Here is a 57,671-nt window from a genome sequence, read left to right as displayed (position 1 = left end):
TTTACCGCATCAAGCGCCACTTTAGGCGTGTTAATGTCTGGTTGACCAATGTTTAAATGATACACTTTTACTCCCTTTTTTTTAGCTGCTTCAGCAAAAGGAACTAATTTTCGTATAGGCGATTGCGGCATTGCATTACCTTTTTTTGATATTGATGGCATAGAATGTTTTTTGTGGGTAAATAAAGAGCAAATTTGCAAAATATTATTGATAAATGTAGAGTGTTGTTAAAATAAAGATATTAAAATCACCATCAAAATTGCAGAAATTAAAACTAGCTTGTATATTGATGGTTGTTTATAGATCTCATCGGTTGAAAAAATTAATAATACTTCTTGTTTTTTTCTTGTTATTGACAAGCGTAGGGTTTGCTCAAAGAGGATTTCAGTTTCGTGGGGCTAACGATAAAAAACAAACTGTAAAATTTAAATTAATTAATAATTTAATTGTAATTCCGTTAGAAATAAATGGTAAAAAATTGTCTTTTTTATTAGATTCTGGTGCAAATAAAACAATTCTTTTTAATTTTTCTGAAAAAGATACAATTAACCTTAATAATGTTGAAAAGGTTACTTTACAAGGGCTTGGTAGCGGAGAATCGGTTGAATCACTATTGTCTAAAAATAATCAATTTAAATTAAATAACTTAGTAAGCACAAATCAAAATTTATATGTGATATTAAGAGATAATTTTAATATTTCGAGTAAAATGGGTATTACTATTCATGGTATTATTGGTTATAATTTGTTAAAAAATGTAATTGCTCGGATAAATTATAACACTAAACAAATCGATTTTTATAATCCTAAATATTTTAAATATCCAAAATGTCGTAAATGCGAAACATTTCCGTTAGAGTTTTATCGAAACAAACCGTATATCAATGTAAATGTTCAATTAGATACTGTTGGTAAAGAACAAATACCTGTAAAAGTATTAATAGATTCAGGAGGTAGTGATGCCTTATGGTTATTTGAAAACACCAAAGGAGCTATAAAAACACCTATAAAAAATTTTAAAGATATTTTAGGCGAGGGTCTTAGTGGAACTATTTATGGAAATAGAAGTAAGATACCCCAAATTTCATTACAAAAATATGTAATAAAAAATCCAACAGCAACATTTTTAGATTCTATTTCAACGCATAATGCTCGTAAATTTAAAACTCGAAACGGAAGTATAGGAGGGGCTATTTTAAAGCGATTTAAAATATGGATTGATTATACTAATAAAAAAATAACATTCAAAAAATCAGCTTCGCTGTCGAAACCTTTTTATTATAATATGAGTGGATTGCATATTGTATATGCAGGAAAAGAATTGGTGAAAGAGGCGGTAAAAACAACAAACTCAAAGGGGGGTAATACAGATAATACAAACGATAAAAAAAATACGATTTCGATGATAACAAGTTATCATTATGTTTTTTACCCAGCATATGAAATAGATAAAGTAGTCAAAGGTTCTCCTGCAGCTATCGCAGGGGTTTTAAGTGGTGATAAACTACTTAAGGTTAATGGTAAAAAAGCTCACCATTATACGTTAGATCAACTTATGGAATTGTTTCATACAAAACCAAACAAAAAAATACGATTAGAGGTGCGTAGAGCAGGATTAAAACTTACATTTGAATTCCAATTAAAAAAGAGAATTTAGTAAAGATGAAAGCAGAAATTATTACCATTGGAGATGAAATTCTTATAGGTCAAATAGTAGATACAAATTCTCAATGGATAGCTCAAAAGCTTAATAGTATAGGGGTTTCAGTATATCAAATATCGTCTATACAAGATGAAGAAGAACATATTTTAAAGGCACTAAAAGAAGCTGAAAACAGAGTAGATATTGTTATTGTTACAGGCGGGTTAGGCCCTACTAAAGACGATATAACTAAAAAAACGATTGCAAAATATTTTAAAGACGATAAGTTTGTTGAATATCCAGAGGTAATCGATACGATAAAATCTCTTTTTAAAAAAATTAATCACCCGTTTAACGAGGTTCAAAAATATCAGGCGCAACTTCCGTCAAAAGCAACCTTATTAATGAATAATTTAGGCACCGCTCCGGGTATGTGGTTTTATGAGCATAATACCATTTTTGTATCATTGCCCGGTGTACCCTACGAAATGAAAGGTTTAATGAAAAATGAGGTGCTGCCAAGACTTCAAAAACAATATAAACTGCCTTTTATTATTCATAAAACCATAATGACTTACGGGCAAGGAGAAAGTATTATCGCTCAAAAAATTGAAACGGTTGAAAATAATTTACCAGCCTATATAAAGTTAGCTTATTTACCGTCGTTTGGAAAAGTGCGTTTACGATTATCGGCAAAAGGAGGAGATAAATTAGCTTTAGAAAAAGAGTTAGCGGTTATAATTGATAAAATTTATCAATTAATACCAGATGTGGTTAAAGGTATAGAAGGTGAAGGTTCTTTAGAAAGTAATGTAGGTAGCATATTAAAAGAAAAAAAACAGACATTGTGTACTGCCGAAAGTTTAACAGGTGGTAAAATTGCGGCTACATTAGTTTCAGTTTCAGGGGCATCAGCTTATTATAAAGGAGGTTTTGTAACCTATTCGGCTGCATTAAAAACGCAGTTGTTAGATGTTAGCATACAAATGATTGAAAAATATACAGTTGTAAGTGCTCAGGTAGCTGAGGTAATGGCAAAAAATGCTCGACAAAAACTACAAACCGATTATGCGATAGCGGTTACAGGCAATGCAGGGCCAACAACTGATAATAACGATAAAAGTGTAGGTTTGGTATATATTGCTATTGCAGATAAAAATGGAGTAACGGTAAATGAATTTAACTTTGGAAACCCCAGAGAAAAGGTAATTAATAGAACCGTTACTAAGTCGATAGAATTATTAGAACAAAAAATTTCAAAAAAAATATAATAAATTGTTTTGCTGATTTTTAAAATTTAATGTATTTTTGCACCTCGTTTAGAGATAACATACTAAAAAAACTTGTCAACAGATGTCTAGAGTTTGTGAATTAACAGGAAAAAAAGCAATGGTAGGAAACAATGTTTCTCACGCATTGAACAGAACTAAAAGAAAATTTAACGCTAATTTAATGACTAAGCGTTTTTATATTCCAGAAGAAGATAAATGGATAACTTTGAAAATATCGGCTTCTGCATTAAAAAATATTAATAAAAAAGGAATCTCTGCTGTTATTAAAGAAGCAAGAGCAAAAGGTTTTTTAACCAAATAATTTTCCTTACTAGATAAAGTATACAGCAATGGCAAAAAAAGGAAACAGAGTACAGGTAATTTTAGAATGTACAGAGCATAAAGCTTCAGGGCAACCAGGAACTTCTCGTTATATAACTACTAAAAACAAGAAGAATACTCCAGATAGAATTGAATTAAAGAAATTTAATCCAGTTTTAAAGAAAATGACCGTTCATAAAGAAATAAAATAATAACGCTACGGCATAAATTTATACTAAGATGGCAAAGAAATCAGTAGCAACTTTACAAACAGGATCTAAAAGATTAACCAAAGCAATTAAAATGGTAAAATCAAAAAAAACAGGAGCTTATACTTTTGTTGAAAGTATTATGGATCCAACACAAGTAAACGACTTTTTAGCACAAAAATAATTTTTGACAAGAAAAAATAAACTAAAGCTACTTTCTAACCGAGAGTAGCTTTTTTTATGCGCTTTATTTCCTTAATTTTGTAAAGCTCTTAAAAACACGATAATCAAATGAGTTTTTTCAAGAATATATTTTCAAAAGACAAAAAAGAAACCTTAGATAAAGGATTAGAAAAATCGAAAACAAGTTTCTTTAACAAAATGTCTAAAGCAGTTGCAGGTAAATCTAAAGTAGATGATGATGTTTTAGATAACTTAGAAGAAGTTTTAATTGCCTCAGATGTAGGGGTAAACACTACGCTAAAAATTATTGAACGTATAGAAAATCGTGTTTCTCGAGATAAATATTTGGGTACGGCAGAATTAAACACCATACTTAGAGAAGAAATAGCGGGTTTGTTATCAGAAATTAATACGGGTAACGAAACTGATTTTATTATTCCTGAAAATAAAAAACCATATGTGTTAATGGTTGTGGGGGTAAACGGAGTAGGTAAAACAACAACTATTGGTAAGTTGGCTTCGCAGTTTAAAAAGAAAGGGTTAAAGGTGGTTTTAGGTGCGGCAGATACTTTTAGAGCTGCAGCAATAGATCAACTACAAGTTTGGGCAGATAGGGTAGAAGTACCCATTGTGCGTCAAAAAATGGGTTCAGACCCCGCTTCTGTAGCATACGATACAGTTCAATCAGGTGTAAACCAAGGCGCAGATGTTATTATAATAGATACCGCTGGACGTTTACATAATAAAGTTAATTTAATGAATGAGTTAACTAAAATTAAACGTGTAATGCAAAAAGTAATTCCAGATGCCCCACACGATGTATTATTGGTGTTAGACGGTTCTACAGGGCAAAATGCTTTTGAGCAAGCAAAACAATTTACCAAGGCTACTGAGGTAACTTCTATGGCGGTAACTAAATTAGACGGAACGGCAAAAGGAGGCGTGGTAATTGGTATATCTGATCAATTTAAAATTCCAGTAAGGTATATTGGTGTAGGTGAAGGTATTGATGATTTGCAAGTGTTTAATAAATATGAATTTGTAGATTCATTTTTTAAGTAAAAACATAATTTTTTAGAAGTTGTTTTATTGTGTTATTTGCAAATAAGGCTCTTAAAATAAGCAACACCCCATTATTTAAAATTTTAAATAATGGGGTGTTATATTATGCTACAATTTTTTAGAGAATATTAGTGGTTTTCAAATTCTATAATCAGATGATTTATAATTTTCACAGTCTCTTTTATTATATACTACAATACTTACCTCGAATAATCGCTATTTTAAAATAAGTTAATTTTAAAAAGTTAGGTAAAAGAATAGAGAAAGAATTGAAAGAAAGTGGAAATAATAAATCGAAGTTTTTTGATTTAAGTTTTCTTTTAAATTCTAATATTTTAGAAAGAGCTTAGTTGTTTTATATTCTTTATTTATAAACGTGTTAATTTAGGTAAATAAAAAAACCGAGTAAAGTTACTTACTCGGTTTTTTTATTCTCTTATTGAAGAAAAGAGTATTTTGCGCTAAAATTATTTTTGGCTAATAACTCTAAAGGTAGTTCTTCTGTTTGCAGCGTGCTCTCTTTCTGTACAAGAAACGCCATCAGAACAACGGTTAGTTAATCTAGTTTCACCATAACCATTAGCAGTTAATTTGCTAGGGTTAATACCTTTAGAAACTAAATAGTTTACTACAGCTTGTGCTCTTCTTTCAGATAAAACTTGGTTACTTTCTTTACTACCTCTTGAATCGGTATGAGATTCGATTGCTACAGCTACACCATCATTTAATAATGGTAATAAACGAGAGTCGATAATACGTTTAGCAGCAGGAGTTAAAGTATAGCTACCTGTGTTCCAGTTAATTGGTAATGGAGTGTTTTTTACTAACTCACAATCAACTTCTTTCCAAGTTGTTAAACCACCTTTAGATACTAAAACTTCTTTAGTGATAGTTCTGTATTGAGCTTCAACAGTTTTTTCTGTTGTGCTAGCATCTCTATCTAATACTGTTTTAGTAAGGGTTTTCATTTGTTGAGGAATTTCAACAGTGTTAACTGTTGCAGGAGTTACTAACACAGTTTTTTGCATTGTTCTAGTTTCACCAGGAATTTCAACTCTTCTTGTAGTTGCTGGTTTTACTATTTGCTTAGTAATTGTTTGTGTTACTTCAGGTATGTCGATTACTCTTGTAGTAGGAGGTGTTACCATTACTGTTTTAGTAAACGTTTTATATAAAGCAGGTACAGTAATTTCCTTAGTTGAAGGAGGAGTTACCATTACTCGAGTAGTATAAGTTTGTGTTACTTCAGGTATAGCAATTTCTCTAGTTGAAGGAGGTGTAGATTGTACTTGCTTAGTATAAGTAGCCTCACCACAATTAGTACCTTTAGCAGCATCATCACATGGGTTGTGACTCATAACAGTAGCATCTTTAGTTAAAACTGTTTTACTAACAGTAGTACTTTGAGAAGGAGTTTCTTTATAACACCAGTATCTACAGTCGTTAGGGTCGCTAGACTCACAATCAGGAGCTTTAGCACTCATTTCCCATCTAGCAGAAGCTGGACGGACTTCAAGAGTTTCTGTTTCTGTAGAAAATTGAGCAGGTACTACAGTTAATTCTGAACCAAACTCTCTTTTTTTGTAAGGTACTGTTTCTGTAGTCCATTTTCCAGGTACTACTTCTAATCTCTTAGAGGCAGCTTTAGTAACAACTGTACTTGTTTTAGTTTCGTAAACAGCAGGTACCACTACTAATTTTTTGTAAGCAGGACGCATCTCTATTTCAAACTTTTTAGTTTCGTAAACAGCAGGTACTATTTCTAATCTCTTAGAAGCTTCTTTTACTACGATAGTTTCTTTTACAGATTGAATAGTTTCAGGAACTACTTCTAAAGAGTAACTAGGTTCTTTGCTAGGCACAGTAAATGACTCAGTTTTAAAAACGGGATCTGTTACTGTTAATTGTTTTCCTGCTTCTTTACCTACAACTTGTATTGTTGTTGTTTTGTAAGTTGCTGGTACAACCGTTAATTTTTTGTACTGAGGTGCAACTTGTACAGTTACATCTTCGTTTTTCCATACTTCAGGAGTTTTACAGCGAACGTAACATTTTCCTGGTTCAGCGTTTGTTGGAAGGTCTTGCGCAGCCATACTGAGACCGAACATTACTAATGTTCCAGATAATAATAGTTTCTTCATAATGAATAAAATTTGTTTTTTTGATTATTTAGCATTTACTATGTTATGACACACTTAGTGAAGCAAAGTCACACAACAAATATATAAAAAATAATTATTTGTTAAAGACATGTTAAATTAAATTTGAAAATAATTTATAAAGTATTGTTATACAGACTTTTAACTATGCCGTCAGCTAGTCCTATTTTAGGAATATAAATTTTTCGAGCCCCACTCCATTTCATTGCCGACAAATATATTTTTGTGGCAGGTATAATCACATCTGCTCGGTCTGGATTTAAGCTTAATTCTGATATGCGTTCTTCATAGCTCATTTGTTTTAAAAATTGATATTGAGCGTTTAGGTAGATGTACGAAATAGGTTTCCCTTCGCTTCTGCCAGACATTTTATAGATTTTATTGATATTTCCGCCAGAACCAATTAAAGATAGTCTTTTTAAATCTTTAGTATTGTTTTTAATCCATTTTTCAACCTCTAGAAACATTTTTTTGTTATCTGATTTTTTATTGTTTATCAGTCTAACTGTTCCCATTTTAAACGATTTTGAATTAATTATTTTTCCTTTAGAAAAAATAGTAAATTCGGTACTTCCTCCTCCAACATCAACATATAAATATGAGGCATTACTTTTAATTAATTCTTTTAAGTCTGTAGAAGAAATAATAGCAGCTTCTTTTTTGCCATTAATAATATCAATTAAAATACCCGTTTCTTTGTATATGGTGTCGGCTATTTCTTGTCCGTTAGTAGCCTCGCGCATAGCAGAGGTTGCACAGGCTTTATATTTTTCTACCTTATGAATTTTCATAAGCAATTTAAAAGCATTCATAGCATCAACCATACGGCTTGTGTTTTCAGGGCTTATTTTACCTAAAATAAAAGTATCAGCACCTAGACGTATGGGTACCCGAATTAATGCAGATTTTTTAAATAAAGTTTCTTTGTTTTCTTCAATAATAACATTTGAAACTAATAATCTGATAGCATTTGAGCCAATATCTATTGCTCCGTATTTTTTTATGGTTAACAAAATAGTTGCTGTTATTTATGGTCCTTAGGAAATTCTACCAAAATGGTATTTCCTTTTTTTATGTTTTTCCAGTGTCTTTCTTTAAATTCAATACCTATTATACCACAAGTAGGTACATGTGCTATTGGTTTACTGCCAAATTTATTAACAAAAGTGTTAATGCCATGATCGTGGCTAAAAATTATTGCAGAATTAAACCCGTCGTCTAATGCTTTAACTGTTTTAACTAAATATCCGTCACTAAAACTGTATAGTTGTCTTTTCATTTTAAGATTTGACAGAGGATAGTTAAAATTTTCGCAAAATATTACGGCTGTATGTAATGCACGATTTGCGGTGCTAGTTACAAAAACATCTGGGCATTTTATTTGCTGAGCTAAATACTTAGAAAGCAAGTGTGCGTCATTAATTCCTCTTTCTTTTAAAGGTCTGTCAATGTCTTTTACGTTATCGTATTCCCAAGACGATTTGGCATGACGAACAATATAGAGTGTTTTCATTCAATAGCTATTGAGAGGGTAAATATAAAAAATTAAGGTGCTAATCGTTCTAATTTCCAAGAAAAATCTTTTTCTAAGGTATATCGTATTCTGTCGTGCATTCTGTTAGGGCGACCTTGCCAAAACTCAATAGAAATAGGTTTTATTAAATAACCTCCCCAGTGTTTTGGACGTGGTATTTCTTGGTTTTTATATTTTTCTTCAAAATTTTTTAATTGTTTGTCTAATAGTTCTCTAGAGCTAACTACAGAGCTTTGGTTTGATGCCCAAGCACCTAATTTACTTCCATCAGGTCGTGATTCGAAATATCCGTCAGATAAATTTTCAGCGAGTATTTCTGCTTTTCCTTTAATAATAATTTGTTGTTCTAAAGGAGGCCAAAAAAAAGACAAGCAAACATGGTTGTTAGCTTTGATTGCCATTCCTTTTTCCGATTGATAATTGGTGTAAAAAATAAAACCTTCCCAAGTATATTTTTTAAGTAAAACAATTCTATTTTTAGGAAAACCATCTAATCCGATAGTAGATACGGTCATGGCATTAACTTCTACTAACTGATCTGAAGAATCGGCATTTATAAACCATTCTTGGAATAATTCCATCGGGTTTTCTGGGCAGTTTTGCTCTAGGAGCTCTTGTTTTTTATACGATTTACGATAGTTGCTTAAATCTTGTGACATTGGTTAAATATCAAATTTTATTTTTTGTAAAGTAACGTAAATCTTTTTAAATGAAAAAAATCTTTATGGGTGTGTTTAGCGTTTTTTACTATAATAATTTAACTCAAAAATTTTTAGTAAATTAAAAAGATAAATGTTGCTTTTTTCTTGGATTTATGTGTGTTTTTTACTAATATTAAAGTGTTGAGTAAACCCAATAAAATGACTGTAAAAAAAAAGAAAATAGGTTTAACATTAAGTGGAGGTGGTGCACGTGGTTTTGCTCATGTAGGAGTGTTAAAAGCTTTGGAAGAGTATAATATGCTGCCAGAAGTTATTTCTGGTACAAGTATGGGGGCTGTAATAGGTGCTTTAATTGCTTATGGTTATACTTTTTCGGATATTGAAAAAATGGCGCTCAACAAAACAAGCCTTAAGATATTTAATGTTAGAGGGTTTAAATTAGGGTTGTCTAACCATAATTATGTTAGAAGAACTTTAGAAAGCATATTACCTGATACATTTGAAAAACTTAAACTTCCTTTTTATGTTTCAGCTACTAATTTAACTACAGCAAAACATGAAGTTTTTTCGTCTGGAAATTTAATAGAAGCTATTTTAGCTTCGGTATCAATTCCGTTGGTTTTTAAGCCCGTTAATATTAATGGTAATTATTATGCTGATGGAGGATTGGTTAAAAATTTACCAGCATCATCGATAAGAGATAAGTGCAATTTTTTGATAGGCTCTCATGTAAATCATATTCCAGAAGACTTTACACTGACCAAAACAGCTCAATTACTAGATAGGGCTATTAGAATATCAATATATAACACTGTTGCTAGTGAAATTACTTTGTGTGATATGTTAATTGATCCTGTAGAATGTGGTAGCTATGACGTGCTAAATTTTAAAATTTTTGATAAAATTGTAGCCACAGGTTATGTGGCTACAATGAAGGAATTAAAAAAACTTAAACTCAGATACTAAATAAAGTATGTTTGATATTATTGGTGTTAATTAAAAATCAAATTTCAATCCTAATCCAAGGGTTAGGTATCCCATATTATTTGCGTCAAAATCATCTGGGTTATAGGTGCTATAATTGTATTTAGCATTAAAAAGTATTCCCCAATACGAATTGAAATTGTATTCTAAACCGCCTTCCCCTAGAAGTCCAAAATTAGTGTTGTTTTCAGTTACCAGATAATCGCTTACTTGAATTTCTTGTTTCGAAAATCCTAAACCAATTCCGACTCCGATATAAGGTTTAATTTCCTTTGCTTTAAAATAATATTTAGAGGTTACTAATAATGGAATATTAGTAAAATACCGCCAAGTTACCGCATTAATCGATGTGTTGTTTTGGGTGTAGGTTTGTCGGGGTCTTTTTTCGTAAAAACCTTGATAACCAGATAGTAACCCTAAAGTAATTTGAGGTTTTAAACGATATTGATATTCATATTGCCACCCTCGCCAACTGCTATTATCTACAAAGTTTTTTAAGTCTTTGCTTCCTAAAGAGCCAAAGTTATAAGTTATAGAAAAAGAATTTTGGCTAAAACTTGAAATAGAAAAGGATAGTAACGCAACTAATAATAATATATTTTTTGTTTTCATAGTTTTATTTTTTTAAGTAAGGTGATTGTTTAAATGCTTGATCTATGGAGTTTTGAATTCTATTATCAAGACCTATGGTTGTATCTGATAACAGACCGTTAATAATACAATTCCAAGGGGTGTCTAACAAGCAGTTAGAATCGGGTTGATCACAATTAGAAACTGTAGATCCTTTGGTATCAACCAAGTCTATCACTAAAGAACCTTTGTTGTAACTATAGTAACTACCCCAACAAGGATAATAACCCCAGCCCCAATCCCAGTCCCAATCCCAACCAGGATACCAATTCCAGTAAAAAGAGTCGTCATACCACCAACAATCATCAATATGATCAGAAACTTTTGTGTTTAAAACGCCTATGTTTAAAAGTAAATCAGGGTCACTATCTGAATCTACTAATGTATAGCCTCTACTAGACATCATTGAGTTGAGTTTTGTTTTAATTAGATTGGCTAAACTCGCATTGGTGTCGTCTAAGTAGGTAGGGTCGTCAGAAGAATTGTCTAAAAACGGAATTTTATCGGGTAATGAGTACGTTGTATACTGTCCAAAATCTTTTGACTCCTCATATTTTGTATAGACAATGTCATAGTCGGTTATATAATCCTGCTCTGAAGGATAAGGGGCACACGAATTGAAAATGACCACCGATAGTACATAAACTATCGTAATTAAGATGGTTTTGTAATAAGGTTTTTTCATAATTTTTATTTTTTAGTTGTTGAGTCTTTAATTTTTTAGCTCTTTATTTAATTTTCTTAAGGTATTAGCTATATAAAAACTGAAAAAGCTACCAGTCATAAAAGCTAATCCAGTCCAAAAAACTACGGTAAGCCCTCCAAAAAAGGGGTCCCATAAAATAATAATAGATAAGATAATTCCTAATATTCCTATAAACAAAACGCTTTTCCAACTAGAAAAACCATAATCTTTAATATCTATGGCCCAACCAATTGAAGATATAGAACGAAACAGCAATACAAAACCAACATAAAGGGGTAATGTTATTGTAGAAATTACGGGGTTTCTTATTAGCATAAACCCTACTATTAATGTTAAAATGCCGAAGGTTAAATTCCAACCCCAACCACTAATTTCATGTCGATTGGCAATGGCAAAATAAATTTCCATTACTCCTGCAACTAAAAAAGTTATACTAAATACTATAGTTAATGCTAGGTATGATTCTGAAGGTGAAGCAAATGTCCAAATAGAGGTTATTAGTAATAGTATTCCGATTACTAATGGTATCCACCAATTTTTAACAGTTTTTTCTATTCGGTTTTCGATACTCTTAAATTTTGTTTTCATAGTTCGTTAGTTTTTTTTTAGTGTGAAAAAATTTATTAATCTCAACATGTCTTACAAATTTATTATGATTATAATTAGTTTTTTACCTTTAAAAGACCAATGAATACCCCTAAAGGGTTTTTTCGCTTTTACATTATAAAAAGCAGTTATGATACTTTAGATAAAGCATCTATATTGATAGTGGTACAGATAAAATGCGAATTTTTTTATTTTAAAATATTTAATTGAAATATAGGTGTGTTTCTTAAAATTGAAGAAGTAGAAAAACATTTTTCACAATACGTTAAATAAGTAAAAGTTGTAACCTTTTTAGTTTGATATGATATTCTAATATTTTGTTTTAAAATGATAAAACAATTGGATTAAGGAGGGCGAAGAATTACTAAAATAGATTCTTGATTTTTAAACCTTGTAATTTGAATATTTTATCTTAAGAATGTGTAATTTTGCAACTATGGATTTTTCATCAAAATTACTAGAGAATGCGGTAAATGAAGTGAGTAGGTTGCCAGGTATTGGTAAGCGAACAGCATTACGCTTGGTATTACATTTATTGAAACAGCCTAAAGAAAACACGACCTATTTAGTAGAGGCGTTAACAGATTTACGAAAAGAGGTGAAATCGTGTGAAAAATGTTTTAATATTTCGGATACTGTATTGTGTGAAATTTGCAATAACCCTAGTAGAAACTCAGAAATTGTATGTGTGGTTGAAGATATTAGAGATGTAATGGCGATAGAGTCGACACGACAGTATAGGGGTTTATATCATGTGTTAGGGGGAAAAATTTCGCCAATTGAAGGGGTTGGGCCACAAAATTTGCAAATAGACACTTTAGTGAATAAAGTAGAAAAAGGAGAGGTAAAAGAACTAATTTTCGCATTGAGTTCTACTATAGAAGGCGATACCACTAATTTTTATATTTATAAGCAAATTGAAAAATATAATATACTCGCCTCAACAATTGCTAGGGGTATTTCGGTGGGAGATGAATTAGAGTATGCAGATGAGGTTACCTTGGGGCGTAGTATTGTAAATAGAATTCCTTTTACTCAGTCAATAAAAAGTTAAACTAACGGCTTTTTATTATCAGTAAAAAACAAAATGTCTAGCGAGGTTAGGGTTATTTTGTTTGCTGTTTTTTGTCTTCTTCCATCAGTTTTTTTTCGTATTTATCCCATGATTTTTTAGTGCGTATTTTTTTATATAAACGAACTGAAAGCATTAATAAAATAGAAACTAATAAAATGCCTACAACGCCCCAAATCCAATTAATGGCATTTTGTAAAACAACTAAAAATACAATAGCAAAAAGTAAAATAGTAGCTACTTCGTTCCATATACGTAGTTTAAAAGCAGATTGTTTTATTTCGTTTCGTTGTAGCTGTTTGTAAATAATATGGCAAGAGGCATGATAAAAATAGAGGGCTATAACAAATGCTAGTTTTACATGCATCCATCTCATTTTTAGATAAATGCTGTTTTTATAGAGCATCCAAAAAGCAAAAAAACTAGCCAATATTGCCGATGGCCATGTAATAATGTACCACAGGCGTTTTTCCATTAGTTTGTATTGCGTTTGTAAAATTTCTTTTGCGGGTTCTGTTTTCTTTTCGGCTTCTACATGATAAATAAATAAACGAACCATATAAAATAACCCTGAGAACCAAGTTACTACAAATATGATGTGCAATGCTTTTACGTATAAGAAATCCATTTTCTTTTTATTTTAAAAATTAAAATTCATTAATCCAGTTCGCTAATACTGTAGCCCAATCATCATTATCATTTATACAGGGTACAGTGTAAAATTCTTTACCACCTGCTTTTAAAAATTGATGTTTTCCTTCCATAGCTATTTCTTCTAAGGTTTCTAGGCAGTCTGAAACAAAAGCAGGGGTTACAATGGCTAACTTTTTAATACCTTCTTGTTCAGCTTTATTAACTATAGTTCTATCGGTATAAGGTTGTAACCAAGGGTCAACACCTAAACGCGATTGAAACGAGGTGGATACTTTGGTTTTATCTAAGCCTAATTTATCAATTACGTTTTTAGTAGTTTGATAACATTGGTGTCGATAACAAAATTCGTGTGCTTTTGATGAAGTGTTGCAGCAACTGCCATCTATTTTACAGTGCGATTTTGTAATGTCTGATTTTTTAATATGTCGTTCAGGAACCCCATGGTATGAAAATAATAAATGATCATACTCTTTGTTGGTCAAATAATTTTTAATGCTATTTGATAATACTTCTATGTATTCGGGTTTATTGTAAAAGGCCGCAATACTGGTAATTTTTAGGTTAGGAAAAAACTTTTTTTGTAAGCTTTCGGCTAATACTAAAATAGTTTCGGTAGTTGCCATAGCAAATTGAGGATATAGCGGAATCAAAAGTACTTCGGTTACCCCTTTGTCTTGTAATTCTTGTAATCCGTTTTTTATAGAAGGTTTTCCATAACGCATTGCTAAAGCAACAGGTAATTTGGTTTTTGCCTGAACTTTTTTTTGTAAACGTTTGGATAGTACAATTAAAGGAGAGCCCTCTTTCCACCATATTTTTTGGTAGGCTTCAGCAGATTTTTTTGGACGCGTATTTAAAATAATACCCCTAACGATAAACGTTCTTAACCAATAGGGCACATCAATTACGCGCTCATCCATTAAAAATTCATCTAAGTATTTTTTTACATCTTTCGGGTTAGTGCTTTCGGGTGACCCAAGGTTTACTAATAAAGCTCCTTTCATAATTTTATATTATCCTTTTCTAAAAAGAAAGGGAGTTGTGTTTTTATTCTTGACTTTTAACTCTTAGTTCAGTTACTTTTATTTGATTGGTAGTTTCATATAAAGCAATGGCTAAACTATGAATAACATTCATGCTAGAGTTACGCCCATACATTGGTATTGCTATTGCAGCATCTATCAGGTCAATATTTTCAATGCCCTTTCTTTCATTACCCAAAAGTAATACAATTTTTGAATGCGTTTTAAAGTCATAGTCTTTAATGGGGGTGCTTTTGTCGGTAATTTCAATGCCTATAATGGTGTTTCCTTCTTTTTTTAAATTTTTAATCAGTTGTTGAAAATCATTATAACGCTCATGAGGAACTTGTTCAATCGTATTTCTAGCCGTTTTTTTCACAATTCTATTTTCTGTAGAAGGTGAATTGTTGTGGATGTAAATTTTAGCTACGCCAAAACTTTCTGCAACTCGAAAACACATTCCGATATTTTCAGGGGTGCGAATAGCATCGCAAACAATAGTTATAGGAAATGTTTGTTTTTTATTTTCGATATCGTAATGAGTAAGTTGTTTCATTTTTTAATTGAAAGTAAGGGGTTGTTAATTCTACTGGTTTAAACTCATTACGTATTGCTTTGGGGTTGTGCCAAATTTTTTTTTAAATGCGGCAATAAAATGACTTGCTGTGCTATAGCCAATTTGCAGACCTACTTCATTTACGTTGTATTGATTGCTTTCAAGCAATCTTCTGGCATGTTCCATTTTATAATCTAATAAAAAGCCATATACGGTATCGCCATATATTTGTTTAAATCCTTCTTTTAGTTTTTTTATGTTTAAGCCTATTTCGTTGGCCAATTCTTGTAAACTAGGCGGCTCTGCCATTTTATTAATAATTATATCTTTAGCTTTTCTAATTTTTATAACATTTTGTTCGTCAACTAAAAAAGGGCAATACTCATCGTTAGAGCTGGTGTCTTTTTCAAAGTGTAGGCTTAAAAGCTCATATACTTTTCCTTTGAGGTATAAATTTTTAATAGTACTACTAACTTGGCTGTTTGTAATTTGCTGTAAAACAATACCTACCATTGGTTTTATTTCAGAGTCGTCATAGTACTTTTTATTTGTGTTTTCGCTACTTAAAAAAGGAATATATTCTGCTTCTTTTGAAAATAAGGAATGAAATTTTTCTATAGATATTATTAACGATACTAAAGTGGTTTTTGGTTTTATTTCTAAGTTTAAGGGTAGTTCTCTTTGTGGGTTGTATAGTAGAATACACCGATTATCTAAAACATCAAAAGTGTAAGAGCCATTATTAAATAAAAATTTTGAATTTCCTTTTAAACAAAAATGAATTTGAATAAACGAGCTATTTATTTCTCTAGCGAAATTTTGAGTTTTATTGCTTTGGTTCTGAAAATGAAATAGATAAAAGCCGTTTTCTAAGATTGTTTCTTCAAAAGTACTTTCCTCGATATTTTTTAGCATACGAAAGGGTAAAATTTTGAATTATTTTATTTAGAATTGTTCTATATAAAGTAAATTGTAAAACTTGATTTTACTACAAAAATAAGTTTTTTTACAATTTATGTATTAAAAATGATGTAAAAATCATATAACGTTAAAAAAAGTACTTTTAGCGACACTTTTATAACGATTAAGTTTTTACTTTTGACCTGTTTTTGTATCACATGACTAAAAATAAACAAACAACGTTTTATAATATTGGGATTAGTTACCAAAAGGCTGATGCCCCAATGCGAGGAAAGTTTTCCCTTTCAAGAGAAAATCAAATAACATTATTAAATGAGCTAAAGCAAAATGGTTTTGATGGTGTATTTGTTTTGTCAACTTGTAATAGAACTGAAATAAGTGGTTTTGCAAAACATCCCTATCAACTAATAGAGTTGTTATGCAAGTTTTCTGAAGGTACCGTAGAAGAGTTTGCTAAAATTGCTACTGTACACAAAGGTAAAGAAGCAATTGCTCATTTATTTAGAATAGGTACTGGTTTAGAAAGTCAAATTTTAGGCGATTATGAAATTGTAGGTCAATTACGTCAATCGTTTAAAATGGCTAAAGAAGTAGGCACAGTTAATGCTTATTTAGAGCGATTACTAAACAGTGTAATGCAAGCCAGTAAACGAGTAAAAAACGAAACTAGATTAAGCTCGGGTACAACTTCGGTTTCATATGCTGCGGTACAGTATATTATTGATAATGTGCCAGAGTATAACAATAAAAATATTTTAGTTTTTGGGTTGGGTAAAATGGGAAAACACACTTGTAAAAACCTAGCAGAATATACCCAAAATAAATCGGTTTGCTTAATTAATAGAACCGAAGATAAAGTTACAGAGTTTGTTAAAGAACATAAGGCAATAAGAAAATCTACTATTGAAAATTTATCAGAAGAAATTGCAAAAGCAAATGTGTTAATTGTTTCAACAGGGGCAGAAATACCAACGGTAACCAAAAAGCACATTTCTGTAGATAAAGAAATATTGATTTTAGATTTGTCAATGCCTCAAAATGTGGCAAAAAATGTGTTAGATTTGCCTAATGTTTCGTTAGTTGATATTGATGAATTATCAAAAATTACCGATGAAACGCTTGCCGTTCGTCAACAACAAATTCCTCTTGCTGAAACAATTATAGAAACACTAAAAGAAGAATTTATAGACTGGGTACATCAAAGAAGTTTTACCCCAGCTATTACTGCCTTAAAACAATCGTTAACTACTATTCAAAAAGATGAAATAAATTTTCAAAAAAAGAAATTAGAAAATTTTAACGAAGAACAGGCAGAAATCATAACATCAAGGCTTATCCAAAAAATAACAACGCAGTTTGTTAAGCATTTAAAAGATGAAAAAACATCGGTAGCCGAAAGTATTGAGGTAATGCAAAAGGTGTTTCAAGCCTAACGAAAAATAAATGCAAAAAATTATTCGAATCGGAACGCGCGATAGCCAATTGGCTATGTGGCAAGCAAAAAAAGTTCAAAAACTTTTAGAAGAATTAGGTCATAAAACCCAGTTAATCCCCGTTAAAGCAACGGGCGATTTAGTTTTAGACAAACCGCTTTACGAATTAGGAATCACTGGAATTTTTACTAAAAATTTAGATATTGCCATGTTAAATGACGATATCGATATTGCGGTGCACTCTATGAAAGATGTTCCTACTGTACTGCCAGAAGGTATTATACAAGTAGCCGTTTTAAAACGAGCCAACTACAATGATATTTTATTATTGAAAGATAATGAAGAGTTTATGGCGCAACCTAACGGAGTTATTGCTACAGGTAGTTTGCGAAGAAAAGCACAGTGGTTAAACAGGTATCCAACACATACCGTAGAAAACTTACGAGGTAACGTAAATACGCGTTTAAAAAAATTAGAAGATAATAATTGGAATGGAGCCATTTTTGCTGCTGCAGGGTTAGAACGTGTGGGTTTACGACCAAAAGGAGCTGTAAATTTAACATGGATGATTCCTGCGCCTGCACAAGGAGCTATTATGATTACTGCTTTAGAAAAAGATGAAGAAATTAAAACGATTTGTGAAGCACTAAATGATAAGGACACAGAAATTTGTACAAATATAGAACGCGAATTTTTAAATCGTTTAGAAGGAGGGTGTACAGCACCAATTGGAGCTTTAGCTTTTATTAATGAAAAAGAAGACGAAGTTAACTTTAAAGGAATTTTATTAAGTAGAGACGGTAAAAAAAAGATTGAAGTTAGCCGAAAAGCAAAAGTAGGAAAGCATAAATATATAGCAAAAGACTGTGCTAATTACGTGATTGATAAGGGAGGGAAGCTAATAATGATTGAAGATGAAGGAATTGAAAAAGAGTTTTCGGTTTATTCAACTAAAAAATTGTCAGAAGCACAAAAAAAATTGCTCCCTACTACTATGAAAGTTGAAGACAGTGATTTTGTTAAAATTAGATTTAATAGAATTACGCCTAAGGTAATTAGCAATAAAATAGAAAATGTAGTTATTACCAGTAAAAATGGGGTAGAAGCTATTTTAAATGCATCTGCGGCAAATGAATTACAATTCGAAAATATTTATTGTGTTGGTAGAAGAACTAAAAAGTTAATCGAACAACGTATTGGGAAAGTAAAACATTCAGAAAAAAATGCAAATAAACTCTCACAATATTTATCTGAAAAGCTAAAAAAAGGGCAAGAGGTAACCTATTTCTGCAGTAATTTACGATTAGACACCTTACCAACAACTTTAACCGCTAGCGGAATTGTAGTTAACGAAGTTGAAGCCTATAAAACAATGTATAGTCCTGCAAAAGTTGATGAAGCCGTAAATGGAGTATTATTTTATAGTCCATCAACGGTAGAAAGCTATGTGCAAAAAAATTCAGCTAATAAAATAGCCTTTTGCATTGGAGAAAGTACGGCAAAAGAGGCAAGAAAGCATTTTAAAGAGGTAGAAGTAGCAAATTTACCAACCGTAGAAAGTGTTATTGAATTGGTAAATTTACATTTTAGTAATAAATAAATTATTAAGATTAAGTCAGTTTAAGAGAAGTGAAAAGGGTGCTACCTAAAAACAACTTTTAAATTTAGAATCTAGAATTTTTAAACGAAAGCCATGTTTAGAACCAGACGCTTAAGAAAAACAGAAAACATCAGACGTTTAGTTAGAGAAAATAAACTATCGGTAGATGATTTTATATATCCATTATTTATTCAAGAAGGAACAGGTATTGAAATTGAAATTCCATCTATGCCAGGAATTAATCGTTATTCATTAGATACTATCTCTAAAGAATTAGACGAGGTGGTAGCATTAAAAATTCCTGCCGTATTGTTGTTTGGGGTTCCGTCTAAAAAAGATGATGAAGGTTCTGAAACGTGGAATGATAACGGAATTATGCAGCAAGCTATTCGTTTTATTAAAAAAAACTATCCAAATTTATATGTAATTACTGATGTGTGTTTTTGTGAATACACCTCACACGGTCATTGCGGTGTAATACATGATAATGATGTAGATAATGATGCTACTTTAATAAACTTAGCAAAGCAAACAATTTCACATGCCAAAGCAGGAGCAGATATGGTAGCCCCCTCAGGAATGATGGACGGAACGATAGCAATGATGCGTGAGGCGCTTGATAATGAGGGGTTTGTAAATTTGCCTATTATGGGGTATTCTGTAAAATATGCTTCAGGTTTTTATGGGCCGTTTAGAGAAGCAGTAGATTCAGCACCATCATTTGGTGATAGAAGAACCTATCAAATGGATCCTTCTAATAGAGATGAAGGCTTACGCGAAGCTACTTTTGATGACCAAGAAGGAGCGGATATTTTAATGGTAAAACCAGCCTTATCGTATTTAGATATTATTAGAGATTTAAAAAATAATTTTGACAGACCTATTGCTTGTTACAACGTAAGTGGAGAATATTCAATGGTAAAAGCAGCTGCTGAAAAAGGTTGGATTGATGGTGAAAAAGTAATGATGGAAAGTTTGCTTTCTATGAAAAGATCAGGGGCAGATATTATTATTACCTATTTTGCTAAAGAAGCAGCTAGGGTTTTAAATAAATAGCTATCCGCGATTTGCAGATAGCTTGTCTAACTAACCAAAAGCTAAATAAAATGTTTAAAAAATCACAACAATTATATAATAAAGGACTGGTAAATTTAGTAGGTGCCGTAAATTCACCTGTGCGAGCGTTTGCTTCGGTAGGAGGAAATCCTTTGTTTATTAAAAAAGCCAAAGGAAGTACAATAACAGATGTAGATAATAATACCTATGTTGATTTAGTTCTTTCGTATGGACCAATGATTTTAGGTCATCGTCATAAAAAAGTACAAAAGGCAATTACTAAAGCTTTAAAAAAAGGGTACTCTTTTGGGGCATCTACAAAAAACGAAATTAAACTAGCTAAAATTGTTTGTGATGCTTTTCCAGGAATGGATAAGGTGCGTTTTGTAAACTCGGGTACTGAGGCGGTATTAAGCGGAATTCGTTTAGCTAGAGCCTATACAGGAAAAGACAAAATAATTAAGTTTGCAGGTTGTTATCATGGGCATCAAGATGCGCTATTGGTGGCAGCAGGTTCTGGTTTAGCAACCTTAAGTTTACCAGGAAGCAAAGGAGTGCCTGAAGGAGCGGTAAAAAATACATTAATAGCTAATTATAACGACTTAGAAAGTGTAAAGGCTCATTTTGACAACCACAATGATATTGCCGCAGTTATTATAGAGCCTGTTGCAGGAAATATGGGTGTGGTAACTCCACAAGACAATTTTTTAAAAGAATTAAAAGCGTATATAAACTCAAGAGGAGCCTTATTAATTGTTGATGAGGTAATGACGGGGTTTCGTTCTAAATTTGGCGGAGCTCAAGAAGTGTTAGGGGTAGAAGCAGATATTACTTGTTTAGGAAAAGTAATTGGTGGCGGTTTTCCTGTAGGAGCCTATGGTGCTCGTAATGAAATTATGCAAATGGTTGCTCCGTTAGGAGGTATGTATCAAGCCGGGACCTTAAGTGGAAACCCTATTGCAATGGCAGCAGGGATATCAACCTTAACCGAATTAAAGCAACAAAATCCGTATCAAAAATTTAATGAAATAGCTCAGATTTTTGAAGGGTTTTTATTAGAGTCGGCTAAGAAATATGGAGTAGATATTACCGTAAACCGATTTGGTTCGATGCTTAATCCATTTTTTACCAACAAAAAAGTAACTAATTTTAAAGAAGCGCAAACTTCTGATACAAAAAAGTATGCTACGTTTTTTTGGGAAATGATTAAAAATGGAGTGTTTTTACCACCAAGTCAATTCGAAGCTTGGTTTTTATCGTCAGCATTAACCCAAAAAGATATTGAAAAAGTTGCAAAAGCCATTGATAAATCGATGGAAAAGGTAGCTAAAGTAGCTGTTGAATCCTAATTTTAGTGATGAAATAGCTAAAATCTGAAAAAACACCTCAAAAATATAAACAAACTAAAGCAAATAACAAATGGCTAATAGCAATAATAATATAAAAAACGATTTATTTTTAAGAGCCTTAAAAGGAGAAACGGTAGCTCGTCCACCAGTATGGATGATGCGTCAAGCAGGAAGATATTTGCCAGAGTTTATAGAAATTCGTAAAAAGTACGATTTCTTTACACGTTGTAGAACGCCAGAATTAGCTTCAGAAATTACAGTACAACCCATTCGTAGATTTGGTATGGATGCGGCTATTTTATTTTCAGATATTTTGGTAGTTCCACAAGCTATGAATATTGAGGTAGAAATGAAACCCAATTTTGGACCGTATTTACCGAACCCAGTACGGGATAAAAAAGGGTTAGATAAAGTAATAGTTCCAGATGTACAAGAAGAGTTGGGGTATGTAATGGATGCCATCAAAGCCACCAAAGAAAAGCTTGATAATGAAATTCCTTTAATAGGTTTTGCAGGTTCGCCTTGGACCATTTTATGTTATGTTGTGCAAGGGCAAGGATCTAAGAGTTTTGATAAAGCTAAAGAATTTTGTTTTACACAACCTGTTTTAGCTCATCAATTATTACAAAAAATAACAGATACTACCATTGCTTATTTAAAAGCAAAAGTAAAAGCGGGGGTAAATGCTGTTCAAGTTTTTGATTCTTGGGGCGGTATGTTGTCGCCTACCGACTATCAAGAGTTTTCATGGCAGTATATTAATCAAATAATAGAAGCACTAAAAAACGATGCTCCAGTAATTGCTTTTGGTAAAGGTTGTTGGTTTGCTTTAGAAAAAATGGCACAGTCAAATGTTGCTGCTTTAGGTATAGATTGGACCTGTTCAGCAAAAAATGCACGTTATTTAACAGGGGGTAACCTTACATTACAAGGTAATTTTGATCCATCTAGGTTATTGTCTCCACCAAGTGAAATAAAAAAAATGGTACACCAAATGATTAATGAGTTTGGAAAAGATAAATACATTGTAAATTTAGGACATGGAATTTTACCTAATATTCCATTAGACAATGCTAAAGCATTTATTGATGCCGTTAAGGAATACAAAAATTAATGTTTGTAACGGTGTTTATACAACTTAACTTAAACCGTTATTTTTCTTGTTAATAGAATACCTAAATAGGGTTGCTTTTTATTCTAGTTTTTGTAAAACAAAAAATTAATAAGCCATGATACAAAATATACTTTCGGCAATTAATGCTTATATAGGCGCCTTGGGTTTGCTGTCTAAGTTAAAATTATGGAAATATTTTGTTATTCCTATAGTAATTAGTTTACTAACGGCAATAAGTGTAGGGTTTTTAGCTTATGGTTTGTCGGATAATATAGGTAATGTTATTGCTAAAATTTGGGTTTGGAATTGGGGTAAAGAAACCTTTACAACAATTAGTAATGTTATTGTGGGCGTATCGATAGTTGTATTGGGGTTAATTTTATATAAACACATTATAATGGCTTTTTCGGCACCATTTATGAGTCCTGTTTCAGAAAAAATAGAAAAGTATTGTAAAGGCGAACATGCCCAACACAGAAAAACTTCTTTTCAAGAACAATTGGTAAGAGGGGTGCGTATTAACCTTAGAAATTTAATTAGAGAATTATTATTAACTATTCCTATTTTATTATTGGGGTTAATTCCTGTAATAGGTATATTTTCAACGGTTTTATTGTTTTTAGTACAAGCTTATTATGCTGGTTTTGGTAATATGGATTATACGCTTGAGCGTCATTTTAAATATCGAGAGAGTATCCGCTTTGTAAAAGAAAATAAGGGATTAGCTATTGGAAACGGAATAATATTTATGCTGTTTTTGTTAATTCCTGTATTGGGTGTTATCTTGGTATTGCCATTATCGGTTACTGCAGCTACTTCAGAAACAGTAAAAAAACTTTAACTCAACAAGTATTTATTATACTATTATAAAACAAGATGAAACAACAATTTTATACCTATATTCAACAATTACAAGATACCATAACGTCAGCGCTAGAAAAAGTAGATGGAAAGGCAAAGTTTCAAGAAGATTTATGGGAGCGTGCTGAAGGAGGTGGGGGTAGAACTCGTGTTATTGAAAATGGAAATGTTTTTGAAAAAGGAGGGGTAAATATTTCTGCGGTTTATGGAGAGTTGCCAGAGGTGTTGAGAAAGCAATTTGGAGTAGAAAGTGGTGATTTTTTTGCTTGTGGATTAAGTTTGGTTATTCATCCTAAAAATCCTTTTGTACCTACCGTGCATGCTAATTGGCGTTATTTTGAAATGTATGATGAAGCGGGAGAGGTAGTTACTCAATGGTTTGGGGGCGGACAAGATTTAACTCCATATTATTTATTTGAAGAAGATGCTGTGCATTTTCATTCGGTATGTAAAGAAGCTTGCGATTGCCATAATGCTGATTTTTATAAAAAATATAAAGAAACTTGTGATAATTACTTTTGGAACACGCATCGAAATGAAGCACGAGGTGTAGGAGGGCTGTTTTTTGATTATTTAAAACAAACAGAAGCGTTTACCATACAAGATCGATATAATTTTGTTACAGAGGTAGGTAATAGTTTTTTAAATTCATATGTACCTATTGTTGAAAAAAGAAAAGAACTGCCCTATACCCAAAAACACAAAGATTGGCAAGAAATTTGCAGAGGTAGATATGTTGAGTTTAATTTAGTACATGATAGAGGTACTTTATTTGGTTTAAAAACTAATGGTCGTATAGAAAGTATTTTAATGAGTTTGCCCCCCACAGTACAATGGAAATATAATTACCATCCAAAAGAGGGCTCAGAAGAAGCAAAGTTATTAAAAGTGTTAACTACTCCCAAAAACTGGGTATAAGTATAAAAAAGAAAGCGGAAGTGTTAACTCCCGCTTTGAAAAGGTTTACTAAAATAAAAACATATACTCAGAAAGAAACCACAGCTTCAAAAGCAAACCCTTTAAAATTAGCTCCAGCAAAATTACTAGTTGCAGGGTAGTCTTTGTAATCTTGATTTACGTAGATTAATTTACTCATTACATTTTTAGTCATATACCAACCTAAACCTGTTTCAATTCTATTAACTGATACTTTGTTGGCATCTGCATTGCTAAGTTTACCACTAGCAGTATTGTATTTAAATCCAGCGTAGAAATTATCAGTTTTTCCAAATCGGTAAACAATGTCACTCGCAAATTGATTCCAAGTTCTAGTTTCGGTGCTTCCTGATTTGTCGCCACCAGTTGCTGTTTCGTAAGTACCAAAGAATTCTAAACCTTTGTATTTAATAAGGCTGTTAATCATAAACGATGTTAATTTATTTTTAAAACCAGGGTTTACACGTCCTGCTCTAAAGTCAGGGTCGTCTCCTATGGCTTGAATTACATTGTAAAATCTAGACCCTGTTCTGTCGCCAGAATATAAGTACACACTTTTTAGTTTTGGAGAATAGTACATAGAACCAGTTAATCTAAATCTTGTATTATTATTTATTTGTTTGTCGTATCCAAGTTTACCAATAATAGCAGAGCTTGTGGCTTCAGCATCTACCACACTTTGGTTAAGTTTACCATTAGAGAAACCACCCATAAATATAAAGTTGTTTCTTAAGTAGTATAGTTCAGCCCCAATTTCAGTTACAAAACCATCCATTAGATAGTTACCAATAAAAGGATTTAAAAATGCACTTGCATTATCACTTCTTCTAAAGTGAGCATCACCATAATTGTTTTCCATTTGACCAATTTTAATGGTAGCATATTTCATGAAGTTTTGTAAAAAACCTGGAGAAATAAAATCTAATTTATCCATTTGTAAGTATCCTCCTTTTACCCAAGTTTCGTGGTGGTGGTTAGAGGCTAGGTATAAATCTAATTTTACTCTTAACCCATCAGCAAGTTGAGCATCAATGGTCATATTCGCGGTTGGTAAGTTAAAATCGTTACCAAGGTCTATTAAGTTGTTTAAGTCATTACTGTGGTTTAAAGCTTGCCATTGTAGGGCAAAAGCTCCACCAAGTTTTACTTTTAATCCGTTATAAGGCACATCGTTTTTAACTACGTCAAAAACATTAATTGCTTCTTTGTTTTTTGTGTAATAGTTTTGTAATTGTTGTGCTTGCATGTTTTGAAATCCGAAAACTAAGGTTAGTAAAAGGATTGTTAATTTAATATTGGTTTTCATAATTCTTTGTGTTAATTTAATTTTAGATTAAAATCGATAGTAATTTCATCTCCAGTTTTTATGGTTCCGAAAAGTGCTTTTGGTGGGGTTACTCCATAATCAGTCATTTTTAGTTTGTAAACTCCTTTTAAATATATATTGGTTCCTTTTTTATTAATGTTTGTAGGCACTGATACATTTTTAGTAACACCTGCAATGGTTAAATTTCCATTCAATTCTATATCAACCTCGCTGTTGTTTTCTTTTATAAGTTTTCCTTTTTTAAAAACAAAAGTGATATGTGGATATTCGTCTGATTTAAGCGCTTCATAGGTTAATTTATCCATTAACCGTTTACCACTTTTTATATTGGTAGATGTAATAGAAACATTAAGGCTTTCTATGTTTTTTGTATCATCTACATCATTTAAAACCATTGTAACACTTGGCTTTTCTACAGTGCTTTCCCAATTGTGCAGAGTTGAAGTTCCTTTTATTAAAACCTTACTTGGAAAAGTAATGGTAAGCTCTTTTTTTGAGACTGTTTTTTGGCTAAACAGAATATTTGTAGCCAAAAGCAAAATTAAAATTGTTATTGTTTTTTTCATGGTTTCTTTCATTTTGTACACCAAAGTTATACTGTAAATTCATCGTAAATAATGACAATTGTCATTGGATGATAACTTTGTTTTTGTATATTATTGATTGAAAATAATTTAATTTAATAGTGTTTTTTGTATTAAAAGCACAAAAATAAAACATGTTATTTCTTTTATATTATTAATAATTTAATTTTAAGAAAGGGTTACTTGCTAAAATTTTAAGAATAAAAAGGGTGAAAAAATCATCGATTTTTAGTACTTTCGCAACTGACAAAATAGGTGTAATGGCAAAGTTTGAATTAAAATTACCCAAGATGGGTGAGAGTGTTGCCGAGGCGACTATAACATCTTGGCTAAAAAACATAGGCGATACCGTTGAGCAAGATGAAGCTGTGGTAGAAATTGCAACAGATAAAGTAGATAGTGAGGTGCCTAGTGAGGTAGAAGGAAAGCTTGTTGAAATTTTATTTGAAAAAGATGCTGTAGTACAGGTTGGGCAAACCATCGCTATTATTGAAATGGAAGGAGAAGAAGAAAAATCTTCAACAGATAAGCCTGAAACTGAGCAAGGAGCTGTAGCAGCAGTAGAAAAAACGGTTGAAGTAGCAAAAGAAACCGTAAGTACCCCATCTTTAATTACTAAGACTTCTGAAACTGGAAAATTCTTTTCGCCTTTGGTTAGAAATATAGCTCAAACCGAAGGGGTTTCTATGCAAGAATTAGAAAGCATTTCGGGTACGGGAAAAGATGGTAGAGTTACAAAAACAGATATTTTATCTTATATAGAAAACAGGGGTAAAGTTTCTTCTTCAGCAGAGGTTTCTAAAATAAATTCTGAATCTATAAACGTAAAACCAGTTATTAAAAATACTCCTGTTACTATAAAAGAGGGCGATGAGGTTATACAAATGAGCCGTATGGGTAAATTGATAGCTAAGCATATGGTTGATTCTGTACAAATATCGGCACATGTACAATCGTTTATAGAAATAGATGTTACTAATATTGTTGTTTGGCGAAATAAGGTTAAAGACGCATTTTTTAAGAGAGAGGGTGAGAAATTAACCTTTACTCCAATTTTAATGCAAGCGGTGGCAGCTACAATAAAAAAATATCCGCTGATTAATATTTCTGTTGATGGAGATACTATTATAAAAAAGAAAAATATTAATTTAGGAATGGCTGCTGCGCTACCAGACGGAAATTTAATTGTACCGGTTATTAAAAATGCAGATCAATTAAATTTAGTTGGAATGACCAAACAAGTTAATGATTTGGCTAATCGTGCTAGAACTAATCAATTAAAACCTGATGAAATTCAAGATGGCACATATACAGTTACTAATGTTGGAAGTTTTGGTTCTGTAATGGGTACGCCAATTATTAATCAGCCTCAAGTAGCAATATTAGCATTAGGAGCGATAAGAAAAGTGCCTGCGGTTATAGAAACTCCAGAGGGTGATTTTATTGGGGTTAGACAAAAAATGTTTGTATCACATTCGTACGACCATAGGGTGGTTAATGGAGCTTTAGGAGGCATGTTTATTAAAACGTTAAAAGAAACGTTAGAAGCTTGGGATGTAAATCAAGATTTTTAGATTTTTATTAAAAATAATAATATATAAATATTATAAACACATAAAAAAAGGCTCGCAATTTGCGAGCCTTTTTTTATGTGTTTATAATAAAAGATACTATGCTAACATAGTAACAGGATTTTCGATGTAAGTTTTTAAGGTTTGTAAAAACTGTGCACCTACAGCTCCGTCAACAGTTCTGTGGTCACAAGCTAAAGTTAACATCATTGTGTTACCAACAACAATTTGACCATTTTTAACTACTGGTTTTTGCACAATAGCACCAACTGATAAAATTGCTGAATTTGGTTGGTTTATAATTGAGGTAAAACTTTCAATACCAAACATACCTAAGTTAGAAACCGTAAAAGTACTTCCTTGCATTTCGTTGGGTGCAATTTTCTTGTTTCTAGCTTTGTAAGCTAAATCTTTAACCGCTGCACCTATTTGTGTTAAACCTAGTGCATTGGTGTGTTTTACAACAGGCACTACTAATCCATCATCAACAGCAACCGCTATGCCTATATGTATGTGGTTGTGAAATAAAGTGTTATTGTCTGTCCAACTAGTATTTACTTGTGGGTGTTTTTGTAATGCCATAGCACAAGCTTTAACAACCATATCGTTAAAAGAAACTTTGGTGTCTGGGATTGCGTTTATTGTTTTACGAGAAGCAATTGCGTTATCCATATCTACCTCAATATTTAAATAAAAATGAGGTGCTGTGAATTTAGAATTACTTAGTGCTTTAGCAATAGCCTTACGCATTTGAGAGTTTTTAACTTCAGTTGTATTTTCTTCTCCTGCAATTGCAAAATTAGTAACTGCTGTTGGAGTTGAAGTACTAGCACTAGCTGATGCATTTGAGGTTTGAGCCTTAGCTGCAGGTGTGTAATTCTCTATATCTTTTTTAACAATACGCCCGTTTTCTCCAGAACCCTTAACCTCTGCTAGGTTAATTCCTTTGTCTTTAGCTATTTTTTTAGCTAATGGAGAGGCAAAAACTCTACCTGTATTTGTGTTTGAGGTTGTTTCTGTAGTTTGAGTAGGTTGTATGCTTGTATCTTCTTTAGTACTTGAAGTTTCAGGTTTTGGTTCGTTATTACGGGTTTGTAATAATGAGCCTGATTTTTGGCTTTCTATTACAGAAGACACGTCGGTACCTTCTTCACCAATAATAGCTAATAAACTATCTACAGGTGCTGTTTCGCCTTCTTGTACGCCAATATATAGTAATGTTCCTTCGTTAAAAGATTCAAATTCCATAGTGGCTTTATCGGTTTCTATCTCAGCTAAGATATCGCCTTCTTGAACTTTATCGCCTACTTTTTTTAACCAAGAAGCTACAGTACCTTCTTCCATAGTATCGCTTAAACGAGGCATTGTAACAATAACAACTCCTTCAGGTATAGCTGTTGTACTGGTTTCTTTAGAAGAATTACTTGTTGTATTTTCAGAAGCTTTTGTTTCTTTTTTGTCGGTACTTTCTTTTTCAGAAGAATCAACGCCATTTAGTAAAGCAGAAAAGTCTTCACCCTTTTCACCAATAATAGCTAATAAACTATCTACAGGGGCAGTTTCACCTTCTTGTACACCAATGTGTAAAAGTGTACCTTCATGAAAAGATTCAAACTCCATAGTCGCTTTGTCAGTTTCTATTTCTGCTAAAATATCGCCTTCTTCAACTTTGTCTCCTACTTTTTTTAACCATTTTGCCACAACACCTTCTTCCATAGTGTCGCTTAAACGAGGCATATTTACTATTGTAGCCATATTTTATCGAATAAAAGGGTAATTTTTTTGTTCATAAACCATATCGTATAACTGTTGTGTTTCTGGATATGGAGATTCTTCTGCGAACTTTTCGCATTCTTTTACTAAATTTTTCACATCGTTATTAATTGCTTCAATTTCATCGTCAGAAGCATATTTTTTTTCTTTAATAACGTCTAGTACTTGAGTAATTGGGTCGATTTTTTTGTATTCTTCAACCTCTTCTTTTGTACGGTATTTTTGAGCATCACTCATAGAGTGACCTCTATAACGATAAGTTTTCATTTCTAAGAAAGTTGGTCCATCTCCACGTCTAGCTCGTTCGATAGCTTCATTAACTGCTTCGGCAACCTTTACGGGGTTCATTCCGTCAACAGGACCACAAGGCATTTCGTAACCTAAACCTAGTTTCCAAATATCGGTGTGGTTTGCAGTTCTTTCTACCGAGGTACCCATGGCATATCCATTGTTTTCAACGATAAAAATAACAGGTAATTTCCAGTTCATTGCCATGTTAAATGTTTCGTGTAATGATCCTTGGCGGGCAGCACCATCTCCAAAATAAGTTAAAGTAACTGCATCACTTCCTTTATATTTATCGGCAAAGGCAATACCTGCACCTAATGGAATTTGACCACCAACAATTCCGTGGCCTCCATAAAAACCATGTTTTTTAGAAAAAATATGCATAGACCCTCCCATACCATGAGAAGTACCTGTTACTTTACCATATAATTCTGCCATAACTCGTCTTGGGTCTTCGCCCATTCCTATGGGTTGAACGTGGTTACGGTAAGCTGTAATCATTTTATCTTTTGATAAATCCATGGCATGCAATGCACCTGCTAAAACAGCTTCTTGACCATTATATAAATGTAGAAACCCCCTTACTTTTTGTTGAATATAAACAGCGGCTAATTTATCTTCGAACTTGCGCCAAAGAAGCATGTCTTTATACCAATTTAAATAGGTCTCTTTGGTTATTTTTTTCATTTTAAATTGTTTGTTTTATGTGTATATAGATACTTTATTTTTTTTATAAAATAGCGCAACAAAAGTAGTAGTTTTTGTCAACTTAAAAAAGAGTTTGCTAAAGAAGTATAAAAAAAATAAAAAAAGCTATTTTGCTTTTGTAATAGCAATGCTAGCTTTGGCTCCTGTGGCAAGTTCCCATTGGTTAGAAGAAATTAAATTACCACTATCGTCATAGACTTTAAAAGCTGCAGTGTTAGGACCAGAAGTGCCTTGGTTTAAAGCCTTAAAGGCAATAATGTTTTGCCCAATTTGTAATGGAATTTTAAAACTTTGATACCCACTTACCAATGTTATGTTATATACAACGGGTATACCATTGTGGTAGATAGTTACTCGATCATTATCGGGTTGCTGAAAATCTCGACAATACACTTTCACATATTTAGAATCGCTTCTAAAACTTCCTAGGTTTTGGTCTATAACGGCATATTGTCCATTTATTTTTTTATAGTTTTGGCTAAATCGTTCTTTTGCTATTTTGGCGCTACTTACAATGCCTTTGTTCTCAAAATCTCTTTGAGCTTGTGCTTTTTGCTGTTCTTTTTGTTGCTCTTGATGTGCTGTTTTAAACCCATTTTCGGGGTCTAAATTTAGTGAATTGGGTTTTGTAATTGTTTTAGCAGGGGTCTCAATTATTCCTATTGAAGCATCATTGCTTTTAGTTAATCCGTTTGAGTTGTCTAGCTGTGCAAAACTTTTGGTAAGAGTTGCAAACAGAAATAATATTAAAAAAAGCGGCAATAATTTCATACTAAAATTTATATAGCAAAGATAATGCCGATTGAATAGTTTTGTCTTTATAAATTGTTAAAAATTGCAGGGTTTACAATGTTTAATGAGTATCTTGTTTTATAGGGAAATCAAAATAAGTATTTGGAAAAGGTTCGTTACGTAATGTAAAATGCCACCACTCATTAATATAAGGTCTAAAACCGTGTTTACGCATAAGTTGTTGTAATAATTGACGGTTTTCTTTTTGTTGCTTTGTAAGTTTTTGATAGTTAAGGTGTGATGAAATTCCGAAGAAATCGTACGGGCTACCCATGTCTAACTCTTCGCCTGTGTTTTTATTAACAATCGTTAAGTCTATAGTGCTGCCTCTTGAGTGCCCTGATTTTGATGCAATGTAGCCTAGTTTAAATAAGTAGCGTTTGTTTATTTTTGGATAGTATTGCTGTTTCATTAAGGTGTCGTTTATTACATGAGCCCATTTCACAAAATGATTTACAGCGGTTTGAGGTCTGTAAGCATCAAAAATTTTTAAACTTAATTTTTTGTCAATTAATTCAGCTTGTACTTTTTTTAGTGCTTTAGCAGCTAAAGCAGTTGTGATAATTGTGCTTTCTTCATATCCATCAATAGGAATTCCTACAAAATTATTATGAGAGCAATACCGTAATTCAGACTGAATGCTAGGGGCAATTTCATTTAAATATACAAATCCTTTAGGTAAGTTTTGGGTATTTCCTTTTATAGCAAATAGTAGTATTAATAAAAGTGTAACTAAGAATTTTTTCATTATTCAAATTTACAAAAAATGTATAGTTTAAAAAATGAGGGTAGTTTTTATGGAAGTTATGTGTTTTTTAACATTCAATTTGTTAAAGGGTTTTAATTTTTTCTTAATTTTGTGGTCTTATGAAAGCATTTTTACGTAAAATAGTATCTGTATTAATGGCGGTTGTGGTTTTATTCTCTACAATGTCATTTACTATAGATATGCATTTTTGTGGAGATACTTTAGTAGCAACTTCAGTTGTTAAAAAAGCTGAAACGTGCGGAATGGAGAAACAAAATTCTTCAAACCAAGATTGTACGGTAACTAAGAAAGACTGTTGTAGAAACGAACAAACAGTAGTAAAAGGTCAAAACCAATTAGAGTTACCAACTTATAAAGTAGTTTTTCATAAACAATTATTAGCAGTTGCCTTTGTTTATGCCTACACTACAGTATTTAAAGAGTTACAAAATAAAGTAATTCTTTTCAAAAATTATATACCGCCTTTGGTCGTCAAAGACATTCATGTGCTTGACGAAACCTATTTAATTTGATTTTTTAGACAATAAAAAAATAATCTTTATGGCTTGCTATAAGGGTTATGTTGTTGTATATGGTATTTTTTTATACCTAAGTTTAATTGTTTAAAAAAATCAAAATCAATGCTAAATAAAAGCATCAAATTTTTAATAGAAAATAAACTTGTAGCTGTATTATTACTTGTTTTATTTATAGGGTGGGGAATTGTTCATGCACCTTTTAATTGGGATACGGGTATTTTACCAAGTAACCCTGTTGCAGTAGACGCTATTCCTGATATTGGTGAAAATCAACAAATAGTATTTACCAAATGGGATGGTCGTTCACCACAAGATATAGAAGATCAAATAACTTATCCATTAACTACATCGCTCTTAGGAATTTCGGGAGTTAAAACCATTCGTAGTTCTTCAATGTTTGGGTTTTCAAGCATTTATATAATTTTTGATGAAAATGTAGATTTTTATTGGAGTAGAAGTCGAATTCTTGAAAAACTAAATTCATTACCAGACAAATTATTGCCAGAAGGGGTAAAACCCTCATTAGGACCAGACGCAACTGGGTTAGGTCAAATATTTTGGTATACCCTTGAAGGGCGTGATGAAAAAGGAAATGTAACAGGAGGCTGGGATTTACATGAATTAAGAAGTGTTCAAGACTATTATATTAAGTACGCCTTATCTTCTGCTAGTGGAGTGTCAGAGGTGGCTTCTATTGGAGGTTACGAGCAAGAATATCAGGTAGATGTAAATCCAGAGTTAATGCGACAATACCATATTGGTTTAAACCAAGTGGTAAAAGCAATAAAAGAGAGCAATAAAGATATTGGGGCTCAAACGGTTGAAATTAATAAAGTTGAGTATCTGGTACGTGGTTTAGGATACATTAAATCTATTGCAGATATAGAAAATGCAGTAGTAACATCTGACAATTTTACCACCATAAAAATAAAAGATATTGCCAAAGTTTCACTAGGCCCAAAGCAAAGGCGAGGTATATTAGATAAAGAAGGTGCTGAAGTGGTTGGTGGTGTAGTGGTTTCTCGTTATGGTGCTAATCCATTAGAGGTTATTAATAATGTAAAAGAAAAAATTAAAAAAATAAGCTCGGGGTTACCGTCAAAAAAATTAAAAGATGGACGAACTTCGCAACTTACCATTGTACCTTTTTATGATAGAACAGAGCTTATTAAAGAAACCCTAGGTACTCTCGATGAAGCATTAACCTTAGAAATTTTAATTACCATTTTGGTTATCATTGTAATGGTGTTTAATCTTAGAGCATCTATTTTAATTTCGGGCTTATTACCTGTTGCCGTTTTAATGGTTTTTATAGCGATGAAATTTTTTGGAGTAGATGCGAATATTGTAGCTCTTTCTGGTATTGCTATTGCTATTGGTACGATGGTCGATGTGGGGGTAATTCTGTCTGAAAACATTATCAGGCATTTAGATGAAGATGATAAAAACACACCAATAAATAAAGTGGTTTACAATGCTACAGCAGAAGTTTCAGGAGCAATAGTAACAGCGGTATTAACAACCATTATTAGTTTTATTCCAGTATTTACTATGATTGGGGCAGAAGGTAAATTATTTAGACCTTTAGCCTTTACCAAAACATTTGCACTTGTTTCTTCTATTATAGTTGCTTTGTTTTTAATTCCGCCATTTGCAGCATTTTTATTTAAAAGAAAAAAAATTGAAAAACAAGTTGCTTATTTTTTCAATGGTCTTTTAGTTTTAATAGGAATTATTGCAATCGTATTTGGTTATTGGCTAGGAGGTATTTTAATTGCATTTGGTGTTGCTGCGATTTTAAAGCTTCTAGATAAAATAACTGCAAAACAAGCTAATATAGCAAATATTGTAATTTCGACTCTAGCAATTGTTTTTCTACTAGCTGAATATTGGAGACCTTTAGGAGTTGATAAAAATATTTTTTGGAATCTTGTTTTTGTAGGAATAGTTTGTTTTGGGCTACTAGGCTTTTTCGCTATTTTTAGAAGATATTATACCCGTATTTTAAATTGGGCTTTAGAAAATAAAGTCTTGTTTTTATCTATTCCTATTGTCATTGTTATTTGTGGATTTTTAATTATGAAAAATACAGGAAAAGAATTTATGCCTTCTTTAAACGAGGGGTCTTTTCTGTTAATGCCAACTTCGTTACCACATGCAGGAATAGAAGAAAATAAACATGTTTTACAACAATTAGATATGGCAGTGGCTAATATTCCTGAAATTAAAACTGTGGTCGGAAAGGCGGGTAGAGTAGAGTCGTCTTTAGACCCTGCACCGCTATCGATGTATGAAAACATGATTCAGTATAAACCAGAATATATGTTGAACACAAACGGTCAACGACAACGGTATAAAGTTAATGACGATGGCTTTTTTGTGTTAAAAGACGGGCGTTTGGTTTATAATAAAAATAATGAGGTTAATTTAAATAAAACTAAAGCAAATGTTATTACAGATACACATGATATAACATCTGAAATGCTTATAGAGGATAATCAAGGAGAGTTTTTCCGTAATTGGCGTCCTAATATAAAATCACCCGATGATATTTGGAAAGAAATTGTAAACGTTACGAAACTACCAGGTGTAACTTCAGCACCAAAATTACAGCCCATTGAAACCCGTTTAGTAATGCTGCAAACAGGTATGCGGGCACCGATGGGAATTAAAATTAAAGGACAAAATTTAAAACAAATTGAAGCCTTTGGCGTGCAGTTAGAATCTATTTTAAAACAAGTTGAAGGCGTAAAAAAAGAAGCTGTATTTGCAGATCGAATAGTAGGAAAACCCTATTTGTTAATTAACATAGATAGAGAAAAATTAGCACGTTACGGAATATCTATCGAAAACGTACAAGATGTTTTAAAAGTAGCCGTTGGTGGTAAGGTTTTAACACAAACCGTTGAGGGTAGAGAGCGTTATGGGGTGCGAGTGCGTTATCCAAGAGAATTACGAGCAAATCCAACAGATTTACGAAAAATTTATATTCCTGTAGCTAAAGGTAATTCGGTACCATTGAGTGAATTGGCAAGTATAACGTATCAACAAGGAGCACAAGTGATTAAAAGTGAAGATACTTTTTTAGTGGGCTACGTATTATTTGATAAGTTAAGCAATTACCCTGAAGTTAACGTAGTAGAAAATGCACAAAAGTATATTCAGAAAAAAATAAATGATGGTAGCTTAATAGTGCCTAAAGGCATTAGTTATGAGTTTACAGGAACTTATGAAAATCAACTTCGTGCAGAAAAAACACTTTCCGTAGTTGTGCCATTAGCATTACTGATTATCTTTTTGATTTTGTATTTTCAATTTCGTTCAGTAGCTACCTCTTTAATGGTATTTAGTGGAATTGCTGTAGCTTTTTCAGGAGGATTTTTAATGATTTGGCTTTATGGTCAAGATTGGTTTTTTAACATAAATCTTTTCGGAAAAAATTTACGAGATGTTTTTCAGATGCATCCAATTAATTTAAGTGTTGCTGTTTGGGTTGGGTTTATTGCATTATTTGGTATTGCAACCGATGACGGAGTTGTTATTGCTACTTATTTAACACAAATATTTGAGAAAAAATCACCTCAAAATAAAAAGGAAATTAGAGCGGCAGTAGTACAAGCAGGTGAAAAACGAATCCGTCCTTGTTTAATGACAACAGCTACCACCATTTTAGCTTTATTACCCGTGCTTACGTCGACAGGAAGAGGAAGTGATATTATGATTCCTATGGCAATTCCAAGTTTTGGAGGTATGCTTATTGCTTTAATTACCTTATTTGTTGTGCCTGTTTTATATAGTTGGCGAGCAGAGTTGAAAATTAAAAGCAAATAAACTTACAGCAAACAATACTAAAATTTAAAAAATTATGAATAGTATTTTTAAAAATATAAAATTAACCCGATTAAGTTTTTTTAGCGTAAAGTCTTTAGAATGTAACTTTAAATTATCATTTTCAAATATCCAACTGCTGTTAGTATTATTGTTTTTTGGTGCTTATGGATATTCTCAAAATTTACAAGGGTATATTAACGAAGCATTAGCTAATAGCCCAGAGATTAAAAAATTTGAGTTACAACATAAAAGAGTTGAAGAGAAAGTAAATGAAGTTAATACATTACCTAATACACAGTTTGGGGTAGGATATTTTATAAGCGAACCAGAAACACGAACAGGGGCGCAACGTTTTAAAGTTTCGGCAAAACAAATGTTACCTGCTTTTGGTATTATTACTGCTAGAGAAAATTATGTTGATGCGTTAGCCGATGCTGTTTTTGAAGAAGTAGCTGTGGCTAAAAGAAAATTAATAGCTTCTGTATCAAAATCGTATTATAATTTATATGCTTTAAAAGCAAAGCAAGTGGTTTTAGATGAAAATATAAATTTATTAAACACGTATGAAAAATTAGCATTAACTTCGGTTGAGTCGGGTAAAGCATCTGCAGTAGATGTGTTACGGCTGCAGATGAGGCAAAACGAATTGGTACAACAAAAGCAAGTTTTAGAGCAAGGTTATTTAGCAGAACAAACCGCTTTTAATAAGTTGTTAAATAGAGATAAAACTATATCCGTAAAAGTTGTAGATAATCTGCCAATGCCGTTGAGCGATGAGCTATTTGATAGTAAAAAACTGACTTTACACCCAGAATTGTTAAAATACGATAAACTGTATTTATCTGTAAAACAATCAGAACTCATAAACCAAAAAGATCGCCAACCTATGTTAGGTTTTGGGCTCGATTATGTAGCTGTTTCTAAAAGACCAAATATGAATTTTAATGATAACGGAAAAGATATTATCATGCCTATGATTAGTATTTCTATTCCAATATTTAGCAATAAAAATAAATCGAAAACCCAACAAAACAAGTTAAAACAGCAAGAAATTTTAGCTGAAAAAGAAAATCGGTTAAATGTGTTAGAGGCTATGCTTGACAAGGCTGTTAAAAATAGTAATTCAGCAAAAATAAGCTATACTACTCAAGCCAAAAATTTAAAACAAGCTAGAGATGCTGAAACAATTTTAATTAAGAGTTATCAAACAGGTACCATTGATTTTAACGATGTTTTAGACGTGCAGGCATTACAGCTAAAATTTCAAATAAATCAAATTGAAGCGGTTAAAAGCTATTATATGCAAACTACAATTATTAATTATTTAACAAAATAAAAAAGGAAATAATAAAAAGCGTAACTTTACTACTCTTTTCTTTTATGAACTTTACAACTAATTGAAGTTAAGTAAAATAGAAAATAAAAATTGCTATTAAATAAAATAACCTCACTATAAAAAATAAAAAAAATGAGACATACATATGAAATTGAAGGAATGACCTGCAATGGGTGCCGCAAACATGTAGAAGAAACTCTTTTAAAAGTTAAAGGAGTTTCAAAAGCAACGGTAGATTTAGCAAAAGAACAAGCGATAATTGAAATGGAAAAACATATTCCTATAGAAACATTTCAAAAAGCGTTAAAAGAAGACAGTGGTGATCGTTACCATATTTATAATCAAGGAGAAAAACCGCTAAAAACTTCGTTAACAAAGAAGAAAGAAGCTCATAAAAAATCTTCTAAAACAAGTGGTGAATCGGGTGTTTTTTATTGTCCAATGCATTGCGAAGGCGATAAAACTTATGATAAACTAGGAGATTGCCCTGTTTGTGGTATGGATTTGGTTGAAGAGCAAAATACAACTAGCTCAACAGCGGTACTATGGACCTGTCCAATGCATCCTCAAATTATTAGAGATCAAGCGGGGTCTTGTCCTATTTGTGGTATGGATTTAATACCCTTACAACCTAGTCTTTCTGCTGAAGAAAAAACATATAAAACACTTTTGAAAAAATTTAAGGTTGCTATAGCATTTACCCTACCTATTTTTTTAATTGCAATGAGCGAAATGCTTACGAATAATCCGTTGTTTAAAATGATGGATCAGAAATACTGGAATTGGGTACAGTTTGTTTTATCTATTCCAGTAGTATTTTATGCAACTTGGATGTTTTTTCAGCGAGCTTATCGTAGTATTAAAACGGCTAACCTAAATATGTTTACCCTTATAGGTATAGGGGCAGGTGTTTCTTGGGGGTTTAGTGTTTTTGGCTTGTTATTTCCAGAGGTTTTTCCCCCAGAGTTTAAATCAGCATCGGGTGCGGTTAACGTATATTTTGAAGCAGCTACAGTTATATTAACCTTGGTGCTTTTAGGTCAGTTGTTAGAAGCTCGTGCACATAGTAAAACAAACTCTGCTGTAAAAGAATTGCTAAAATTGGCACCTAATAAAGCTTTGAAAATGGTAGATGGTGAAGCTGTTGAAGTAAGTATAGATAGTATAATGATAAACGATATTCTAAAAGTAAAACCTGGAGATAAAATTCCTGTAGATGGTGTAATAACTCAAGGATCAACTAGTGTCGATGAATCTATGATTACTGGGGAACCTATTCCAGTAAATAAATCAGAAAATGATAAAGTAACTAGTGGTACCATTAATGGCAATCAATCGTTTTTAATGAAAGCCGAAAAAGTGGGTACTGACACGCTACTATCTCAAATTATTAAGATGGTTAATAACGCTAGTAGAAGTCGTGCTCCAATTCAAAATTTAGCAGATAAAGTTTCGGGATATTTTGTTCCAATTGTTATCGGAATTTCTATAATTACCTTTTTTGTATGGTTAATTTGGGGGCCAGAACCTGCTGATGTTTATGCGTTAGTCAATGCAATTGCAGTGTTAATTATTGCGTGTCCTTGTGCTTTAGGATTAGCAACACCTATGTCGGTAATGGTGGGTGTAGGTAAAGGTGCTCAAAATGGGGTATTAATAAAAAATGCTGAAGCCTTACAAAAAATGAATACAGTAGATACCCTTATTGTTGATAAAACAGGTACAATTACTCAAGGTAGACCAACTGTAGAAAAAATAGATACGTGTAATGATGCTTATCAAAGTAGTACTGTTTTAAATTACATGACCTCTATAAATAGTAATAGCGAGCATCCTTTGGCAGAAGCAACTGTAAATTACGGAAAAGCAAATCATGCTAAAATTTTAGAAGTAACAGATTTTAATGCAGTAACAGGTAAAGGAGTTGAAGCAACCATTGATGCTAAAAAAGTAGTCTTAGGAAATGCTAAAATGATGGAATATGCTCATGCCGAAATTCCTTCTAAAATATTAAAAGAAGTAGAAGAATATCAAAAACAAGGTAAAACGGTTTCTTTTTTAGCTATAGATAAAATTTTAGCTGCTTATGTGGTTATAGGAGATGAAATAAAGAAAACTAGTGCAAAGGCTATTAAAGATTTGCAAAAAAAAGGTATTGAAGTTATTATGCTAACAGGCGATAACTATAATACCGCTAAGGCTGTGGCTACAGAATTACATTTGTCAGATTTTAAGGCGGGTATGTTACCTGAAAATAAACTAGAAGAAGTTGAAAAATTACAGAAGCAAGGTAAAGTAGTAGCTGTAGCGGGTGATGGTATTAATGATGCGCCTGCATTAGCAAAAAGTGATGTGGGTATTGCAATGGGAACAGGAACCGACGTAGCTATAGAAAGTGCCATGATAACTTTAGTAGAAGGAAACTTAAAAGGAATTGTGAAAGCACGAAATTTAAGTAATGCTGTAATGAAAAACATTAAGCAAAACTTATTTTTTGCACTTATTTATAACACCATAGGTATACCAATTGCTGCAGGGGTTTTATTTCCTTTTTTCGGAATTTTATTATCACCTATGATAGCCGCTTTAGCCATGAGTTTTAGTTCAGTTTCAGTAATAGCAAACGCACTTCGGTTAAGAAGTGTAAAAATTTAAAAATAAAAAGTTAAACGTAAATTTAATTAAGTGAAAAAAAATATAATATATATAGGAATTTTAGTCTTTGGAGTCGTTTTAGGATCATTTTTGTTTGGTAAAGGATTATCAAAACAAGAAGTAGCTCATAATCATTCAAAACAAGAAAAGACTAAACAAATGTGGACCTGTTCTATGCATCCACAAATTATGCAACCCGAACCAGGAAATTGTCCTATTTGTGGTATGGATTTAATACCCGCTAATACTGCAGGAGAAAGTTTAAGCTCTAGCCAATTTAAACTAACAAAAAATGCCATGGCTATAGCAAACATACAAACCTCTGTAGTGGGTACTAGTACAAGCAAAGATAATAGTGTAAAATTATCGGGTAAAATAACCGAAAATCAAGATGCTAATTTGGTACAAGCAAGTTATTTTTCAGGACGAATTGAGCGGTTGAATGTAAGCTCAGTTGGCGAAGAAGTTAAAAAAGGTCAGTTATTAGCAACAATTTATTCACCTGAATTATTTTCGGCACAGCAAGAACTAATTACGGCAGCTTCTTTAAAGCAATCTCAACCAGATTTGTATAAAGCTGTTCGCAATAAATTAAAATTGTGGAAAATTTCTGACAGCCAAATTAATCAAATTGAAGCATCGGGGCAGGTAAAACAAAATTTTCCAATATACGCTACTGTTTCAGGTACTGTTTCTGAAAAGCTGGTTGAACAAGGTGATTATGTAAAACAAGGCCAAGCACTGTTAAAAATAATGAATTTGAATACGGTTTGGGCTAATTTTGATGTATATGAAAATCAGATAAAACTATTTAAAAAAGGACAAGATATTATTGTAACTACAAAAGCCTATCCTAATGAAAAATATAAAACAAAGGTAGATTTTATAAATCCCGTATTAAATGCCCAAACACGTACTGTAGCTTTAAGAGTGGTGTTAAATAATAAAAATAAGATATTTAAACCAGGAATGTTTGTTGAGGGGCAAATTGAAGAGGGGGGGCATAACGCTAAAGAAGAAATAACGGTTCCTTCTTCAGCCGTTTTATGGACAGGAAAGCGATCTTTAGTATATGTTAAAACACAACCTAATCAACCTGTTTTTGAGATGCGTGAAGTGGTTTTAGGTAATAGAATAGGTGATACTTTTCAAGTATTAGAGGGGTTAAAAAATGGAGATGAAATTGTTACTAATGGTACGTTTACCGTAGATGCTGCTGCTCAACTACAAGGTAAAAAAAGTATGATGAATAAAGAAAATGGTAAGCAAGATAATAATAAGGCTATGGTTATGGAGCTCTCTAAAGATTTTCAAGAACAGTTTGTACATGCTATTCCGTCTTATTTACAACTTAAAGATGCTTTTGTTGAAAGTGATGTTGCTGAAGTAGCTGAAAATGCTCAAAAAACTTTGGGTAAATTAAAAAATATTAATCAAAAAAATATAACTAAAATGCTCAAAGCACACTTGTCTAAAAGTATTGAAATGTTAGCGTCGATAAGTCAAGCTAACAAGCTAGAAACACAAAGGTCTAATTTTGTTATTTTAAACGAAAACATAATAGCTATAGCTCAAAATCTTAAAAATGTAACACAGCCGCTTTATGTTCAAAAATGCCCTATGGCAAATAACGAAAAAGGGGCTGTTTGGTTAAGCGCCGAAAAAGAGATTAAAAATCCGTATTTTGGTAGCGCTATGTTAACCTGTGGAGAAGTAAAACAAACGATAAAGTAATAATTAATTAAATAATAAACAAATGAAAAAAGTAATTTTAAGTGCTGTTTTAATTGCGGTTGTAGGGTTTACAAGTTGTAAAAACAATACGCAAAAAAACGCTAAAGAGACAACTGAAATGGCTAAAACTGCTGCGATAACAAATTTATCTTTTGGTGTGAGAGGTAATTGTAAAACGTGTAAAAAAGCTATAGAAAAAGCAGTTAATAATGTTGATGGCGTTACCCATGCAGATTGGAATGTAGATAAAAAGAATATAACGGTGTCTTTCGATGCAAATAAAACAAATGAAACAGCAATTCATAATGCAATTGCAGCAGCAGGCTATGATACTGAAAAAGTAGCAGGTAGTAGTGAGGCATACAATAACCTACCTAAATGCTGTCAGTACGACCATGAAATGACAATGAATCAATAAAAAAGTGCAAAATTGTATAAATTTTGCTTTTTGATACGTTGCTTTATTTGTGTATAAAAACTAGGGTAATACTAAATAAAACAAATTTTTAAAATATCGGAAGGCAACTTCCGATATTTTAAAAATAGCGTATTGATAAATTATTATAATATGTTGTGTAAAGTAGCTTATGGTTTTTGTGCTTTTTTGTTATAAAAAATATAAGTAATACACTAAATTTACACTTTTAATTATACTAAATTAAATATGAAAATAGGCATTGTATGTTATCCTACCTTTGGAGGAAGTGGTGTTGTGGCTACAGAATTAGGCATGGCACTTGCTGATAAAGGTCATGAAGTTCATTTTATAACCTACAATCAACCTGTTCGGTTAGATTTTATATCGCATCGATTACATTTTCATGAAGTGTTATTAGAAGAATATCCGCTATTTCAATATCAACCTTACGAGTTAGCGTTATCTAGTAAAATGGTAGAAGTGGTAGAAAAATACGAGTTAGAAGTGTTGCATGTACACTATGCAATTCCGCATGCCTATGCAGCTTTTATGGCAAAAAAAATGTTGCAAGAAAAAGGCATAGGTGTTAAAGTAGTAACTACACTACATGGTACAGATATAACCTTAGTAGGTAGTCATCCAACATATAAAACAGCGGTAGAGTTTAGTATTAATAATTCAGATGTGGTTACTGCTGTTTCTAATAGTTTAAAAGCAGATACCTTACGTTTGTTTAATATACAAAAAGACATTAAAGTAGTATATAATTTTATTGATACTAAAAAGTATAATAAATTTCACGAAGAAGAGTGTAAACGAAATGCCTTAGCAAAATCATCAGAGCGAATAGTAACTCATATTAGTAATTTTAGACCCGTAAAGCGCACGGGAGATGTTATCAAAATATTTGCGAAGATTTCGCAAGAAATTCCTTCAAAATTATTAATGGTAGGTGATGGTCCTGAACGCTTTAAAGCAGAGCGGTTAACAAAAAAATATAACCTTTCTGATAAGGTTCTTTTTTTAGGGAATAGTGATGAGGTAGCCAAAATATTGTGTTTTTCAGATGTGTTTTTATTACCTTCTACAACCGAAAGTTTTGGGTTGGCTGCATTAGAGGCAATGGCTGCAGAAACACCAGTAATTTCTACCAATGCAGGTGGTTTACCTGAGGTAAATATTAACGGAAAAACGGGCTTTTTAAGTAATGTAGGCGCTGTTGACGATATGGCTAAAAATACAATAACTATTCTTAAAGACGATGAGGTTTTAGCAAGGTTTAAGCATAACGCCAAAGAACATGCTAAACAATTTTCATTAACAACGATTTTACCAGCTTACGAAGCTTTATATAAAAGCTGTAGTAAAAGTTGAGTGTTTAGTAATACTTTAAGCTATCAATAACTAGCTCGTTACTTACTTTACAATCTAATTTAAAATCTTCAAAATCGTTTAATAATACAAAGTTTACTTGTCCGCCTAGATTTTTCTTATCGTGTATTAGTAAGTCTATAATCGGTTTAAAATCTTCTTCTAAGATAGGTACTTTACCATAAATATTGATAATGGTATCTTTTACTTCTTCAACTTTTTCTTTTGAGAGGTTTAATAATTTAGAAGAAATATACGATTCGCAAACCATGCCTATAGCAATGGCTTCTCCATGTGTTAAAGCTTCTTTGTGAGGAGTTTTTAAAAAATAAGACTCTATAGCATGACCAATAGTATGCCCAAAATTTAAAATTTTACGCAAACCACTTTCTTTAGGGTCTTTTAAAACTACTTCATTTTTAATGATAATAGACTTATGTATTAAATTATTAATTTTTATGTTTTTATAATCTTTTATTTGATTAAATAACTCGATATCATAAGTAAGCCCATATTTTATAATTTCAGCAATTCCAGAACGTATTTCTCTTGGCGAGAGTGTTTGTAAATAAACATCGTCTATTATTACCATTTGAGGATTAGCAAATAATCCGATTTGGTTTTTTAATACCCCTAAATCAACGCCTGTTTTTCCGCCAACCGACGCATCTACCATAGAAAGTAGGGTGGTGGGTATATTAATAAAATCAATACCTCGTTTAAAACATGAGGCTACAAAACCGCCTAAATCAGTAACAACACCGCCACCTAAGGTAATTAATAAACTGTGTCGATCAGCATTTAGTTCGGTAAGTGCGTTCCAAACGTCTACACAAGTATCTATGTTTTTATACGTTTCTCCAGCTTTAATTTCAATAACTTCTATCGATTTTTCTATAGCTAAATGTTCTATAAATCTAGGATAACAAAGCAATTTAGTATTTGTGTCGACCAATATAAAAATTGAAGAATAGTTTTTACTAGCAATAAAAGAGGCTAGTTTTTCGTACGCTTTTTCTTCAAAATGGATAGGGTAGCTTACAGCTTTGATAGATTTCATACATAGTTTTATTGATGGTGCAAATTAAATAGAAAAAAATGAAATATTTACTACTTCTAAATTATATTTGCGATTAAGAACTAAACACAAATATTAAAATAAAAATGAACCTTTTTGATAATACGGAAGTCGCATTTTCTTTAAAATCTGACTCTCAATTGGAACGAGCCTATTTTTTATTTAAAATGATACAAAGCGAGCCAATGGTTCGTATAGGTACAGCTGTTACAAACTTTGCTTTAAAAGCACATTTGCCCGTTGAAGGCTTAATACGGTCAACTGTTTTTGATCATTTTTGCGGGGGTGTTACAGAAGAAGATTGTTTACCTGTTATTGAAAATATGTATACAAAAGGAAAAGTTTCTAGTGTGTTAGACTATTCGGTAGAGGGTAAAGAAGAAGAGGCTAGTTTTGATGATGCTTTGCAAAAAATTTTGAAAATTATTCGATTTTCAGAAGAAAAAATATCAATTCCGTATGCGGTTTTTAAGCCTACGGGTTTTGGTCGTTTTGCCTTATATCAAAAAATTTCAGAAGGTGAAAACTTAACGTTGTCTGAACAGGAAGAATGGGATAAAGTAGTGGCGCGTTACCATGCGGTTTGTAAATCAGCAGCAGAAAAAGATGTGCCTATATTAATTGATGCAGAAGAAAGTTGGATGCAAGCTGCAGCTGACAATTTGGTAGAAGAATTAATGGAAACGTATAATAAAGAAAAAGCCATTGTGTTTAATACCATACAAATGTATCGCCATGACCGAATGGCATATTTAAAAAAATTACATCAAAAAGCCATTGAAAAAGGCTTTCATATAGGTATGAAAGTTGTTCGAGGAGCCTATATGGAAAAAGAGCGTGAACGAGCAAAACAAAAAGGCTATCCATCGCCAATTTGTAAAGATAAACAAACTACAGACGATAATTATAATGAGGCCATTACCTATATGGTAGAACACGATAAAATGGCATTATTTGCGGGTACTCATAATGAGGAGAGTTCATATTTATTGATGGATTTGGCAGCAAAACATAAAATAACCAATGATGATATGCGTTTATGGTTTGGGCAGTTGTACGGTATGAGCGATAATATTAGTTTTAATTTGGCCGAAAAAGGCTATAATGTAGCCAAATATGTTCCGTTTGGACCAGTACGAGATGTCATGCCTTATTTAATTCGTAGAGCTGAAGAAAATACCTCTGTAGCAGGGCAAACCAGCAGAGAGCTAAATTTAATTACCATAGAAAAGAAACGAAGAAAGCTATAATGAGTACTACAGTACAAGAAATAAAACAGAGCATTCAAAAAAACAAAAAACGACTAGCAAAAGAACTTCGAGAAAGTAAAGAATTACTCGTTTTATTAAAAAAATCAGCTTCTCAAAAACTTACCGAAGAAGAAAAGCAAAAAGTAAAAAATCAATTGTTAGATATTTGTAAAAGCATACCTGCTTTTGCGGTGTTTATGCTTCCTGGAGGTGCTATTTTATTACCGTTATTAATTAAATTAATTCCTGATATTTTGCCTAGCGCTTTTAAAGAAGATGTTCCAGATATCGATATGGATTAGTTACGGTATTAGAGAAATAAAAAATTTTGAAATTCGTAATTAAAAATTCGTGATTTATTAAAGAATAAAACACTACTTTTGCAGCTTCAAAATAAGCAAGCATGCAGTCAATTAGAAATATCGCTATTATAGCACACGTTGATCATGGAAAAACTACATTAGTAGATAAAATTATAGATCAAGCAAAAATTTTAGACGATCGTAAAGAACGTACCGATTTGCTATTAGATAATAACGATTTGGAACGAGAAAGAGGTATTACTATTCTTTCTAAAAATGTATCGGTTAATTATAAAGGAGTAAAAATTAATGTAATAGACACTCCTGGTCACGCCGATTTTGGTGGAGAAGTAGAGCGTGTATTAAAAATGGCAGATGGTGTACTATTGTTAGTTGATGCCTTTGAGGGGCCTATGCCACAAACTCGTTTTGTACTAGGTAAAGCTATTGAGTTAGGGTTAACCCCTATTGTGGTAGTAAACAAGGTAGATAAAGAAAATTGCACCCCTGATTTAGTACACGAAAAAGTTTTTGATTTAATGTTTGCATTAGATGCTACTGAAGAACAATTAGATTTTACCACGATATATGGTTCGGCAAAAAACGGTTGGATGAGTACAGATTGGAAACAACCTACAACCGATATCATTCCTTTGTTAGATGCTGTAATTGAAACTATTCCAGAAGCTCCTTATCGAGAAGGAACTCCACAAATGCAAATTACCTCGTTAGATTTTTCTTCATTTACGGGACGTATTGCAATTGGTCGTGTATTTAGAGGCGATTTAGAAGAAGCAAAAGATTATACACTATGTAAAGCAGATGGTTCTAATAAAAAAGTTAGAATTAAAGAATTACATGTTTTTGAAGGAATGGGTAAGGCTAAAGTAGCAAAAGTTCGCAGTGGTGATATTTGTGCTATTACAGGTGTAGAAGGCTTTGAAATAGGAGATACGATTGCTGATTTAGAGAACCCAGAACCCTTACCAAGAATTGAGGTAGATAAGCCAACGATGAGTATGTTGTTTACCATTAATAACTCACCTTTTTTTGGTAAAGAAGGTAAATTTGTTACTTCACGTCATTTACGAGATAGACTATATAAAGAAACCGAAAAAAACTTAGCCTTACGAGTAGAAGATACCGATAGTGAAGATAAGTTTAATGTTTTTGGAAGAGGAATTTTACATTTATCTGTTTTAATAGAAACCATGCGCCGTGAAGGTTATGAATTGCAAGTTGGTCGTCCGCAGGTAATTATTAAAGAAATTGATGGTAAAAAATGTGAGCCTTATGAAACTTTGGTTATTGATGTTCCAGAAGAGTTAGCTTCTAAAGCAATTAATTTGGTAACCATTCGTAAAGGCGATTTATTGGTAATGGAGCCTAAAGGCGATTTACAACATTTAGAGTTTGATATTCCTTCGCGCGGGTTAATAGGCTTACGTAACAAATTACTAACGGCAACACAAGGAGAAGCCATTATAAATCACCGTTTACGTGGTTACGATGTTTATAAAGGTGAATTAAATGATGTGGTAAACGGCGCTATAGTTTCGTCAGAAACAGGTAAGGCTACAGCATATGCGATTGATCGACTACAAGATAGAGGTAAGTTTTTTATAGACCCAAATCAAGAAATATATAAAGGGCAGGTAGTAGGTGAAAATGCGAAGCAAGAAGATATGGCAGTTAACTTGATAAAAGGAAAAAAACTAACCAACGTTCGTGCTTCAGGTTCTGATGAAGGTGTAAAAATAGCACCTAAAATCGATTTTTCGCTAGAAGAATGTATGGAGTATATTAAAGACGATGAGTTTTTAGAGGTAACGCCTTTAAGTTTACGTATGCGTAAAATTAATTTTGTAAAATAAACGATTAGTTTTGGGGGGTGTTAATTAGGTATTTGCTAAAGCTATGCCCATTTATTTTGGTATATTTTGAGTCGATATCATAACCAACTTTCATATTTGAAATATTAAAGTTGCCCCAAACCTTAGTATACTTGATATCTAAATCTTCTTTAAAATTAGTGTTTTTAAAAGAAACCCCATTTTTAAATTGGGTGTATTTAAATGTTGCAGAATCGTTAAAAATCGAATTTTCAAAACTTATAAAGGTGTTAAACACCGCGTATTTAAAGGTGGTTAGGTTTTCAAAATAAGTATTTTCGAAATGCGTATTGTTTTTAAATTTAGAATATTTAAAACTTGAATCATCTTTAAATTTACTTTCTGAAAAATCACATTCTTTTTTAAATTCAGAATATTTAAAAAGAGCCTTTTTTTCAAAAACACAGTTTTTAAATATCACATTGTCTTCAAAGCTTGCTGTAAAGGTATATCCTGTTTCTTTATCGGGTATATACGCTAAAACATCACCTGTAAATGTGCAATTAATAAATGTTATTGAAGATTTAATTAACTTATTTACTTCGTTACTATTATTAATCCATTTTTTTTTTGAAGGCAAGTGCTGTATAGCTTCTTTTATAAAAGTAAAATCTAAAACACCTTGTACGGTGGTGTTTTTATAGCTAATAGCTTTTTCTTCTTTTATATTGTTTAGTATTTGATTTGCTTGTACTGTTTTTTGCGAAAAACCAACTAAGGTAAAATAAAAAAATACGATTGATAAAATAATATGGTATTTCATTTTTAACGACTTTTAATTACTATAGAGACATTTTAAAACTAAAAATGTTACAGTTTAAAGTTTACCAAATTGAAGAAAAGTTTATCCTTTTATGTATTATATTTAAAATGATAAAATTATTTGTATGTAGGTGATACAAATAAAAAGGGTGCTTGTTTTTACTTTAAGCCTTGCTAAATATGATATAGCTTACCTATATAGAATTGTTTTGCACACTTAAATTAAGAGTCTATAGAGCCTAATACACGCTGCATAAAAGTGTTTAAAGCTTCTTTTTTAGGTGTACCATTTTTAATCATAGTATTTACTTCTATTGCCCCGTACATATTAGAAATTAGTTCGCCGATAACATCTAGTTCTTCGTCTTTTAACGACGGTAATTCGGTTAATGACTCTAGTGTTTCTATGGTTTCTAATATGTAATCTTGATCGTTTTCTTCGATAAAGTTAGTTAGATGTTTTATAATCGGTAATTTCATAATTAAGCAACTTCGTTTACTAAATCTTTTAATACTTCAAACTTATTGGTTTGTGTTTGATTAACAAATTTACCATCTACAAAAGTAGCAAAGGTTGGTAGATTGTTTACGGTGGCTAATTTTCTGCTTTCTGGAAATTTTTCTGCATCAACAATTACAAAAACCATATCTTCATTTTCAGAAGCCAATTTTTTAAATTTAGGTTTCATAATTCTACAGTTTCCACACCATGATGCAGCATATTGTACCACTACTTTTTTATTGTTTGCTATAATGGTTGATAAATTATCTTGATCGAGTTCTTGTACCATAATTATTTATTGATTTAAAACTTTCGAGTTACTAGCTGTTAATTGAGTTAGTAACTCGAAAATTATTTTTTTAGTGAGAGGCTAAATATTCGGCAGTTGATTTAGCGTTAGCTTTCATTGCATCTTTACCTTCTTCCCAGTTTGCAGGGCATACTTCGCCTTTTTCTTGTACGTGTGTGTAAGCATCTATTAAACGTAAAAATTCGTTTACATTTCTACCTAAAGGCATATGGTTAATTCCTTCATGAAAAACAGTACCTTCTTCGTCAATTAAATAAGTAGCTCTGTAAGTTACGTTGTCACCTTCTACTTGTATTGTTCCAGTAGCTTCATCGTATTCTTCATTTGTAATATCTAAAATACCTAAAATAGATGATAAATTACGGTTGCTATCGGCTAATAAAGGATAAGTAACACCTTCAATACCACCATTATCTTTTGGAGTGTTTAACCATGCAAAATGTACTTCTGGTGTATCGCAAGAAGCACCTATTACTAAAGTGTTTCTTTTTTCAAATTCTTTTAATGCTGCTTGAAAAGCATGTAATTCTGTTGGGCATACGAATGTAAAATCTTTTGGATACCAAAATAATAATACTTTCTTTTTATTTTTTGTAGCTTCTTCTAATACATTTACTTTAAATGTATCACCCATTTCGTTCATTGCATCTACTTGTAAATTTGGAAATTTTTTACCAACTGCTGTAGCCATGTTTTATTAGTTTTTATTAATTAATTATTTATTTTACTGATACAAATATAGCACTGAAAAAAATGATAAAAGTATAAACGTGATGTTAATTTTTTATATTAAAATAAATTTTATTTATAATTTATTTTTTTCAATCAATTTAAATAATGATTTAATATTGCAATCAAAAGCTAAGCTGTTAATAGTGATGAAAATTAACAACTAATCAAACAAAAGAGAATCGTTAAATTAATAAAAAACGAATTGTTTATATTTTATATACTTTGTAAAATTATTTTACAGCAAATAATTTCACATCTTTTTCAGACACTTCTTTTTCTCCAAGAATAATTAAGCGTTCAACTACATTACGTAATTCGCGAATATTTCCAGTCCAATTATAATCTTGTAATAATTTTATGGCTTTGGCAGAAAATGGTTTTATGGGAGTACCTTGTTCTTCTGCAATTTTTTTTGCAAAAAAATCAACCAGTAGCGGAATGTCTTCTCGTCTTTCGTTTAGCGAGGGTACTTCTATTAAAATGACCGCTAAACGATGGTATAAGTCTTCTCTAAAGCGATTAGCTTCGATTTCTTTTTTTAAATCTTTGTTGGTAGCGGCAATTACACGAACATTAACTTTAATGTCTTTGTCGCTACCCACTCTTGAAATTTTATTTTCTTGTAGTGCGCGTAATACTTTGGCTTGAGCCGATAGGCTCATGTCGCCAATTTCATCTAAAAATATGGTTCCGCCATTTGCAGCTTCAAATTTACCGGCTCTATCTTTATTAGCACCAGTAAAACTACCTTTAATGTGTCCAAATAATTCGCTCTCTATTAATTCTGACGGAATAGCAGCGCAGTTTACTTCAATTAATGGTGCCTTAGAGCGATTTGATTTTTGATGTAACCAATGTGCTACTAATTCTTTTCCTGTACCATTACCTCCTGTAATTAATACGCGAGCATCTGTTGTTGCTACTTTTTCAATGATTTCTTGTATATGAGTGATTGATTTGCTTTGACCAATCATTTCATAATTTTTACTAACCTTCTTTTTTAATCGTTTGTTTTCGACAATTAATTCTTTTTTGTCTAACGCATTTCGAACGGTATTTAGCAAGCGGTTTAAATCGGGTGGTTTTGAAATGTAATCAAAAGCACCAAGGCGCATTGTGTTTACAGCCGTATCTAAATCACCATGACCTGAAATCATTACAATGGGTATTTCAGGTTTTATTTTTTTTGTTTTTTCTAATACCTCTACACCATCCATCTTAGGCATTTTTATGTCGCAAAGTACCAAGTCGTAATCTTTTTCTTTAATCATTTCAATACCAATCAAACCATCTTCTGCTTCTTCTACTTGGTAGTTATCGTTTTCTTCTGAAATAATTTTTTTTAGTACTCTACGAATAGCTGCTTCGTCTTCTATTATTAATATTTTATTCATAACTATCAGGTTATTTTATCCGCTATAACGAATCCATTTCCATAAATCTTTGTAAGTTGGTTTTTTACCATACATTAAAATACCCACACGATAAATTTTTGCTGCAATCCAAACTACAGCTAAGAAAGTAAGAAATAATAAAGACATAGAAATTGCTATTTCCCACCATGATACACCAAACGGAACTCGCATTAACATAACAATGGGAGAGGTGAAAGGAATGTATGAAAAAATAACAGAAATAGGTCCGTGAGGATCATTAATTACTGTAAATGCTCCTACATACATAGCCAACATTAAAGGCATAATTATGGGCATCATAAATTGTTGTGTGTCTGTTTCATTATCTACCGCCGCACCTACTGCTGCATATAAAGAGCTATACAACATAAAGCCACCTATGAAATAGAAGACAAATAAAAAGAATAAACTCACCAGCGGCAGTTTTAATATTTCTTGTATAATGGTGTGAATTTGATCGGGCTTAGCGGCTTGTTGCGCTACAGCAATGTGTTCTGCTGAAGGTATTTCAGAGGCATTTAAACCTAGTACAGAAACACCTACTCCGTATAAAATTAATAGTAAAACTCCCCAAATAAAAAACTGTAACAATCCAGCAGAAGCATTACCAATTATTTTGCCAAGCATTAATTGAAAAGGTTTTACAGATGAAACAATTACTTCTATAATTCTACTGGTTTTTTCTTCGATAACACTACGCATAACAGAGTTGCCATAAATAATAACAAACATCATTAGTAAGTAACCAGCAATAGTGCCTACACCTATTTTTAATCCGTTTATTAATTTAGAAGATTGTTCGCCTGAAAAATTAAACATTTTAATATTTGAACGAATACGAGAGGCGTTAATTTTTTCTATGTTAATGCCTAATAGGTTCATTTTAATATGCCGTAAGCGATTATTTACGTTGCTTTCTATGTTTTCTATGGTGTTTAATCCAGGACTTTCTTTCGAGTAAAATTCTATTGATTTGGCTAATACTTCTAAACTATCTTGTTTAGGAAAGTAGAGTACACCATAATAATTACCTGCTTCTACTTTTTTCTTGGTAGCTTCTAATCCTAATTTAGTAAAGTCTTGATATTTGATGGTTTTGGTATCTTTAAAATCTTTTTTTGTAAACAATCCAGAGCTATCTACATATACAATTTCTTTTATTTTTTCGTCATTTTTTTTCATTAAAAAAGCAACTAAAGCAAACATAGCTACCATTATTAATGGACTCAAAAACGTCATTATAATAAACGATTTATTTCTAACTTTAGCAATAAATTCTCGTCGTATAATTAATTTTAACTTATTCATTTTTAGCTGTTTTTATTTATTGCCTGAATAAAAATATCGTTGGCACTAGGTATTAATTCTACAAAATGTTGTACTTCTCCATTACTAGTTAAAAACGATAATAAATCGTTAGCAGTACTATCTGGTTTTAATTTTACATTTAATTTTAGTGCGTCATTTAATAATTTAAAATCGGCAGGAAACACCTCGAAGTTGTTTTTTAGTTTTTGCGTTACTTCATCGGCATTATTGGTTTTTAAACCGATTTGAAAGGTGTTGGTTTTGTATTGACGTTTTATGTCATCTAATTTTCCGTCTAAAATTTTGTTTGATTTATTTATTAGAGCAATTTCATCGCACATTTCTTCAACAGATTCCATTCTATGGGTTGAAAATATAATAGTAGCTCCCTCATCACGTAATTGTAAAATTTCTTTTCCTATTAACTGTGCATTAATGGGGTCAAAACCAGAAAAAGGCTCGTCAAAAATTAATAACTTAGGTTGGTGTAAAACCGTAACAATAAATTGTACTTTTTGAGCCATTCCTTTTGAAAGTTCTTCAATTTTTTTACCCCACCAAGCACCAATGTCAAATTTATCAAACCAGTATTTTAACCGTTTTTTAGCTTCATTTTTAGGCATTCCTTTTAATTGAGCTAAATACAAAGCTTGTTCACCTACTTTCATACTTTTATATAAACCACGCTCTTCGGGTAAATAACCGATATGTTCTATATGGTGAGGGGCTAATTTTTCACCATCTAATATAATTTCGCCACTATCGGGCATCGTTATTTGGTTTATAATTCTAATTAGTGAGGTTTTTCCTGCTCCGTTAGGTCCTAATAGACCAAAAACGCTTCCTTTAGCAATGTGTATCGATACATTGTTCAATGCAGTATAATTTCCGTATCGCTTAACTACATTGTTAATTTCTAATAAATTGTTCATTGATTGTTGTTGTCAATTTTATTTTTGGCTGTAGATGATACAAACTTACATATTTTATTATGATTACTATTGGATGTTGTTTATTTGTTGATAATTAAAATTTTGTTAATTTTTTAAAAAGGGACAATTTATGAATTTTTATTATGCATGCATAATAAAAATTCATATATTTGGTTTTTGTATGGATAAAAATAAATCAATAGACCATCAACTAAGAGCAACTTGGCAAGCTGTAGCTAAGTTATATAATGAGCAAGCTGCAAAGCATGATAGTACAATGGCAACGGCTTTTGTTTTGTTGAATATTGATTACGAAAACGGAACTCCATCAACGGCTCTAGGACCTTTAATGGGTATGGAGCCTACAAGTCTTTCTAGATTGTTAAAAACAATGGAAGATAAAGGAGTTATATGTCGTGAAAAAAATCCAGATGATGGTAGAAGTGTTATTGTTAAATTGACAGCCTACGGAAAAGAAATGCGTGAAGTTTCTAAAAAATCGGTATACCAATTTAATAATGCAATTAGAGCGCACTTAACAGAAAAAGAAATTAATACTTTTTTTAAAGTAACAGAAACAATAAATAAATTAATAGCAGATAAAATGATTTATAAAGAATCAAATAAATCTGTTTAATCAATATATCTAATGACACGAAGAATTAAAAAAGTAGCAATTATTGGGTCTGGTATTATGGGCTCAGCCATTGCTTGTCATTTTGCAAATATTGGCGTTGAAGTATTGCTGTTGGATATTGTTCCAAGAGAGCCAAACGAACAAGAAAAAGCAAAAGGACTAACCTTAGAAAATAAAGTGGTTCGTAATCGTTTGGTAAACGATTCGTTAACCATTTCATTAAAATCGAAACCGTCACCTATTTATAATCAAAAATTTGTAGATAGAATTACCACAGGAAATCTTGAAGATGATTTACACAAAATTAAAGAAGTTGATTGGGTTATGGAAGTGGTTGTAGAACGATTAGATATTAAAAAAAGTGTATTTGAAAAAATTGAAAAATATCGTACTCCAGGTACTATAATTTCATCTAACACCTCTGGTATTCCTATCAAGTTTATGAACGAAGGTCGTAGTGAAGATTTTCGCAAGCACTTTGCCGTAACGCATTTTTTTAATCCACCTCGTTATTTAAAGTTATTTGAGGTTGTTCCAGGACCTGATTGTAAGCAAGAGGTTACTGACTTTTTAATGTATTACGGTTCTAAATTCTTAGGAAAAACATCGGTATTAGCAAAAGATACTCCTGCTTTTATCGGTAATCGTATAGGTATTTTTGGTATTCAATCATTATTTCATCAAGTAAAAGAATTAGGATTAACTGTTGAAGAGGTAGATAAACTTACGGGACCTGTTATTGGACGTCCCAAATCGGCTACATTTCGTACGGTTGATGTAGTAGGGTTAGATACCTTAGTACATGTTGCTAACGGAATTTATGAAAATTGTCCGAAAGATGAAGCTCACGAATTATTTAAGCTACCAAGTTTCATCGATACTATGATGAAAAACAAATGGTTAGGGGAAAAAACCAAACAAGGCTTTTATAAAAAAACAACGAATGCCGAAGGGAAACGTGAAATTTTAGCGTTAGATTTAGATACGATGGAATATCGTTCGCTAAAAAAAGCAAACTTTGCTACATTAGAATTGACAAAAACAATTGATAAACCAATTGACCGATTTAAAGTACTGGTTAGTGGAAAAGACAAGGCTGGTGAGTTTTACCGTAAAAACTTCGCAGCTATGTTTGCTTATGTTCAAAATAGAATTCCAGAAATTTCTGATGAATTATACCGTATAGACGATGCAATGAAAGCAGGTTTTGGTTGGGAAAATGGCCCGTTTGAAATTTGGGATGCGGTAGGTGTTGAAAAGGGTATTGAATTGATGAAAGCAGAAGGAAAAGAACCTGCGGCTTGGGTAAAAGAAATGTTGGCTAGCGGTGAAACTTCGTTTTATACCGTTAAAGATGGCGCTACCTATTATTACGATTCGTCAACTAAAAAACAAGTTAAAAAACCAGGACAAGATGCATTTATTATTTTAAATAATATTCGTAAAACTGCTGAAGTATTTAAAAACTCAGGAGTAGTGATTGAAGATTTAGGCGATGGAATTTTAAACTGTGAGTTTCAATCTAAAATGAATACCATTGGCGGTGATGTTTTAGCAGGATTAAATAAGGCAATAGATTTAGCTGAAAAAGATTTTAAAGGCTTGGTAATTGGTAATCAAGCGGCTAATTTTTCGGTAGGAGCTAATATTGCGATGATTTTTATGATGGCTGTAGAGCAAGAATATGACGAGTTAAACATGGCAATTAAGTATTTTCAAGATACGATGATGCGTATGCGATACTCTGCAATTCCTACCATTTCGGCTCCTCATGGAATGACTTTAGGTGGAGGGTGTGAATTATCGTTACATGCCGATAAAGTAGTAGCTGCAGCAGAAACCTATATTGGATTAGTAGAATTTGGAGTTGGTGTAATTCCTGGCGGTGGCGGATCAAAAGAAATGGCTTTAAGAGCACAAGATTTGTTTCATAAAGGCGATGTTCAATTAAATATATTACAAGAACATTTTTTAACTATTGCTATGGCAAAAGTAGCAACATCTGCTTATGAAGCTTTTGATATGAATGTGCTTCAAAAAGGAAAAGATGTGGTTGTTGTAAATAAAGATAGCCAAATAGCAGAAGCTAAAAAACATGCTGTATTATTAGCAGATTCAGGGTATACACAACCTGTAAAACGAAAAGATGTTTTGGTTTTAGGAAAACAAGCTTTAGGAATGTTTATGGTAGGTACAGATGCTATGGAGGCTTCTAGGTATATTTCTGAACACGATCATAAAATAGCAAACAAATTAGCCTATGTAATGACTGGAGGAGATTTGTCAGAGCCAACAAAAGTTACCGAACAATATTTATTAGACCTTGAACGAGA

54 protein-coding genes (2 of these 54 cut by a window edge) are annotated in these 57,671 nt (G+C 32.0%); 28 read left to right on the top strand and 26 right to left on the bottom strand.

The genetic code is table 11. The annotated features are described in order from the left end of the window. Positions 1–161, bottom strand: the 5' end (the start) of a protein-coding gene (locus tag AB2B44_RS00780) for a pyridoxal phosphate-dependent aminotransferase (protein WP_369047653.1). 1,036 nt of this gene lie to the left of the window's left edge; the window shows 161 of its 1,197 coding nt (coding positions 1–161); its start codon is at positions 159–161; the stop codon falls past the left edge of the window. Positions 162–313: 152 nt separating this feature from the next. On the opposite strand from AB2B44_RS00780, the gene AB2B44_RS00775 reads away from it, so the two are divergent. From AB2B44_RS00775 to ftsY, 6 genes are all read left to right on the top strand, one after another. Then, entirely contained in the window at positions 314–1,657 is a 1,344-nt protein-coding gene (locus tag AB2B44_RS00775; protein WP_369047652.1) for an aspartyl protease family protein, read from the top strand. Between the two features lie 5 nt (positions 1,658–1,662). Further along, a complete protein-coding gene (locus tag AB2B44_RS00770; RefSeq protein ID WP_369047651.1) occupies positions 1,663–2,913 on the top strand; it encodes a competence/damage-inducible protein A in 1,251 nt (416 codons plus the stop codon). Between the two features lie 82 nt (positions 2,914–2,995). Then, positions 2,996–3,235, top strand: coding sequence for a 50S ribosomal protein L28 (gene rpmB, locus AB2B44_RS00765; RefSeq protein WP_369047650.1), 240 nt, complete (start codon positions 2,996–2,998; stop codon positions 3,233–3,235). A gap of 28 nt (positions 3,236–3,263) precedes the next feature. Then, positions 3,264–3,446 (top strand): 50S ribosomal protein L33, encoded by a 183-nt coding sequence (gene rpmG, locus AB2B44_RS00760; protein WP_369047649.1) that lies wholly within the window; start codon positions 3,264–3,266, stop codon positions 3,444–3,446. Between the two features lie 28 nt (positions 3,447–3,474). Continuing rightward, on the top strand, positions 3,475–3,627 hold the full coding sequence (locus AB2B44_RS00755) for a DUF4295 domain-containing protein (protein ID WP_369047648.1): 153 nt from the start codon (positions 3,475–3,477) through the stop codon (positions 3,625–3,627). 107 nt (positions 3,628–3,734) lie between these two features. Further along, the gene (gene ftsY, locus AB2B44_RS00750) at positions 3,735–4,688 is read left to right on the top strand and encodes a signal recognition particle-docking protein FtsY (protein ID WP_369047647.1); all 954 of its coding nucleotides are present in this window, start codon (positions 3,735–3,737) and stop codon (positions 4,686–4,688) included. Between the two features lie 467 nt (positions 4,689–5,155). Here ftsY and AB2B44_RS00745 read toward each other — a convergent pair whose 3' ends face one another. The 4 genes from AB2B44_RS00745 to pdxH form a co-directional block, all read right to left on the bottom strand. Further along, entirely contained in the window at positions 5,156–6,829 is a 1,674-nt protein-coding gene (locus AB2B44_RS00745; RefSeq protein ID WP_369047646.1) for an OmpA family protein, read from the bottom strand. A 134-nt stretch (positions 6,830–6,963) separates the two neighbouring features. Further along, positions 6,964–7,860: a Ppx/GppA phosphatase family protein gene (locus AB2B44_RS00740; protein WP_369047645.1), complete on the bottom strand. Its 897-nt coding sequence runs from the start codon at positions 7,858–7,860 to the stop codon at positions 6,964–6,966. 11 nt (positions 7,861–7,871) lie between these two features. Further along, a complete protein-coding gene (locus tag AB2B44_RS00735; protein WP_369047644.1) occupies positions 7,872–8,360 on the bottom strand; it encodes a histidine phosphatase family protein in 489 nt (162 codons plus the stop codon). 32 nt (positions 8,361–8,392) lie between these two features. Continuing rightward, positions 8,393–9,040: a pyridoxamine 5'-phosphate oxidase gene (gene pdxH, locus AB2B44_RS00730; protein ID WP_369047643.1), complete on the bottom strand. Its 648-nt coding sequence runs from the start codon at positions 9,038–9,040 to the stop codon at positions 8,393–8,395. A 201-nt stretch (positions 9,041–9,241) separates the two neighbouring features. On the opposite strand from pdxH, the gene AB2B44_RS00725 reads away from it, so the two are divergent. Next, positions 9,242–10,009: a patatin-like phospholipase family protein gene (locus tag AB2B44_RS00725; protein WP_369047642.1), complete on the top strand. Its 768-nt coding sequence runs from the start codon at positions 9,242–9,244 to the stop codon at positions 10,007–10,009. Positions 10,010–10,039: 30 nt separating this feature from the next. Here the strand turns inward: AB2B44_RS00725 and AB2B44_RS00720 are convergent, their stop codons facing one another. Genes AB2B44_RS00720 through AB2B44_RS00710 form a run of 3 tightly spaced genes read right to left on the bottom strand, consistent with a single transcriptional unit; the run spans position 10,040 to position 11,951 of the window. Further along, positions 10,040–10,639 carry an outer membrane protein gene (locus tag AB2B44_RS00720; RefSeq protein ID WP_369047641.1) on the bottom strand — a complete coding sequence of 200 codons (600 nt, stop codon included), beginning with the start codon at positions 10,637–10,639 and terminating at the stop codon, positions 10,040–10,042. A gap of 4 nt (positions 10,640–10,643) precedes the next feature. Then, positions 10,644–11,342, bottom strand: a complete 699-nt coding sequence (locus AB2B44_RS00715) for a DUF4136 domain-containing protein (RefSeq protein WP_369047640.1) — start codon at positions 11,340–11,342, stop codon at positions 10,644–10,646. Positions 11,343–11,369: 27 nt separating this feature from the next. Further along, a complete protein-coding gene (locus AB2B44_RS00710; RefSeq protein WP_369047639.1) occupies positions 11,370–11,951 on the bottom strand; it encodes an HdeD family acid-resistance protein in 582 nt (193 codons plus the stop codon). Positions 11,952–12,405: 454 nt separating this feature from the next. On the opposite strand from AB2B44_RS00710, the gene recR reads away from it, so the two are divergent. Next, positions 12,406–13,023 (top strand): recombination mediator RecR, encoded by a 618-nt coding sequence (gene recR, locus AB2B44_RS00705; RefSeq protein WP_369047638.1) that lies wholly within the window; start codon positions 12,406–12,408, stop codon positions 13,021–13,023. A gap of 52 nt (positions 13,024–13,075) precedes the next feature. Here the strand turns inward: recR and AB2B44_RS00700 are convergent, their stop codons facing one another. From AB2B44_RS00700 to AB2B44_RS00685, 4 genes are read right to left on the bottom strand one after another with little or no spacing between them, the layout of a single operon-like run. Further along, on the bottom strand, positions 13,076–13,669 hold the full coding sequence (locus AB2B44_RS00700; RefSeq protein WP_369047637.1) for a CopD family protein: 594 nt from the start codon (positions 13,667–13,669) through the stop codon (positions 13,076–13,078). Between the two features lie 19 nt (positions 13,670–13,688). Then, entirely contained in the window at positions 13,689–14,702 is a 1,014-nt protein-coding gene (gene hemH / locus AB2B44_RS00695) for a ferrochelatase (protein WP_369048507.1), read from the bottom strand. 40 nt (positions 14,703–14,742) lie between these two features. Beyond that, a complete protein-coding gene (locus tag AB2B44_RS00690; RefSeq protein ID WP_369047636.1) occupies positions 14,743–15,273 on the bottom strand; it encodes a TrmH family RNA methyltransferase in 531 nt (176 codons plus the stop codon). 30 nt (positions 15,274–15,303) lie between these two features. Then, positions 15,304–16,188 (bottom strand): helix-turn-helix domain-containing protein, encoded by an 885-nt coding sequence (locus AB2B44_RS00685; protein WP_369047635.1) that lies wholly within the window; start codon positions 16,186–16,188, stop codon positions 15,304–15,306. Positions 16,189–16,391: 203 nt separating this feature from the next. On the opposite strand from AB2B44_RS00685, the gene hemA reads away from it, so the two are divergent. The 7 genes from hemA to hemF all read left to right on the top strand — a co-directional run bounded on the left by hemA (position 16,392) and on the right by hemF (position 24,525). Beyond that, entirely contained in the window at positions 16,392–17,627 is a 1,236-nt protein-coding gene (hemA, locus tag AB2B44_RS00680) for a glutamyl-tRNA reductase (RefSeq protein WP_369047634.1), read from the top strand. 10 nt (positions 17,628–17,637) lie between these two features. Continuing rightward, entirely contained in the window at positions 17,638–19,227 is a 1,590-nt protein-coding gene (gene hemC / locus AB2B44_RS00675) for a hydroxymethylbilane synthase (RefSeq protein WP_369047633.1), read from the top strand. A gap of 93 nt (positions 19,228–19,320) precedes the next feature. After that, entirely contained in the window at positions 19,321–20,283 is a 963-nt protein-coding gene (hemB, locus tag AB2B44_RS00670) for a porphobilinogen synthase (RefSeq protein ID WP_369047632.1), read from the top strand. Between the two features lie 50 nt (positions 20,284–20,333). Beyond that, complete coding sequence (gene hemL, locus AB2B44_RS00665) at positions 20,334–21,632, top strand: glutamate-1-semialdehyde 2,1-aminomutase (RefSeq protein WP_369047631.1); 1,299 nt, start codon at positions 20,334–20,336, stop codon at positions 21,630–21,632. 70 nt (positions 21,633–21,702) lie between these two features. Continuing rightward, entirely contained in the window at positions 21,703–22,746 is a 1,044-nt protein-coding gene (hemE, locus tag AB2B44_RS00660; RefSeq protein ID WP_369047630.1) for a uroporphyrinogen decarboxylase, read from the top strand. 115 nt (positions 22,747–22,861) lie between these two features. Then, positions 22,862–23,587: an EI24 domain-containing protein gene (locus AB2B44_RS00655; RefSeq protein ID WP_369047629.1), complete on the top strand. Its 726-nt coding sequence runs from the start codon at positions 22,862–22,864 to the stop codon at positions 23,585–23,587. A 35-nt stretch (positions 23,588–23,622) separates the two neighbouring features. Continuing rightward, the gene (gene hemF / locus AB2B44_RS00650; protein WP_369047628.1) at positions 23,623–24,525 is read left to right on the top strand and encodes an oxygen-dependent coproporphyrinogen oxidase; all 903 of its coding nucleotides are present in this window, start codon (positions 23,623–23,625) and stop codon (positions 24,523–24,525) included. A gap of 67 nt (positions 24,526–24,592) precedes the next feature. Here hemF and AB2B44_RS00645 read toward each other — a convergent pair whose 3' ends face one another. Together AB2B44_RS00645 and AB2B44_RS00640 are read right to left on the bottom strand one after the other, a co-directional pair. Then, positions 24,593–25,849 carry a hypothetical protein gene (locus AB2B44_RS00645; protein ID WP_369047627.1) on the bottom strand — a complete coding sequence of 419 codons (1,257 nt, stop codon included), beginning with the start codon at positions 25,847–25,849 and terminating at the stop codon, positions 24,593–24,595. Between the two features lie 11 nt (positions 25,850–25,860). After that, complete coding sequence (locus tag AB2B44_RS00640; RefSeq protein WP_369047626.1) at positions 25,861–26,436, bottom strand: YceI family protein; 576 nt, start codon at positions 26,434–26,436, stop codon at positions 25,861–25,863. Between the two features lie 278 nt (positions 26,437–26,714). Here AB2B44_RS00640 and AB2B44_RS00635 point away from each other — a divergent pair, with 278 nt between their 5' ends. Further along, on the top strand, positions 26,715–28,028 hold the full coding sequence (locus AB2B44_RS00635; RefSeq protein WP_369047625.1) for a dihydrolipoamide acetyltransferase family protein: 1,314 nt from the start codon (positions 26,715–26,717) through the stop codon (positions 28,026–28,028). A gap of 96 nt (positions 28,029–28,124) precedes the next feature. Here AB2B44_RS00635 and AB2B44_RS00630 read toward each other — a convergent pair whose 3' ends face one another. From AB2B44_RS00630 to AB2B44_RS00615, 4 genes are all read right to left on the bottom strand, one after another. Beyond that, complete coding sequence (locus AB2B44_RS00630) at positions 28,125–29,780, bottom strand: pyruvate dehydrogenase complex dihydrolipoamide acetyltransferase (RefSeq protein ID WP_369047624.1); 1,656 nt, start codon at positions 29,778–29,780, stop codon at positions 28,125–28,127. Between the two features lie 3 nt (positions 29,781–29,783). Next, the gene (gene pdhA, locus AB2B44_RS00625) at positions 29,784–30,773 is read right to left on the bottom strand and encodes a pyruvate dehydrogenase (acetyl-transferring) E1 component subunit alpha (protein ID WP_369047623.1); all 990 of its coding nucleotides are present in this window, start codon (positions 30,771–30,773) and stop codon (positions 29,784–29,786) included. Positions 30,774–30,899: 126 nt separating this feature from the next. Further along, a complete protein-coding gene (locus AB2B44_RS00620; RefSeq protein WP_369047622.1) occupies positions 30,900–31,565 on the bottom strand; it encodes a hypothetical protein in 666 nt (221 codons plus the stop codon). 82 nt (positions 31,566–31,647) lie between these two features. Next, on the bottom strand, positions 31,648–32,334 hold the full coding sequence (locus AB2B44_RS00615) for a M15 family metallopeptidase (protein ID WP_369047621.1): 687 nt from the start codon (positions 32,332–32,334) through the stop codon (positions 31,648–31,650). Between the two features lie 119 nt (positions 32,335–32,453). Between AB2B44_RS00615 and AB2B44_RS00610 the strand changes: the two genes are divergently transcribed. From AB2B44_RS00610 to bshA, 7 genes are all read left to right on the top strand, one after another. Next, positions 32,454–32,867 (top strand): hypothetical protein, encoded by a 414-nt coding sequence (locus AB2B44_RS00610; protein ID WP_369047620.1) that lies wholly within the window; start codon positions 32,454–32,456, stop codon positions 32,865–32,867. 108 nt (positions 32,868–32,975) lie between these two features. Next, positions 32,976–36,704 carry an efflux RND transporter permease subunit gene (locus AB2B44_RS00605; RefSeq protein WP_369047619.1) on the top strand — a complete coding sequence of 1,243 codons (3,729 nt, stop codon included), beginning with the start codon at positions 32,976–32,978 and terminating at the stop codon, positions 36,702–36,704. 34 nt (positions 36,705–36,738) lie between these two features. After that, positions 36,739–38,040 (top strand): TolC family protein, encoded by a 1,302-nt coding sequence (locus AB2B44_RS00600; protein WP_369047618.1) that lies wholly within the window; start codon positions 36,739–36,741, stop codon positions 38,038–38,040. 132 nt (positions 38,041–38,172) lie between these two features. Then, a complete protein-coding gene (locus AB2B44_RS00595; RefSeq protein WP_369047617.1) occupies positions 38,173–40,695 on the top strand; it encodes a heavy metal translocating P-type ATPase in 2,523 nt (840 codons plus the stop codon). Between the two features lie 30 nt (positions 40,696–40,725). Continuing rightward, positions 40,726–42,429 carry an efflux RND transporter periplasmic adaptor subunit gene (locus tag AB2B44_RS00590; RefSeq protein ID WP_369047616.1) on the top strand — a complete coding sequence of 568 codons (1,704 nt, stop codon included), beginning with the start codon at positions 40,726–40,728 and terminating at the stop codon, positions 42,427–42,429. Positions 42,430–42,451: 22 nt separating this feature from the next. Next, positions 42,452–42,847: a heavy-metal-associated domain-containing protein gene (locus AB2B44_RS00585; RefSeq protein ID WP_369047615.1), complete on the top strand. Its 396-nt coding sequence runs from the start codon at positions 42,452–42,454 to the stop codon at positions 42,845–42,847. A gap of 246 nt (positions 42,848–43,093) precedes the next feature. Continuing rightward, positions 43,094–44,221, top strand: coding sequence for an N-acetyl-alpha-D-glucosaminyl L-malate synthase BshA (gene bshA, locus AB2B44_RS00580; RefSeq protein WP_369047614.1), 1,128 nt, complete (start codon positions 43,094–43,096; stop codon positions 44,219–44,221). Positions 44,222–44,225: 4 nt separating this feature from the next. Here bshA and aroB read toward each other — a convergent pair whose 3' ends face one another. Further along, positions 44,226–45,278, bottom strand: coding sequence for a 3-dehydroquinate synthase (gene aroB / locus AB2B44_RS00575; RefSeq protein WP_369047613.1), 1,053 nt, complete (start codon positions 45,276–45,278; stop codon positions 44,226–44,228). Positions 45,279–45,382: 104 nt separating this feature from the next. Between aroB and AB2B44_RS00570 the strand changes: the two genes are divergently transcribed. The 3 genes from AB2B44_RS00570 (at position 45,383) to typA (ending at position 48,722) form a co-directional block, all read left to right on the top strand. After that, a complete protein-coding gene (locus AB2B44_RS00570; RefSeq protein ID WP_369047612.1) occupies positions 45,383–46,546 on the top strand; it encodes a proline dehydrogenase family protein in 1,164 nt (387 codons plus the stop codon). Continuing rightward, positions 46,546–46,848: an LETM1 domain-containing protein gene (locus AB2B44_RS00565; RefSeq protein WP_369047611.1), complete on the top strand. Its 303-nt coding sequence runs from the start codon at positions 46,546–46,548 to the stop codon at positions 46,846–46,848. The genes AB2B44_RS00570 and AB2B44_RS00565 overlap by 1 nt, the downstream gene beginning before the upstream one ends. Positions 46,849–46,949: 101 nt before the next feature. After that, on the top strand, positions 46,950–48,722 hold the full coding sequence (gene typA, locus AB2B44_RS00560) for a translational GTPase TypA (RefSeq protein ID WP_369047610.1): 1,773 nt from the start codon (positions 46,950–46,952) through the stop codon (positions 48,720–48,722). A 4-nt stretch (positions 48,723–48,726) separates the two neighbouring features. Here typA and AB2B44_RS00555 read toward each other — a convergent pair whose 3' ends face one another. The 7 genes from AB2B44_RS00555 to AB2B44_RS00525 all read right to left on the bottom strand — a co-directional run bounded on the left by AB2B44_RS00555 (position 48,727) and on the right by AB2B44_RS00525 (position 54,701). After that, entirely contained in the window at positions 48,727–49,503 is a 777-nt protein-coding gene (locus AB2B44_RS00555; protein WP_369047609.1) for a pentapeptide repeat-containing protein, read from the bottom strand. 221 nt (positions 49,504–49,724) lie between these two features. Then, complete coding sequence (locus AB2B44_RS00550; protein ID WP_369047608.1) at positions 49,725–49,982, bottom strand: hypothetical protein; 258 nt, start codon at positions 49,980–49,982, stop codon at positions 49,725–49,727. A gap of 2 nt (positions 49,983–49,984) precedes the next feature. Continuing rightward, on the bottom strand, positions 49,985–50,293 hold the full coding sequence (locus AB2B44_RS00545; protein WP_369047607.1) for a thioredoxin family protein: 309 nt from the start codon (positions 50,291–50,293) through the stop codon (positions 49,985–49,987). A 70-nt stretch (positions 50,294–50,363) separates the two neighbouring features. Then, on the bottom strand, positions 50,364–51,005 hold the full coding sequence (locus AB2B44_RS00540) for a peroxiredoxin (RefSeq protein ID WP_369047606.1): 642 nt from the start codon (positions 51,003–51,005) through the stop codon (positions 50,364–50,366). Between the two features lie 271 nt (positions 51,006–51,276). Next, on the bottom strand, positions 51,277–52,440 hold the full coding sequence (locus AB2B44_RS00535; protein ID WP_369047605.1) for a sigma-54-dependent transcriptional regulator: 1,164 nt from the start codon (positions 52,438–52,440) through the stop codon (positions 51,277–51,279). A gap of 15 nt (positions 52,441–52,455) precedes the next feature. Continuing rightward, positions 52,456–53,769: an ABC transporter permease gene (locus AB2B44_RS00530; RefSeq protein WP_369047604.1), complete on the bottom strand. Its 1,314-nt coding sequence runs from the start codon at positions 53,767–53,769 to the stop codon at positions 52,456–52,458. 2 nt (positions 53,770–53,771) lie between these two features. After that, positions 53,772–54,701, bottom strand: coding sequence for an ABC transporter ATP-binding protein (locus AB2B44_RS00525; protein WP_369047603.1), 930 nt, complete (start codon positions 54,699–54,701; stop codon positions 53,772–53,774). A 181-nt stretch (positions 54,702–54,882) separates the two neighbouring features. Between AB2B44_RS00525 and AB2B44_RS00520 the strand changes: the two genes are divergently transcribed. Together AB2B44_RS00520 and AB2B44_RS00515 are read left to right on the top strand one after the other, a co-directional pair. Then, a complete protein-coding gene (locus AB2B44_RS00520; protein WP_369047602.1) occupies positions 54,883–55,338 on the top strand; it encodes a MarR family winged helix-turn-helix transcriptional regulator in 456 nt (151 codons plus the stop codon). Between the two features lie 12 nt (positions 55,339–55,350). Beyond that, positions 55,351–57,671, top strand: partial view of a 3-hydroxyacyl-CoA dehydrogenase NAD-binding domain-containing protein gene (locus tag AB2B44_RS00515; RefSeq protein ID WP_369047601.1) — the 5' portion only. It continues 85 nt past the right edge of the window; only the first 2,321 of its 2,406 coding nucleotides appear in the window; its start codon is at positions 55,351–55,353; the stop codon falls past the right edge of the window.

The sequence above is a fragment of the Tenacibaculum sp. UWU-22 genome, from assembly GCF_041021355.1.
Lineage (GTDB): Bacteria > Bacteroidota > Bacteroidia > Flavobacteriales > Flavobacteriaceae > Polaribacter.
The sequence above is the reverse complement of the archived record's forward strand: the minus strand, read 5'-3'. Positions and strand labels throughout refer to the sequence as shown.

Coding starts and splice junctions, on each gene's coding strand:
- AB2B44_RS00770 (WP_369047651.1), top strand. CDS start 1,663: ATGAAAGCAGAAATTATTACCATTGGAGATGAAATTCTTATAGGTCAA.
- rpmB (WP_369047650.1), top strand. CDS start 2,996: ATGTCTAGAGTTTGTGAATTAACAGGAAAAAAAGCAATGGTAGGAAAC.
- rpmG (WP_369047649.1), top strand. CDS start 3,264: ATGGCAAAAAAAGGAAACAGAGTACAGGTAATTTTAGAATGTACAGAG.
- AB2B44_RS00755 (WP_369047648.1), top strand. CDS start 3,475: ATGGCAAAGAAATCAGTAGCAACTTTACAAACAGGATCTAAAAGATTA.
- ftsY (WP_369047647.1), top strand. CDS start 3,735: ATGAGTTTTTTCAAGAATATATTTTCAAAAGACAAAAAAGAAACCTTA.
- AB2B44_RS00745 (WP_369047646.1), bottom strand. CDS start 6,829: ATGAAGAAACTATTATTATCTGGAACATTAGTAATGTTCGGTCTCAGT.
- AB2B44_RS00735 (WP_369047644.1), bottom strand. CDS start 8,360: ATGAAAACACTCTATATTGTTCGTCATGCCAAATCGTCTTGGGAATAC.
- pdxH (WP_369047643.1), bottom strand. CDS start 9,040: ATGTCACAAGATTTAAGCAACTATCGTAAATCGTATAAAAAACAAGAG.
- AB2B44_RS00725 (WP_369047642.1), top strand. CDS start 9,242: ATGACTGTAAAAAAAAAGAAAATAGGTTTAACATTAAGTGGAGGTGGT.
- AB2B44_RS00720 (WP_369047641.1), bottom strand. CDS start 10,639: ATGAAAACAAAAAATATATTATTATTAGTTGCGTTACTATCCTTTTCT.
- AB2B44_RS00715 (WP_369047640.1), bottom strand. CDS start 11,342: ATGAAAAAACCTTATTACAAAACCATCTTAATTACGATAGTTTATGTA.
- AB2B44_RS00710 (WP_369047639.1), bottom strand. CDS start 11,951: ATGAAAACAAAATTTAAGAGTATCGAAAACCGAATAGAAAAAACTGTT.
- recR (WP_369047638.1), top strand. CDS start 12,406: ATGGATTTTTCATCAAAATTACTAGAGAATGCGGTAAATGAAGTGAGT.
- AB2B44_RS00700 (WP_369047637.1), bottom strand. CDS start 13,669: ATGGATTTCTTATACGTAAAAGCATTGCACATCATATTTGTAGTAACT.
- AB2B44_RS00690 (WP_369047636.1), bottom strand. CDS start 15,273: ATGAAACAACTTACTCATTACGATATCGAAAATAAAAAACAAACATTT.
- AB2B44_RS00685 (WP_369047635.1), bottom strand. CDS start 16,188: ATGCTAAAAAATATCGAGGAAAGTACTTTTGAAGAAACAATCTTAGAA.
- hemA (WP_369047634.1), top strand. CDS start 16,392: ATGACTAAAAATAAACAAACAACGTTTTATAATATTGGGATTAGTTAC.
- hemC (WP_369047633.1), top strand. CDS start 17,638: ATGCAAAAAATTATTCGAATCGGAACGCGCGATAGCCAATTGGCTATG.
- hemB (WP_369047632.1), top strand. CDS start 19,321: ATGTTTAGAACCAGACGCTTAAGAAAAACAGAAAACATCAGACGTTTA.
- hemL (WP_369047631.1), top strand. CDS start 20,334: ATGTTTAAAAAATCACAACAATTATATAATAAAGGACTGGTAAATTTA.
- hemE (WP_369047630.1), top strand. CDS start 21,703: ATGGCTAATAGCAATAATAATATAAAAAACGATTTATTTTTAAGAGCC.
- AB2B44_RS00655 (WP_369047629.1), top strand. CDS start 22,862: ATGATACAAAATATACTTTCGGCAATTAATGCTTATATAGGCGCCTTG.
- hemF (WP_369047628.1), top strand. CDS start 23,623: ATGAAACAACAATTTTATACCTATATTCAACAATTACAAGATACCATA.
- AB2B44_RS00645 (WP_369047627.1), bottom strand. CDS start 25,849: ATGAAAACCAATATTAAATTAACAATCCTTTTACTAACCTTAGTTTTC.
- AB2B44_RS00640 (WP_369047626.1), bottom strand. CDS start 26,436: ATGAAAAAAACAATAACAATTTTAATTTTGCTTTTGGCTACAAATATT.
- AB2B44_RS00635 (WP_369047625.1), top strand. CDS start 26,715: ATGGCAAAGTTTGAATTAAAATTACCCAAGATGGGTGAGAGTGTTGCC.
- AB2B44_RS00630 (WP_369047624.1), bottom strand. CDS start 29,780: ATGGCTACAATAGTAAATATGCCTCGTTTAAGCGACACTATGGAAGAA.
- pdhA (WP_369047623.1), bottom strand. CDS start 30,773: ATGAAAAAAATAACCAAAGAGACCTATTTAAATTGGTATAAAGACATG.
- AB2B44_RS00620 (WP_369047622.1), bottom strand. CDS start 31,565: ATGAAATTATTGCCGCTTTTTTTAATATTATTTCTGTTTGCAACTCTT.
- AB2B44_RS00615 (WP_369047621.1), bottom strand. CDS start 32,334: ATGAAAAAATTCTTAGTTACACTTTTATTAATACTACTATTTGCTATA.
- AB2B44_RS00610 (WP_369047620.1), top strand. CDS start 32,454: ATGAAAGCATTTTTACGTAAAATAGTATCTGTATTAATGGCGGTTGTG.
- AB2B44_RS00605 (WP_369047619.1), top strand. CDS start 32,976: ATGCTAAATAAAAGCATCAAATTTTTAATAGAAAATAAACTTGTAGCT.
- AB2B44_RS00600 (WP_369047618.1), top strand. CDS start 36,739: ATGAATAGTATTTTTAAAAATATAAAATTAACCCGATTAAGTTTTTTT.
- AB2B44_RS00595 (WP_369047617.1), top strand. CDS start 38,173: ATGAGACATACATATGAAATTGAAGGAATGACCTGCAATGGGTGCCGC.
- AB2B44_RS00585 (WP_369047615.1), top strand. CDS start 42,452: ATGAAAAAAGTAATTTTAAGTGCTGTTTTAATTGCGGTTGTAGGGTTT.
- bshA (WP_369047614.1), top strand. CDS start 43,094: ATGAAAATAGGCATTGTATGTTATCCTACCTTTGGAGGAAGTGGTGTT.
- aroB (WP_369047613.1), bottom strand. CDS start 45,278: ATGAAATCTATCAAAGCTGTAAGCTACCCTATCCATTTTGAAGAAAAA.
- AB2B44_RS00570 (WP_369047612.1), top strand. CDS start 45,383: ATGAACCTTTTTGATAATACGGAAGTCGCATTTTCTTTAAAATCTGAC.
- AB2B44_RS00565 (WP_369047611.1), top strand. CDS start 46,546: ATGAGTACTACAGTACAAGAAATAAAACAGAGCATTCAAAAAAACAAA.
- typA (WP_369047610.1), top strand. CDS start 46,950: ATGCAGTCAATTAGAAATATCGCTATTATAGCACACGTTGATCATGGA.
- AB2B44_RS00555 (WP_369047609.1), bottom strand. CDS start 49,503: ATGAAATACCATATTATTTTATCAATCGTATTTTTTTATTTTACCTTA.
- AB2B44_RS00550 (WP_369047608.1), bottom strand. CDS start 49,982: ATGAAATTACCGATTATAAAACATCTAACTAACTTTATCGAAGAAAAC.
- AB2B44_RS00545 (WP_369047607.1), bottom strand. CDS start 50,293: ATGGTACAAGAACTCGATCAAGATAATTTATCAACCATTATAGCAAAC.
- AB2B44_RS00540 (WP_369047606.1), bottom strand. CDS start 51,005: ATGGCTACAGCAGTTGGTAAAAAATTTCCAAATTTACAAGTAGATGCA.
- AB2B44_RS00535 (WP_369047605.1), bottom strand. CDS start 52,440: ATGAATAAAATATTAATAATAGAAGACGAAGCAGCTATTCGTAGAGTA.
- AB2B44_RS00530 (WP_369047604.1), bottom strand. CDS start 53,769: ATGAATAAGTTAAAATTAATTATACGACGAGAATTTATTGCTAAAGTT.
- AB2B44_RS00525 (WP_369047603.1), bottom strand. CDS start 54,701: ATGAACAATTTATTAGAAATTAACAATGTAGTTAAGCGATACGGAAAT.
- AB2B44_RS00520 (WP_369047602.1), top strand. CDS start 54,883: ATGGATAAAAATAAATCAATAGACCATCAACTAAGAGCAACTTGGCAA.